The 57671-nt window shown below is 60.7% G+C and carries 51 protein-coding genes (1 of these 51 running past the window's edge); 38 read left to right on the top strand and 13 right to left on the bottom strand.

Features of this window, described 5'->3' with window-relative positions:
• The 19 genes from VFO29_09310 to VFO29_09220 form a co-directional block, all read left to right on the top strand.
• Nucleotides 1–1097 carry the 3' portion of a flagellar M-ring protein FliF C-terminal domain-containing protein gene (locus VFO29_09310; GenBank protein ID HET9393698.1) on the top strand. The gene continues 367 nt to the left of window position 1, outside the view, so only the last 1097 of its 1464 coding nucleotides appear in the window; the start codon falls outside the window, past its left edge; its stop codon occupies nt 1095–1097.
• A 13-nt stretch (nt 1098–1110) separates the two neighbouring features.
• Nucleotides 1111–1551, top strand: a complete 441-nt coding sequence (locus VFO29_09305) for a FliH/SctL family protein (protein HET9393697.1) — start codon at nt 1111–1113, stop codon at nt 1549–1551.
• Nucleotides 1548–2804: a hypothetical protein gene (locus tag VFO29_09300; protein HET9393696.1), complete on the top strand. Its 1257-nt coding sequence runs from the start codon at nt 1548–1550 to the stop codon at nt 2802–2804. Before VFO29_09305 ends, VFO29_09300 begins: the two co-directional genes overlap by 4 nt.
• The gene (locus VFO29_09295) at nt 2783–3289 is read left to right on the top strand and encodes a lytic transglycosylase domain-containing protein (GenBank protein ID HET9393695.1); all 507 of its coding nucleotides are present in this window, start codon (nt 2783–2785) and stop codon (nt 3287–3289) included. Before VFO29_09300 ends, VFO29_09295 begins: the two co-directional genes overlap by 22 nt.
• 10 nt (nt 3290–3299) lie before the next feature.
• The gene (locus tag VFO29_09290) at nt 3300–4835 is read left to right on the top strand and encodes an aspartyl protease family protein (GenBank protein ID HET9393694.1); all 1536 of its coding nucleotides are present in this window, start codon (nt 3300–3302) and stop codon (nt 4833–4835) included.
• A 59-nt stretch (nt 4836–4894) separates the two neighbouring features.
• Complete coding sequence (locus VFO29_09285) at nt 4895–5437, top strand: hypothetical protein (protein HET9393693.1); 543 nt, start codon at nt 4895–4897, stop codon at nt 5435–5437.
• A complete protein-coding gene (locus tag VFO29_09280) occupies nt 5428–6084 on the top strand; it encodes a hypothetical protein (GenBank protein HET9393692.1) in 657 nt (218 codons plus the stop codon). The genes VFO29_09285 and VFO29_09280 overlap by 10 nt, the downstream gene beginning before the upstream one ends.
• Nucleotides 6081–6851: a FliM/FliN family flagellar motor C-terminal domain-containing protein gene (locus tag VFO29_09275; protein HET9393691.1), complete on the top strand. Its 771-nt coding sequence runs from the start codon at nt 6081–6083 to the stop codon at nt 6849–6851. The genes VFO29_09280 and VFO29_09275 overlap by 4 nt, the downstream gene beginning before the upstream one ends.
• Nucleotides 6848–7105, top strand: a complete 258-nt coding sequence (gene fliN, locus VFO29_09270) for a flagellar motor switch protein FliN (GenBank protein HET9393690.1) — start codon at nt 6848–6850, stop codon at nt 7103–7105. The genes VFO29_09275 and fliN overlap by 4 nt, the downstream gene beginning before the upstream one ends.
• Nucleotides 7105–7761: a flagellar type III secretion system pore protein FliP gene (fliP, locus tag VFO29_09265; protein HET9393689.1), complete on the top strand. Its 657-nt coding sequence runs from the start codon at nt 7105–7107 to the stop codon at nt 7759–7761. Before fliN ends, fliP begins: the two co-directional genes overlap by 1 nt.
• Before the next feature lie 9 nt (nt 7762–7770).
• A complete protein-coding gene (gene metF, locus VFO29_09260) occupies nt 7771–8670 on the top strand; it encodes a methylenetetrahydrofolate reductase [NAD(P)H] (GenBank protein HET9393688.1) in 900 nt (299 codons plus the stop codon).
• Between the two features lie 37 nt (nt 8671–8707).
• Nucleotides 8708–8974: a flagellar biosynthetic protein FliQ gene (locus tag VFO29_09255; protein HET9393687.1), complete on the top strand. Its 267-nt coding sequence runs from the start codon at nt 8708–8710 to the stop codon at nt 8972–8974.
• The gene (locus VFO29_09250) at nt 8971–9684 is read left to right on the top strand and encodes a flagellar biosynthetic protein FliR (GenBank protein HET9393686.1); all 714 of its coding nucleotides are present in this window, start codon (nt 8971–8973) and stop codon (nt 9682–9684) included. Before VFO29_09255 ends, VFO29_09250 begins: the two co-directional genes overlap by 4 nt.
• Complete coding sequence (locus VFO29_09245) at nt 9677–10678, top strand: EscU/YscU/HrcU family type III secretion system export apparatus switch protein (protein HET9393685.1); 1002 nt, start codon at nt 9677–9679, stop codon at nt 10676–10678. Before VFO29_09250 ends, VFO29_09245 begins: the two co-directional genes overlap by 8 nt.
• Nucleotides 10675–12690: a flagellar biosynthesis protein FlhA gene (locus VFO29_09240; GenBank protein ID HET9393684.1), complete on the top strand. Its 2016-nt coding sequence runs from the start codon at nt 10675–10677 to the stop codon at nt 12688–12690. Before VFO29_09245 ends, VFO29_09240 begins: the two co-directional genes overlap by 4 nt.
• A 47-nt stretch (nt 12691–12737) precedes the next feature.
• The gene (gene secD, locus VFO29_09235) at nt 12738–14114 is read left to right on the top strand and encodes a protein translocase subunit SecD (protein ID HET9393683.1); all 1377 of its coding nucleotides are present in this window, start codon (nt 12738–12740) and stop codon (nt 14112–14114) included.
• Nucleotides 14114–15448, top strand: a complete 1335-nt coding sequence (secF, locus tag VFO29_09230) for a protein translocase subunit SecF (GenBank protein ID HET9393682.1) — start codon at nt 14114–14116, stop codon at nt 15446–15448. The genes secD and secF overlap by 1 nt, the downstream gene beginning before the upstream one ends.
• Before the next feature lie 118 nt (nt 15449–15566).
• Nucleotides 15567–17468: a helicase-related protein gene (locus tag VFO29_09225; GenBank protein ID HET9393681.1), complete on the top strand. Its 1902-nt coding sequence runs from the start codon at nt 15567–15569 to the stop codon at nt 17466–17468.
• Nucleotides 17469–17525: 57 nt separating this feature from the next.
• Nucleotides 17526–20090, top strand: coding sequence for a zinc-dependent metalloprotease (locus tag VFO29_09220; GenBank protein ID HET9393680.1), 2565 nt, complete (start codon nt 17526–17528; stop codon nt 20088–20090).
• A 50-nt stretch (nt 20091–20140) separates the two neighbouring features.
• Here the strand turns inward: VFO29_09220 and VFO29_09215 are convergent, their stop codons facing one another.
• The 3 genes from VFO29_09215 to VFO29_09205 all read right to left on the bottom strand — a co-directional run bounded on the left by VFO29_09215 (nt 20141) and on the right by VFO29_09205 (nt 22999).
• Entirely contained in the window at nt 20141–21319 is a 1179-nt protein-coding gene (locus VFO29_09215; protein HET9393679.1) for a hypothetical protein, read from the bottom strand.
• Between the two features lie 74 nt (nt 21320–21393).
• Entirely contained in the window at nt 21394–22083 is a 690-nt protein-coding gene (locus VFO29_09210; protein HET9393678.1) for a DUF4097 family beta strand repeat-containing protein, read from the bottom strand.
• A gap of 82 nt (nt 22084–22165) precedes the next feature.
• Complete coding sequence (locus VFO29_09205) at nt 22166–22999, bottom strand: hypothetical protein (protein ID HET9393677.1); 834 nt, start codon at nt 22997–22999, stop codon at nt 22166–22168.
• Nucleotides 23000–23073: 74 nt separating this feature from the next.
• Here VFO29_09205 and VFO29_09200 point away from each other — a divergent pair, with 74 nt between their 5' ends.
• Genes VFO29_09200 through VFO29_09185 form a run of 4 tightly spaced genes read left to right on the top strand, consistent with a single transcriptional unit; the run spans nt 23074 to nt 27033 of the window.
• A complete protein-coding gene (locus VFO29_09200) occupies nt 23074–23586 on the top strand; it encodes an adenine phosphoribosyltransferase (GenBank protein ID HET9393676.1) in 513 nt (170 codons plus the stop codon).
• Entirely contained in the window at nt 23586–24029 is a 444-nt protein-coding gene (locus tag VFO29_09195) for a hypothetical protein (protein HET9393675.1), read from the top strand. The genes VFO29_09200 and VFO29_09195 overlap by 1 nt, the downstream gene beginning before the upstream one ends.
• Nucleotides 24030–24083: 54 nt before the next feature.
• Entirely contained in the window at nt 24084–26252 is a 2169-nt protein-coding gene (locus VFO29_09190) for a bifunctional (p)ppGpp synthetase/guanosine-3',5'-bis(diphosphate) 3'-pyrophosphohydrolase (protein ID HET9393674.1), read from the top strand.
• 46 nt (nt 26253–26298) lie between these two features.
• Nucleotides 26299–27033, top strand: coding sequence for a sulfite exporter TauE/SafE family protein (locus VFO29_09185; GenBank protein HET9393673.1), 735 nt, complete (start codon nt 26299–26301; stop codon nt 27031–27033).
• On the opposite strand, the gene VFO29_09180 is transcribed toward VFO29_09185, so the two are convergent.
• Nucleotides 27030–30416 carry an efflux RND transporter permease subunit gene (locus VFO29_09180; protein HET9393672.1) on the bottom strand — a complete coding sequence of 1129 codons (3387 nt, stop codon included), beginning with the start codon at nt 30414–30416 and terminating at the stop codon, nt 27030–27032. The genes VFO29_09185 and VFO29_09180 overlap by 4 nt on opposite strands.
• 102 nt (nt 30417–30518) lie before the next feature.
• Here VFO29_09180 and rpsF point away from each other — a divergent pair, with 102 nt between their 5' ends.
• The 6 genes from rpsF to VFO29_09150 all read left to right on the top strand — a co-directional run bounded on the left by rpsF (nt 30519) and on the right by VFO29_09150 (nt 34741).
• Nucleotides 30519–30884, top strand: coding sequence for a 30S ribosomal protein S6 (gene rpsF / locus VFO29_09175; protein ID HET9393671.1), 366 nt, complete (start codon nt 30519–30521; stop codon nt 30882–30884).
• A 74-nt stretch (nt 30885–30958) separates the two neighbouring features.
• Nucleotides 30959–31393, top strand: a complete 435-nt coding sequence (gene ssb / locus VFO29_09170; protein HET9393670.1) for a single-stranded DNA-binding protein — start codon at nt 30959–30961, stop codon at nt 31391–31393.
• Nucleotides 31394–31588: 195 nt separating this feature from the next.
• A complete protein-coding gene (locus VFO29_09165; GenBank protein HET9393669.1) occupies nt 31589–31915 on the top strand; it encodes a VOC family protein in 327 nt (108 codons plus the stop codon).
• Between the two features lie 243 nt (nt 31916–32158).
• Nucleotides 32159–33451 (top strand): alpha/beta hydrolase, encoded by a 1293-nt coding sequence (locus VFO29_09160; protein HET9393668.1) that lies wholly within the window; start codon nt 32159–32161, stop codon nt 33449–33451.
• The gene (locus VFO29_09155) at nt 33448–34269 is read left to right on the top strand and encodes an AraC family transcriptional regulator (protein HET9393667.1); all 822 of its coding nucleotides are present in this window, start codon (nt 33448–33450) and stop codon (nt 34267–34269) included. The genes VFO29_09160 and VFO29_09155 overlap by 4 nt, the downstream gene beginning before the upstream one ends.
• Nucleotides 34229–34741: a hypothetical protein gene (locus tag VFO29_09150; GenBank protein ID HET9393666.1), complete on the top strand. Its 513-nt coding sequence runs from the start codon at nt 34229–34231 to the stop codon at nt 34739–34741. Before VFO29_09155 ends, VFO29_09150 begins: the two co-directional genes overlap by 41 nt.
• A gap of 3 nt (nt 34742–34744) precedes the next feature.
• Here VFO29_09150 and VFO29_09145 read toward each other — a convergent pair whose 3' ends face one another.
• The 3 genes from VFO29_09145 to VFO29_09135 all read right to left on the bottom strand — a co-directional run bounded on the left by VFO29_09145 (nt 34745) and on the right by VFO29_09135 (nt 38971).
• Complete coding sequence (locus VFO29_09145; GenBank protein HET9393665.1) at nt 34745–36286, bottom strand: alpha/beta hydrolase; 1542 nt, start codon at nt 36284–36286, stop codon at nt 34745–34747.
• A gap of 2 nt (nt 36287–36288) precedes the next feature.
• Entirely contained in the window at nt 36289–37674 is a 1386-nt protein-coding gene (locus VFO29_09140; GenBank protein HET9393664.1) for an alpha/beta hydrolase, read from the bottom strand.
• A 184-nt stretch (nt 37675–37858) separates the two neighbouring features.
• The gene (locus tag VFO29_09135) at nt 37859–38971 is read right to left on the bottom strand and encodes a hypothetical protein (protein ID HET9393663.1); all 1113 of its coding nucleotides are present in this window, start codon (nt 38969–38971) and stop codon (nt 37859–37861) included.
• A gap of 167 nt (nt 38972–39138) precedes the next feature.
• Between VFO29_09135 and VFO29_09130 the strand changes: the two genes are divergently transcribed.
• Nucleotides 39139–39735, top strand: a complete 597-nt coding sequence (locus tag VFO29_09130) for an ABATE domain-containing protein (GenBank protein ID HET9393662.1) — start codon at nt 39139–39141, stop codon at nt 39733–39735.
• 28 nt (nt 39736–39763) lie between these two features.
• Entirely contained in the window at nt 39764–41824 is a 2061-nt protein-coding gene (locus VFO29_09125; protein HET9393661.1) for a hypothetical protein, read from the top strand.
• Nucleotides 41825–41856: 32 nt separating this feature from the next.
• On the opposite strand, the gene VFO29_09120 is transcribed toward VFO29_09125, so the two are convergent.
• The 3 genes from VFO29_09120 to VFO29_09110 are packed head-to-tail and all read right to left on the bottom strand — an operon-like array spanning nt 41857 to nt 44818.
• Nucleotides 41857–43374, bottom strand: a complete 1518-nt coding sequence (locus VFO29_09120) for a serine hydrolase (GenBank protein ID HET9393660.1) — start codon at nt 43372–43374, stop codon at nt 41857–41859.
• The gene (locus VFO29_09115; GenBank protein ID HET9393659.1) at nt 43362–44072 is read right to left on the bottom strand and encodes a DJ-1/PfpI family protein; all 711 of its coding nucleotides are present in this window, start codon (nt 44070–44072) and stop codon (nt 43362–43364) included. The genes VFO29_09120 and VFO29_09115 overlap by 13 nt, the downstream gene beginning before the upstream one ends.
• 17 nt (nt 44073–44089) lie before the next feature.
• Nucleotides 44090–44818 (bottom strand): DJ-1/PfpI family protein, encoded by a 729-nt coding sequence (locus VFO29_09110; GenBank protein ID HET9393658.1) that lies wholly within the window; start codon nt 44816–44818, stop codon nt 44090–44092.
• Here VFO29_09110 and VFO29_09105 point away from each other — a divergent pair.
• Nucleotides 44804–45496 carry a cupin domain-containing protein gene (locus VFO29_09105; protein HET9393657.1) on the top strand — a complete coding sequence of 231 codons (693 nt, stop codon included), beginning with the start codon at nt 44804–44806 and terminating at the stop codon, nt 45494–45496. The genes VFO29_09110 and VFO29_09105 overlap by 15 nt on opposite strands.
• Nucleotides 45496–46215, top strand: a complete 720-nt coding sequence (locus VFO29_09100; protein HET9393656.1) for a hypothetical protein — start codon at nt 45496–45498, stop codon at nt 46213–46215. The genes VFO29_09105 and VFO29_09100 overlap by 1 nt, the downstream gene beginning before the upstream one ends.
• Nucleotides 46216–46266: 51 nt before the next feature.
• Here VFO29_09100 and VFO29_09095 read toward each other — a convergent pair whose 3' ends face one another.
• The 3 genes from VFO29_09095 to VFO29_09085 all read right to left on the bottom strand — a co-directional run bounded on the left by VFO29_09095 (nt 46267) and on the right by VFO29_09085 (nt 49528).
• A complete protein-coding gene (locus VFO29_09095; protein HET9393655.1) occupies nt 46267–47172 on the bottom strand; it encodes a hypothetical protein in 906 nt (301 codons plus the stop codon).
• A gap of 752 nt (nt 47173–47924) precedes the next feature.
• A complete protein-coding gene (locus VFO29_09090) occupies nt 47925–48503 on the bottom strand; it encodes a hypothetical protein (protein ID HET9393654.1) in 579 nt (192 codons plus the stop codon).
• 41 nt (nt 48504–48544) lie between these two features.
• Nucleotides 48545–49528: a hypothetical protein gene (locus VFO29_09085; protein HET9393653.1), complete on the bottom strand. Its 984-nt coding sequence runs from the start codon at nt 49526–49528 to the stop codon at nt 48545–48547.
• 96 nt (nt 49529–49624) lie between these two features.
• Between VFO29_09085 and VFO29_09080 the strand changes: the two genes are divergently transcribed.
• From VFO29_09080 to VFO29_09060, 5 genes are all read left to right on the top strand, one after another.
• Complete coding sequence (locus VFO29_09080; GenBank protein HET9393652.1) at nt 49625–50518, top strand: DJ-1/PfpI family protein; 894 nt, start codon at nt 49625–49627, stop codon at nt 50516–50518.
• Nucleotides 50508–50990 carry a hypothetical protein gene (locus VFO29_09075; protein ID HET9393651.1) on the top strand — a complete coding sequence of 161 codons (483 nt, stop codon included), beginning with the start codon at nt 50508–50510 and terminating at the stop codon, nt 50988–50990. The genes VFO29_09080 and VFO29_09075 overlap by 11 nt, the downstream gene beginning before the upstream one ends.
• A gap of 373 nt (nt 50991–51363) precedes the next feature.
• Nucleotides 51364–52641 (top strand): winged helix-turn-helix domain-containing protein, encoded by a 1278-nt coding sequence (locus VFO29_09070; protein HET9393650.1) that lies wholly within the window; start codon nt 51364–51366, stop codon nt 52639–52641.
• Between the two features lie 120 nt (nt 52642–52761).
• On the top strand, nt 52762–54462 hold the full coding sequence (locus tag VFO29_09065; GenBank protein ID HET9393649.1) for a hypothetical protein: 1701 nt from the start codon (nt 52762–52764) through the stop codon (nt 54460–54462).
• 209 nt (nt 54463–54671) lie between these two features.
• Nucleotides 54672–57671: carboxypeptidase-like regulatory domain-containing protein (locus VFO29_09060; protein HET9393648.1), on the top strand; the 3000-nt coding region annotated here is incomplete at its 3' end.

Here is a 57671-nt window from a genome sequence, read left to right as displayed (position 1 = left end):
AGACACGCGACGGCTTGGCGGGCGACATCGAACTGGGATTGCGCGGCATCGACGGCGTGCAAGACGCGAAGGTCATCGTCGCGCCGGCGAAGCCCGCGTACTTCGCGGATGAGAGCGCCCGCGACGCGAGCGCGAGCGTGCGCCTGCGCTTACTGCCGGGCGCGCACCTTGCCGCCGACGCGGTTGACGGCATCAGGGCGTTCGTCGCGGCGAGCGTCCCCGATCTGGATGCGCGGCACGTCACGATCGTGGACGACCGCGGGGTGGCGCTCGGAGGCGGAGATCAGAACGGCGGCGGCGCCGAATTGCAAGCCTCGCTGCAGTCTGCCCTCGATTCGGCGATCGGCGCGGGCGCCGCGATCGTGCGCGTCCACGTCGATTACGAGCGGCGATCGCTGCAGAGCAGCGTGACGCGGCGCGTTCCCGCGAGTTCCGCAGCGATTGCCGGAACGGTACAGCGCGAACACTACGACGGCGGCGGCAAACGGTACGATCGCACCGATCAGCAGCTCGATCGCGGAAGCGAGACCCGCGAACTCACGGCTTCATCGCCGGCCGGAGGGATCGCGCGAATCACGGCGGCGGTTTTCGTCGATGCGGCGCGGGGCGCAGATCTCTATCAAGTCCGGTCGCTCGCCGCCGCCGCACTCGGCATCGATAAACGCCGCGGCGACTCGCTTGAAGTTGGAACGATCGCATTCACGCACGCGGCCTCTCCGCGCAAGGATGCGTGGTGGCTGGCGTATGGCGCGATCGTTCCACTTTTGCCGACGCTGGTCGTTGCGCTCGCCGCGCTCGTTGCACTCCGGTGGAGCACGCCCGCCATCGGCACGCTGCTGCATGCATTTTTGGAGCGCTCGCGCATCGCGCGCGGAGCGGCGGCGGTTTCGGGAATTCCGCCCGGACGAGTCCGCGGCGCGCTGGCGAACGAGCCGCCGCACGCCGCTGCGGCGATCATCAGCGCGCTGCCGGCATCGACGGCGGCCGCCGTACTCGACATGTATCCGCCCGAAGAACGCGCGGCCATCGTGCGGCGCATGCAGCGGCCGGCATCTCCGCTATTTTCGGATCCGGAGAGTTTGATTGCAAAAGCCTGAAGGGTTTCGCAGTTTGGCCGACCGCTTGCGCGAGCCGCGCGATGAGCAGCTTGCCGCGCAAGCCGAACCGCCCGAAGACGATGGCGTGCATGACGGCGATCGGATCGCCGCGGCGCGCGAGGTCCGGCTCTTCATGGCGCGCGTCGCCGAAGCGGTCGAATCCGCAACGGAGATGCTGCGTGCGGACATCGCGGCCGAAATCGTCGGACGCGAATTGCAGCTGGCGCCGGCCGACCTTCGCTCGATTGTCGAACGCACCGTACGCCGTTACGTGTTGGAGACGCCGGTTCGCGTGCGCGTGCATCCCGACGATCTCGGCGCGTTTGACGGAACGGTACCTGCCGTCGCGGATGCGCAGCTGCGCCGCGGCGACGCCGTGCTCGAATTACGAACCGGAACGATCGATGCATCGCTCGGCGCCCGCCTCGACGCAGTGCTGAGAGCGTGCCCGTGATCGCTCGCGGGACCGTGACGTCGGCGCGGCCGGCTCTGATTGAAGCGCGCATTCCCGGAGTGTCGATCGGCGACGGCGTTCGGATGACGTGTTCGCGCGGTGCGATTTATGGAGTCGTGTCTGCGCTTTGCGACGGCGCTGTACTGGTGACGCCGTGCGGTCGAATCGACGGCCTCGGCCCGGGCGATGCGATCTGCAGCGACGCCGCGACGCTGGAAGCGCCGCTCGGTTTGTGCGCCTTGGGCCGCGCTTTTGACGGCGGGTGCAAACCGATCGACGGAAAACCGCCGCTGCGCGCCGCGTTGCGGAGGATCGACACGCGTGCTCCGGCGCCCGGAAGCCGCCGCGCGATCCGGCAGCCGTTCTGGACCGGAGTGAATGCGATCGACGCATTGCTGACCGTCGGGACGGGCGCGCGCGTCGGAATCTTTGGGCCGCCGGGTGCGGGCAAGTCGATGCTGCTGCACGCGTTGATGCGCGGCGCGCAAGCCGACGCAGTAGTGGTCGGACTCGTCGGCGAGCGCGGACGTGAAGCGGAAGAATGGCTTCGCGCAGCCCCCGCACGCGCGACAGTCTTTTGTGCGACCGGCGATCGCGCCGCCGCGGAACGCGTCAATGCAGCTCGACTTGCGATGGCGCAGGCGAACCGGTTGCGATCGCACGGGCTGGACGTTCTGTTCATTCTCGACAGCTTCGCGCGCCTCGCCGCGTCGCACCGCGACATCGCCGTGGCGTGCGGTGAAAGCGTTGGGCGCGGCGGGTACCCCGCGCGAGTCTTTGCCGAGCTGGCCGCTTTCGCGGAGATCGCCGGCAAGTTCGAGACCGGTTCGATCACGCTCTTTGCAACGATCCTCAGCGACGGTGACGAGCGCGATCCGGTCAGCGATGCGGCACGCGCCCTGCTTGACGGTCACATCCAACTGTCGGCGGAACTCGCACATGCCGGGAAGTTTCCGGCGATCGACGTCTTGAGCAGCATGAGCCGGACGATGGACGCCGTCGCGACCTCCGAACATCGAAGCGACGCAGCGGCGGTGCGCGCGGCGATCGGCGAACTCGAGCGAACGAAAGAAGCGCGCGCTATTGGGATCGTGCCGATCGGAGAAGAGTTTGCTCGCGCGCTGGCGGCCGAAGGATCGATCGAATCGTTCCTGCGCGAAACAAACGTGCGGCGCCCTGCGGCTACACTCGAACGGTTGCGCGAACTCGCCCGCAGTTTAAAGGAAGAAGCGTGGAGTTCCCAGCCGGCTTAAGCGCGATTTTGCAGCGCATCGCGCAGATCGAAGGCGCGCCGCCGCTTGCCGCGGATCCGCCGGCGTTTGAACCGGCATTGCCGCGGACCGGTTCAAACGACAGGTTCCAACGTCTCATCGACGCGAGCGCCGCGAAATACGGCGTGGACAGCGCGCTCGTGAAGGCGATCGTTGCCAATGAATCCGGCTTCGATCCGGGCGCGACGTCACCGTCGGGCGCTCAAGGCCTGATGCAGCTCGAACCGGCGACGGCGGCGGGGCTGGGCGTCAGCGATCCGTACGATCCCGTGCAGAACATCAACGGCGGGACGCGCTATCTGCGCGGTCTCTTGGATCGCTTTCACGGCAACATGCCCCTGGCGTTGGCGGGATACAATGCAGGACCGTACGCGGTCGAGAAGTATGGCGGTGTTCCGCCTTATGCCGAAACCCAAGCGTACGTCGAGGCCGTCCTGCGAAGTTACCGTCGCTATAAGCAACGTTAGCAAGCTGCTCTTGGCTGCGTTGGCGCTGACGTTCGCTGTGCCGCGAGCCGCGAGCGCACAATCGCCGCCGGCGCTTGAAAACATTCTGTCCTCCAGGCGCGCGGCCACCGCCGCCATGCGCGTTCGCGAACCGCGCTCGAGCGAAGTTCGCGGAATCGTGAGCGGTGCGGCCTTGCGCGGCACGTTTACGAGCTGGCACGACGGCGCGAACCAGCGTTACGATGAAAACACGGGTGTGCGGCTGCAGGCGACGTACCGTCTGGGCGATCGCGAATATATCGTGAACGAAAACGGGGCGGTCCGCGAGCTTCACGGTCTGCTGCGTGCGCGTCAGGTCACGCAAGACTTCATCGAAAGCGACACATTCGTAGACCAGCCCCAGTACGATCAACTCTTGGGGCTGCAGCAGCTTCCGGATGGACGCGAAGTCTACGCCATTGCGGTTTCGCCGCCGCAGGGGCAACCCGAAACGCTCTACCTCGACCGCAAGACCTGGATGCTCGACCGCGTCGCGTTCGACGACGCGGACGGAACCTCAACGGAAGACTACTACGACTACCGCGTTTTCGCGGGTTTACTGCTCGCTCAGCGTTCGGTCGAATCAAACGGCGATCACGCTTTCGATCTCACGCGCCTGACGACCAAGGTCTTCGTCGATCGCCCGATCTCGCCGGACGTCTTCACGCTGCCGGAGTCGGCTGTAGTGCAGGTGAGTGCGCCCGTTACGGTTCCGCTCTCGTTCCGCGATACGCACGTCTATGTCCGCGTTCGCATTCACGATCGCGGCTACACGTTTTTGCTCGACAGCGGCGCGCAGGCGATCGTGCTCGACGGGCACGTTGCGCAAGAACTCGGACTAAAACCGGAGGGGCAGCTCGAAGTGGCGGGCGCCCAGCGAACGGGCGGATTGGGCGTGGCCGCATTGGATTCGATCGAAATCGGAACGGCATCGCTGCCGGTGAAGATGGTCACCGTGTTGGATCTGCGCGGCCTGACGGGCGCTCCGCCGATCGACGGCATTCTCGGGTATCCGTTCTTCGCGGCTGCCGAAGCGCGCATCGATCCGGATTCGAGCACGATGACGTTCGGCAAGCCGGGTATGCTCAAGCCGGACGGCACGAGTTTTGACGTCGACTCGGACCGCGAACTGATCGAGCTGCCGGCAACGGTGAACGGAGCCGCGGGCCGGTTTGTCCTCGACACCGGCAATGGGAACGAGTTGCTCGTCTATAGTCCGTTCCTGCACACTCATCAGGGTCTGATCGCCTATGCCGGCGGGCGTTTCGCCAACAACATGGGAGTAGGCGGATCAGCAAACGCCGTCGGTGTCACCGTCGACGAGCTCGACCTGGGGCCGTTCCGGTTCTTTAACTGCTACGCCAACGTTATGCTCGGCACGCAGGGCGCCTTTGCGGACCGGTTCGCCGCCGGCAACATCGGGTTGGGCATTCTCAAGAACTTCATTTTGACGATCGATCTCGCCAACGCAAAACTCTACGCGCATCCCTCCGCGCATTTCGACGACGGCCGCCGCCGCGGCAGATAACAGTCATTCCGTAACCCTCTTGCCACACGCCGTTCACAAGCGGCGCGTAGCTTCGCGGCATGTCCATTACGCAAGAATTGCAGTTCAGCGTGTTGAGCGCACCGCTGGCCGCCGCGGACCGGCGCGTACTTTCGCAGGCTTGGTACTCCGCGCTGTACCGGCCGGAAGCACCTGCGGCAAGACAGCCGCTTGCGCGCGCGCAGGGAGCGGAAGAGCGCAGTGCGTCCCATCCCGTCGCGAAGGAAGAGCGCGCGCGTGAGTCAATCCGAAACGCGCCGGGGCGTGCGGTGCACGTGCAGCGAGCCGTTGGAGCCGGCATCGCGGACCGGCGCGCGCCGCGTTTGCCGCTGGCGCGGAAGATCGCACTGTTTGTGGCGCGGCCACGCCGTAAAAAATCCGGCGCGACGTTCACGATCGATGGCGCTCGTGGTCGCGTGCGCGTTTTGGTTCGCGCCGACGGGAACCGCGTCCGCCTGATCGCGCTTTGCGCCGAACCGATGAAAGCAACCGTTTCAGCGGCGCTCGCGCAAGCCCGCTATACGCTCGCCGCGCGCGGCGCGAGCGTTAGCGCAAGAGTTTGGGAGAGGGAATCATGCTCATAGCCGATGCCACCGCGCGTGCGCTCGAAAATGTGGCGGCACGCGAGCGCGATCTCACCGGAGTCTTTCCGCAGATGCAATCGCTGCCGCCGGCCGGCGAATACTTCATAACGCGTGACGAAACGGGACGTCTGCTCTTCACGCGCAGCGACGCTTTGTTCTTGCGCGACGGGACGATGACGGATGCGAACGGTCGCGAGATCCTCGGATACCGTACGCCCGGATCGGCGCTTTCGCCGCTGCGCGCCGATGCCGTGGATCTGGCCCTCGGCGTCACCGCGGATGCACGGATTGGCGCCGATGGTACGGTGAGCTACGCGCGGCAAACGATCGATCCGCGCACGGGAGAGCGGCTGCTGCAGTACACGTCGCTGGGGCGGCTCGCCGTAGCGCGCTTCCCGGCGGGTACGCGTTTGACTGCCGGCGACGGATCGTACTCGGCCGCACCGGCGGGCGTGACGCCGCACATCGGCGTTCCCGGTGATGGAAACTTTGCGCCGTTGGGAGAGGAGCCGTTGGGAGCGCGTAACGGCGATTTGGATTTGGGGCTGCAGCGGCTGCAGGAAGCCTATCTGGCGCTCGATGCGCTGCGCGCGGCGAGCACTGCGCAAGGCAGCGTTCAAAAAACAGCGTTGGACCTGCTGAAGTGAACGTGCTTGGTTTCGAACGCAGTGCGCGCGTCGCCGGCGGACGCTGCGTGCGCGATGCGATTTTTGTGCGGCGCTCGCTGCTGCCCGTGGCCGCGGCTTGCCTGGTTGCCAACGCCGCGCGCGAGACGCTGTCCGAACTCCTCGGAACGGTGACGCTTCGGCTGTTTGAGCCGCTCATTCCGAACGACGCCGCTTGGCGTTGCATCGCGAGCGGTGCGGAGATCTTCGCCGTGCGCGGAAGCGTGGCCGATGCGGCGTTTGTTTTGCGTTCCGACGACGCGCTGTCGCTCGCCGGCGCGGCCTTCGGCGAACGCATGGTTACGACGCGCGCAATGTCGCCGCTCGAAGCGGAATTGCTGGCGCGCATCGTCGGTGCATTGTGCGGTACGCTGACTCCTGTCTGCGGTGCGCGCGCAGACGCACGCATCGAGCGTTTGACTCATCTGACCGGCTTTGTTACGTACTTCGAACTCCTTTTGGAGGAGCCGGTCGAAGCGCGTATCGGCGTCGCGCTGTCGCGCGAACCCGTGCCGCAGGCCGTTCCTTCGCTCGGCATCGCGCATCTGGAGGATATCGAACTCGACCTGGCCGTTGAAATTGCGCACGGTTTCCTACCGGCGCCGGCCTTGTTGAGTTTACGTCGCGGCGACGTTGTAAAACTCGATTCACGGCTGGCAGATCGCGCGATCGTGCGCGCGGGGGAAAACGTCATTGCGCGCGGCGAGTGCGGCGACCTGAACGGCCGCAGCGTTGTGATTCTACAATGACCGCCGATCGCAAGCTGGATATGCTGAACGACGTGCGCGTACGTATTGCGGTTGAGGTCGGCGCGTGCGCGATGCCCATCTCGCAGATTTTGGCGCTGGGCACCGGCTCGCTCGTCCAACTCGATCGCGCCGCCGGCGCTGCGGTGGATATGCTGGTGAATGGGAAGCTGATCGGCCGCGGCGAGATCGTTGCCATAGATGACAACTACGGACTGCGAATCACGGAGCTCGTTGCCGGATCGGAACCTTCATAATGGATGGCCTGATGACGCTCGCCGGCCGCGCGCACGCCTCGCTTCCTTTGGATGTACTCGCTGCGCTTACTGCTCTGTCGGTTGCGCCGTTCGTGCTCGTCATGTCCACCTCGTTCGTTCGCATCGTCGTCGTCCTCTCGCTGGTGCGCTCCGCCATTGGCGCGGCTGCGCTACCGCCCAACGCCGTTCTCACCGGGTTAGCGCTCGTGCTCAGCGCCGCGATCATGTCGCCGACGCTGTCGCGAATCTCGCACGATGCAATCGATCCATACGCGAAGGGGCGCATTTCACAATCCCAATTTCTGGATCGCGCGGCAGCTCCGCTGCGCGACTTCATGCTGCACCAAACGCATTCCGCCGACATCGAGCTCTTCCGCCGCGTCGCGCACCGTCCGCTCGAGGACCCCGCGCGCGCGCCGCTCGTCGTGCTGATTCCGGCTTTCGTTGTCGGCGAGCTGCGTGACGCGTTTGCAATCGGCTTTGCGCTGTATTTGCCGTTCGTGGCGATCGATCTGGCGATCGCGTCGATCCTGATGGGCTTGGGAATGTTCATGCTCAGCCCGTCCGTCATCTCGCTACCCGTGAAATTGCTGTTGTTCGTCATGGTGGACGGCTGGGGGCTGGTCTGCGGAGGCGTCGCGTCGAGCTTTCGTTAAGAAAGCGTCATGCGAATCAGCGACGCGCTGGCGGCGCAGCGGCCGTTCTTTTCGTTCGAATTCTTTCCGCCCAAGAACGACGAGGCTCGTGCTCAGCTGCTCGAAACCGCGCAGACCTTGCGCGACCTGCGGCCAGCTTTCGTCTCAGTGACGTACGGCGCGGGCGGTTCGACACGCGCGCGAACGGTGGAAGTCTCCAAGCAGATCAGCCGCGAGATCGGGCTCAACGTGATGGCGCACGTTACGTGCGTCGGCAGTACACGTTCGGAGTTGCGTTCGCTGCTGAACGACTTGGAGTCGGCCGGCATCGAGAACGTCCTGGCGCTGCGCGGCGATCCTCCGCGCGACGCGGCCGGGTTCGTGCAGCCCGAAGGCGGATTCGCGCACGCGAGCGAGCTGATTGCGATGATCAAGCGCAACTACCGCTTTTGCGTCGGCGGCGCGTGCCACCCCGAGAAACATATCGAAGCGCCCGACTTCGCAACCGACTTGCGCTATCTACGCGAGAAAGTTGACGCCGGCGCGGAGTTCTTGATTACACAACTCTTTTTCGACAACGACAAGTATTTTTCGTTCGTCGAACTCGCCCGGGCGCAAGGCATTACCGTTCCCATCCTTCCGGGAATCATGCCGATCACGAACTTCGAACAGATTCAACGCTTTACGGCGCTGTGCGGCGCGACCATTCCGCCGAAGCTGCTGGTCGAACTCGAGGAGCGGCGCGAAGAACCCAAGGCGGTCGAGGATCTTGGCGTCGCCTTTGCCACGCTGCAGTGCGCGGATCTGTTGCGGCGCGGTGCGCCCGGCATTCATTTCTATACGCTCAACAAATCGCCGGCCAGCCGCGCAATCGTCAGCTCGCTGATCGCGGCCACGGCGTGGCGCCCGTCTTTTGCCGTAGCTCCGTAGCCACAATCCGGTAACAGGCTCGCGTTACCGTCGCCGTATGGCGGCGTTTGACGGGCTCTTGCATCACGCGCTCGTGCTGACGGCGCTCCTGTGCTTGCCGGTTTTGGGCGTCGCGACGCTGATCGGCACCATCGTCGCGGTTGCGCAGGCCGCGACGCAGGTGCAGGAGCAGACGCTATCGCTTTTTCCAAAACTCGTGGCCGTCGGCGTCTGCATCGCGTTGTTCGGTGCTTTCGCCATGCACTCGTGTGCCGATCTTTTCAACGAAGCGATCGCGCAGATTCGCAACTTGACGGCCGGATGAGCGGCGCAGGGCTGCTGGTTTTCGCGCGGTGCGCGGGCTTCGTCTTCCGGGCGCCGGGTCTGTCGCACCCGGCGGTGCCGGCGCCCATCCGCGCCGGGTTAGCTTTGGTTCTTGCGATCGCGCTGTTCCCTTCGGTCCGCGCGCCGGCGCCCGGCAGTATCGCGCTGGTGGCGGCCGTTGCACTCGAACTCGCGATCGGCGCAGCGATCGGCGTCGCGGCATCGATCTTATACGACGGCGCCTATGCGGGAGGGCGTGCGCTCGACGATTATATCGGCATTCGCGGCAGCGTTCCCAACGCACAAGTCTATGCCGCCAGCGGCTTCGGCCGCATATGGTCGCTAATTTTTACGGCGGGTTTTTTCTTGCTGGGCGGCTACCGCATCGCGATCCTTGCATTCGCGCATACGTTTGACGTAATGCCCGCCGGGCGCGTGCCGGACGAGCGCGAACTTTATTTGTACGCGGTCATGTTGCCGGCCGGCATCGTCGAAGCTGCGCTGTTTGTCGCCGGACCCGCGATCGCGCTCGTCTTTGTGGCGCAATGCGCGCTCGGTTCGCTGGCGCGGGTGACGCCGCGTTTTGCCGGCTTCACGCTCACGTTTCCGGTGATGTTCGGCGCGGCACTGCTGGCGACGATCGCCACGATTCCGGTGCTGTTCGCGCGGAGCGGCGTGCCGTGGCTGCGGCTGCCGTTCATGCATGGCTGACAAACAGTTCGAAGCGACACAGTCGCGGCTTGAAAAGGCGCGGCGTGAGGGCGACGCTGCGCGGTCGCAAGACTTGAGTTCGCTGTGCGCTTTCGCTGCCGGAGCGGCAGCGGTTGCCGCAATCGCTTTCCCTCTGGGCGCTACGTTGCATGCGTTACTGGCCGCAGCATTGCGGCGGGCCGACTGGTTTCCGCTCGCCGTTCGAGCCGGCGCGCTGGTTCTCGTCCCGGTTTGCGCGAGCGCTGCGGCGGCGATCGCGTGCGCGGTACTGCAAGCCGGAGGCATGCGTTTTGCGCCGCCGGCCCCGAAACTCGAGCGTCTCTCGCCGGCTGAAAATTTGAAGCGAATTCTGTCGCGCGAAACGGCGATCGGCTTGCTGCGGGGTTTGCTGGCATTTGTCTGCGCGGCTGCGGCAGCGCTGGCCGCGGCACGCGGCGTCGCCGGCGCATCGCTGCACGGCGCGAGCGTCGATGGTCTGGCGGACGCGGCTTGGCATGGGTCACTGCGCGCGGCCGCAGCCGCATGCGCTGCCGGCGGAATCTTCGCGGTGGCGGATTTCGCGACGCAGCTGCGCCGCTGGCGCCGGCGCCTACGCATGTCGCACGAAGAGCTGCAGCGCGATCGCAAAGAGCACGACGGCGATCCGCTGGCGCGCAGCCGCCGGCGCTCGCTGTACCGGCAATTTGCGCGCGGCTCGTTGCGGCGCGTCAGAGATGCAGCATTCGTGGTATGCAACCCCGAGCATATTGCGGTTGCGCTCGAGTACCGGCCGCCCGCGGTGCCGGTGCCGCGCGTGCTCGTGCGCGCGGCGGATGCAGCCGCGCAGCGCGTTCGCGAGATCGCGGCCGACTGCGGCGTTCCGCTCGTGCGCAATGTCGAAGTAGCGCGCCTACTGTACGCGAGCGCGCACGTTGACGACTACATTCCGGTGGAATCGTATGTGGCCGTGGCCGAGATCGTAGCGGATCTGCACAAGACCGGCGGCTTGCGATGAGCCGTGTGCCGACGTACGGGTTTGCCGCACTCGTCCTGTGCATCGTTGCGATCCTCATCGTCCCGCTGCCGCCGCTGCTCTTGGATCTGCTGCTGGGCATCAACGTCTTTGCCTCAGCGCTCGTGCTTTTGCTCAGCGTGACGATCGAAGAGCCGCTCCAGTTTTCAGCGTTCGCTCCGGCTCTGCTGATCGCGACGCTCTTTCGTCTGTCTCTGGACGTCTCGGCGACGCGGCTGATTCTGACGCAAGGGCACGAAGCCGGCGGCGTGGGCGCGATTATTCCGGCGTTCGGCGAGTTCGTCGTGCGCGGCAACCTCGTCGTCGGGCTCATCGTCTTTGCGATTCTGATCACGATTCAGTTCGTCGTTATCGCCAGCGGATCGCAGCGCGTGGCGGAAGTGGCCGCGCGCTTCACGCTCGATGCGATGCCCGGCAAGCAAATGGCGATCGACGCCGACGTGCATGCGGGCGCGCTCGACGCCGAAGGAGCCCGCACCAAGCGCGAGCTGGTTCAACGCGAAGCCGATTTCTACGGCGCGATGGACGGCGCGGGAAAGTTTGTGAAGGGCGACGCAATTGCGGCGCTCGTGATCGTGGCGCTGAACTTGGCCGGCGGTGTAGTAGTCGGCGTGGCGTATCGCGGCCTCTCTCCAGGTGACGCGCTGCAGACGTTCGCGCTGCTTTCGATCGGCAACGCGCTCGTAACGACGCTCCCGGCGTTTTTGATCTCCACGGCGATGGGCATGATGGTGACGCGCGTGGCTTCCGACGGATCGCTCGGATCGGATCTCGCTTCACAACTCTTTGCGCGTCCGGATATGATGCGCGCGGCCGGTGCGCTTCTGTTGGGCTTGGCGCTCGTCCCCGGTCTGCCGCGGCCGATCTTCGTCATACTCGGTTTGTGCGCGTTCGGCGGAGCGCAGCTGGCGCGGCGGCGCCAGAGGTCGCGCGACGATTGGTTCGCGCAGCAGAAGGACGCTGCCAAGCGGCAGGCCATCCGGCGTCCCGAGATGGCGTTGAACTTAGTGGGCGTCGACGCGGTCGCCATCGAGATTGGTTCTGGTTTGGGCAATCTGCTGACGCCGCCGCTGTGCGAGGCGCTGCTGGATCGCATCGGCGAAGTGCGGCGGGCTCTGGCCGCGGAGATTGGAATTGTCCTGCCGGGCGTGCGTCTGCGCGACGATCTGACTCGCGACCCCGATACGTACGCCATTCGCGTGAGGGACGAACTTGCCGCAGAGGGCAGACTCGATCTCGCGCGCATGCTGGCCGTCGGCGATGACGCGGTGCTGGGTCGCATCGAGGGCGAGGCAACGCGCGAGCCGGTGTACGGTTTTCCCGCAAAATGGATCGATTCGCCGGCGCGCGATCGCGCGTTGCAGTCCGGCGCGCTGGTCTTCGATCCGATCTCGGTTGTCGGATCGCACCTTGCCGAAGTGGCTCGCATGCGCGCCGAAGCGCTCTTCGGCCGCCAAGAACTGCAGACACTGCTGGAACATCTGCGCGCTACCGTTCCCACCGTCGTTAAAGAAGTAGGAACCGAGCTGCTCCCGCTGGCTTCCGTCCATCGCGCGTTTGCATTGCTGCTTCGCGAACGCGCGTGGCCCCGCGATCCGGTCGCGATCTTGGAAAGCATGATCGAATGCGCGGCCACCGCACGCGATCCCCGCGACCTCGCCGAAGCCGCGCGCCGCTGCACCGTTCCGGCGCTTTTGCGGCGCAAGGATATCCCCCAACTGGAACCATTGCTGCTCGATCCGCAGCTCGAGCGCGAACTGGCCGCTGCGACCGGAGCCGCGGACCCGCGCGTGGCGATGCGGATCCATGAAGAGGCGGAGACGTACGTACAGTCCGTCGCGCCGCAAAAGGCTGCGATCGTCTGCACGAGCGCCGTTCGGCCGCTGGTGGCCGACTTTTTGGCGCGTTCGGGGCTGCGGATCAACGTCTTTAGCTATGCCGAGATTCCGCCCGAAATCCGCCTCGTGCCCGCAGGGGTCGTGAAGGCCGCCTGAGGCGCTGAAGGCCCAATTTGGGCCCGGCAGAACATTCCGCGGTTGGCATGACCTGGAATAGATGGAAGAACCCGGTAAAGGCGCTGCTCGTCCTGGCGATCGTAGCGCTCTGTTTGTACAGCGCAACGCCGGTGCAAAGGAAGATTTCGTTGGGTTTGGACCTGCAAGGCGGGGCCCGCCTCTTGCTGCAGCTCTACCCGACCGCCGAAGTCAAAACCATCACGCCGGACGTCCAAAATGAAACGATCGACGTCATCGACCACCGCATCAACACACTGGGCGTCACCGAGCCGCAGATTAGCAAATCCGGCGGCGATCGCATTTTGATCGAGCTGCCGCAGGTTAAGAATCCCGAGCAAGCAGAGGCGCTCATAAAAACGGTAGCGACGCTAGAGTACAAGATCGTACCGGTGCCCGTCGTGCAGCGAGCCGAAGCTGCACTGGCGTTGGTCGGCCCTTCTCCGAGCCCGGCCAAATGCAAAGCGAACCGCGCTGCCTGCGACTTCCTCAATAAGGGTGCTTACGCCGCCAGCGGCCCGACCGTCTATTCGGGCAAGGATCTCAAAGCTGCTCAGCCCGCTTACAGTCAGGCAAACCAGCCCATCATCACGTTCCAAACGAAGAATCCGAAAAAGTTCTACACGCTAACGAACTCCAATCTCGGGAAGCCGCTGGGCATGTTCTTGGATAAGCGGTACATTTCGGCGCCGACGATCAACGGCGCGATCTCCGACAGCGGCGAGATTGAGGGTCAGTTCACCGAAGACCAGACGATCACGCTGGCCAACGAGTTAAATGCGGGCGCCCTGCCGGTGGACATCAAGATTGTCGAAAACGAGTCGATTGGGCCGACGCTCGGCAAGATCGATCTCACGAAGTCGCTTTACGCCTCGATGCTCGGTTTGGGACTCGTCTTGCTCTTTATGATCGTCGTGTACCGTTTGCCGGGTCTGCTGGCGGATATTGCGTTGGTCATTTACGTCATCATGATGCTGGGATTGCTCGCGGCTGCGCACGCGACGCTGACGCTCCCGGGTATCGCCGGTTTCGTGCTTTCGATCGGCATGGCAGTTGACGCGAACGTGTTGATCTTCGAACGCATGAAAGAAGAGCTTTGGGCAGGCAAGACAATGCGCGCCGCCGTGCGGACGGGCTTCGCGCGCGCGTTTACGGCGGTCTTCGACAGCCACTTTACGACCATCGTCGGCGCGGGCGTGCTGTTCATGCTCGGCACCGGCACGGTCAAAGGTTTTGCATACACGCTCTTCTGGGGAACCGTGCTCTCGCTGGTGACCGCCGTCTTCATAACGCGCTTCTTTGTCGATCTGCTCGTTGACAACGACGTGGCGACTAACCCGCAGCTCTGGGGAGTACGCGAGGAAGACGTCGGCGTCTTTGCGCGCTCCGCGGCGGCAGGTTCGTAATGTTTTTCCGCCGCCTAAACTGGAACATCGTCGGCTGGTTTCGCATCGTCTCGGCGATCTCGTATGCGATCATCCTCGCCGGCTTGGGTTCGATGCTCTATCATTCGTTCACCGCACCGGGGGGCGGCTTCCAACCTTCGCACGCGCTAAGGCTGGGACTCTCGTTCACCGGCGGCACCGCAGTGAACGTCGTTTTTACGCAGCCCGTGACCCAGGATCAACTGAAGGCCGCAATCGCGCCGTTGGGCATCACCGACGAACGCATAACCACCGTCGGTAAGCCTTCCGCGCCGAACGCCTGGTCGAGGTATTCGATCGAAACGCAAACTGCTTTCGGAAACAATACGAAGGCTGTTTGGGGCGCGCTGAATAAGGCGGCGCCGGTCGACCGTTCGCAGTCGGCCATCACATCCGTCGGTCCGACGCTGGGCCAAGAGTATCTAACGAAGGCGATCGAGGCGCTGATCATCGCGCTGTTGATCCAATTCTTGTACATCGCGTTTCGATTCGGGTGGAACTACATCTTCGGCTTGGTTACCGTCATCGCGCTGGTGCGCGACGCTGCGATGATGATCGGCATCTACGCGCTGGCGGACAGGCGCGCGGACGATGCGTTTCTGGCGGCCGTGCTGACAGTCATCGGCTATTCCGTCATGGACACGATCGTCATTCTCGATCGAATACGTGAGAACACCCGCGTGATGGCGGGCGAAGCCTACGATAAAATCGTCAATACCTCAATTCTGCAGACGATGACGCGGTCGTTCAACACGTTGGCGACGGTCGTGATCACGTTGGTCGCGCTGCTCGCGCTCGGCGGAGATTCGCTCAAGAACTTTGCGTTCGCGCTGCTCGTCGGCATCTGCTCGGGCGGATATCACTCAATCTTTTACTCGGCGCCGCTCGTGCTCTTTTTCCGCAAACGGCAGCTCGATGCGGCAGCGCGCAAACGCGCGGCCGGATTGGCGGCGCAAGGCTCGCGTTCCGCGCGAAGTGTTGCGGAGAGCCGCGCACTGGGCTCGCACTCGGGCATGGCGCGCGAAGACATCGTCGCGGCGCGCAAAGCGCGGCGCGAAAAAGCAAAGTCGGGACGGGGTCCGGCTCCGGTCCCCGCGCGGTATAAACGCAAGCGCGACGAGAGCGCTGCCGGCGCGGTAAGCACGGAAACTGGGACGGAAGCGGGCGCCGAGATGGATCCGCTGGACGCGCAGAGCGCCGGCTTGCATGATGCCGCGTACGACGCCGGTCACGAAGAGATCAAACTCAACCTCGAAGGGTTCGAACCGGAGCAGCCTCTGCCACCGGATGACGCGCAGCAAGACAAACAAGAGTAGCGCCCTCCCGCCACCGACCGCATCCGAGGCCGCGTTCGAACGCGTCCTTGAGTCATTTGGCGCAGCGCCGGCGCTCCTCGAAGCTGAACCCTTCGCATCCGCTCAGGGCCGCTCGGCAATGCCTCGCGGTCGTTCGATACCTCACGATGACAAAGCCGATGACCATGAAAGTATCGACGAGTTTGTCGAGCGTATGTTCGCGCAGCAAAAGAAGTTCTTGGAGCGCGATGCGTTCGCGGGAATCGGCGAGCGCGATACCTTTCCGACGAAGATCGTCGGCGTGTCGTTCGAAGGCCGCCAGGACGTCGCAGCCGGTCTGGTGCCTGGTTTGGAGCTGCACCTGGAGCGCCAGCCGCAGAATCCGGTCGACTCAAATGCGATTGCGGTTAAGTACGGCGCGCTTCAGATAGGCTTTCTTCGTAAGCAGATCGCCAAACATCTCGCTCCGCTCATGGATGCCGGCATGGCGTACGGCGTCCGCGTCGAGCACGTCACCGGCGGCCGGGATGGTAAGAACTACGGCGTCAACATCCGCGTTTCGCGCGAAGTACGAAGCGCAGTTGACGCGTTTGCGGTTCAAGCGCGCGCGCAAGCCGACCACGCGGCAATACGCCGCGCGCTGATCGGCGACGCCGAGCTGCACAAGGCGCAGCGCGACGTGCTCGCGCGTCTAGACGCGGGCAAGAATACGCTGGCAGTGATGGGCACGGGCCGTGGAAAGTCGTTTTGTTTTCAATATCCGGCCGCATATCGCGCGCTCGAGTCGGGCCAGAAGACGTTGGTGCTCTATCCGCTCCGCGCGCTGGCCAACGATCAATTCGAAGCGCTCAAACGCCGGCTGGACGATTTTGGGCTGCGGATATTACGCGCGAACGGCGCTATCGGCGTTGAAGAACGCGCAACGCTCATGGCGGCGTTAGAGCACGGGGAGTGGGACGTGATTCTGGCGACGCCCGAGTTCTTGCAGTTCCATCGTGAAGCGTTTGCGGGAAAGAGCGCGCCGTCGCTGCTGGTCGTGGACGAAGCGCACCATGCTTATGAATCGAACCATCGCGCCGCGTACGGGAAACTTTCGCAGACGATAGCGGCGCTGGGCGGACCGCAGATTTTGGGGCTGACGGCGACGGCGCGCGACGAAGCCTTCGCCCACGTAGTCAAGGAGCTGAAGATCGATGCGTGGGTGATCGATCCGTCGGTGCGCGAGAACCTTCGCGTGATCGACGCGCGCGGAACGAGGGATAAACTGGCTTATCTCCGCCGGACGTTCGCAGAAGACGGCAAGGCGATCGTGTACTGTAACTCGCGCAACGAGGTCTCGAAGGTGGCTGACGGCCTCCGTAAAGAGTACGGCAACGAGGTTATGTTCTATCATGCCGGCATGCCGTCGGCGGAACGTGCCGAGGTCGAAAACTACTTCCGGTCCGGGCAGCTGCGCATCGTCGTGGCGACGTCGGCTTTCGGCGAAGGCATCGACCTGCCCGACGTGCGCCACGTCGTGCTCTATCATTTGAACTTTTCATTTACCGAATTCAATCAGCAAGCCGGACGCGCGGGACGCGACGGCGCGGCCGCGCAGATTCACTTGCTGTTTGGCGAGAGCGACCGCCGCATCAACGAGTACATCATCGATCAAGAGGCGCCGACGCTCGGCGTGCTGCGCGAGCTCTACCGCGGCATCCGGACGCTGGCCTTCGGGGGCGTGGTCCGGCTTTCACAGAGTGATATTGCGAGCACGCTGGAGTTCGACAAGGTCAACGAACGCACGGTGGGCGTGGCTTTGCGCATCTTCGAAGATGAGGGGTTGATCGAGGCCGGGATCGACGACGGCGGTCGTTACGTCCGCTTTCTGCCGGCCGCCGGAAAGATCGACCTGACCCGCAACGAGCGGTTCGCCGAAGGCGAGGCCGAGCGGGACAACTTCGCCCGCTTTTGCGGCTTCGTGCTGAGTTCAAAGGCGGAGACGCTCGAGCGGATTATTAATCGTCCGATCTACCCGCAGGGCCAGCCGCTACTTCGCTGAAACAATTAGGTCTGGACGCGCGTACGGCGTTCGATCGCATCTCTTTCCGGAGGCTTCATGACCAGTCTTTTTCGCATTATACTCGGCGGTTTTTTTGTGTTGGCCCTGGCCGCTCCGGCCTCGGCGCAGAACAATCCGCCGCCCAGCGCGGCGAACCAGGCCGCCGCTATGCAAGCAGCCGCGGCAGCCGCTGCGCAGGCGGGCCAGCCCGCCCCTTACGACGTCTTCGTGCGCGGCGCAACGGTCCAGGACGGACTCATCCCAATCATTCACAAGGCCGGGCGCGTCTATCTGGCCATCAAACGCTCACAGCTGGGCGCCGATTTCATCCAAACGGCCGTCCCGTCGAGCGGGCTCGGCGGATTAGGCCCGGCGCAGGGTGAGCCCTATGTGGCGCCGGCGCGTTTACTCCGTTTTGAAAAAGTCGAAGACACCGTTGTCGTGCGCTGGCCGAATACGTATACGATTACGCGGCCGAACACTCCGGAAGCGACCGGCGTGCAGCAGTCTCTGCCGAGCTCGGTCATTGCGGTGGTGCCAATCGCAGCCGCCGACGACACGACGGTGGTCATTCCGGCGTCGTTCCTATTGGGCGACGTGGCGGATTTCGACTCCAGTCTCAATTTCGGACCGCCTAGTCCGGGCGCGTACCGGCTCGATGCCTCGCGCTCGTTCTTTTCGGTAACCAAGGCTTTCCCGGAAAACGACGTGCTGCGCGTCGACCAGACGTGGACGTCGGCCGCTCCGAACTTTTCGCGGATCGACAACGCGCCTGATGCGCGCAGCATCGAAGTGCTGATGACCTACAACTTCATTCAGGCTCCGAGCGACGGCTACGTGCCGCGCATTGCGGATCCGCGCATTGGCTACTTCACGCAGCCGCTGGTCAACTTCTCGACCGACCAGGTGACCACAGGGCGCACCGTGCATTACATTATGCGCTGGAACTTCGGTAAGCGCACGTCATCGGCTCCGATGCACGCGACCAATCCGCTGGTGATGTGGCTCAGCAACGACATCCCGTATCAGTATCGCACGACGGTGAGAAATGCGCTGCTGACGTGGAACAACGCTTTCAAGAAGATCGGTATCCTGGACGCGGTTCAGGTGCGTCAGCAGCCCAACGATCCGTCGTGGGATCCGGAAGACATCCGGCACAATATGCTTCGTTGGCTGAATACCACGTCGCCGGCGTTCGGCGCCGAGGCGCTGCTCGTTACCGATCCGCGCACGGGTGAAGAACTGAACATCGGTGTGAACTTCGATGCGGTCGAAGGTCTGGCCGGCCGCACGTATCGCTATATCGTCGCGCCTGCGCGCGGCATTCCCGATTCGGCAGCCGCCGAGAACCAATTCGTGCAAGACTTGATCGGTTCGGTCATCCTGCATGAATCCGGACACAACTTCGGCTTACAGCATAACTTCATCGGAACGATGGCCTACACGCCCAAGCAGATGCAGAGCAAGGCCTTTACATCGCGCTACGGCGTTTCCAACTCGGTCATGGAGTACAGCCCGGTCAATTTGTGGCCCAAAGGCACGCCGCAAGGTGATTACTTCCAAACAGCTCTCGGGCCGTACGATTACTACGCGATCCGTTACGGTTACGGATACATTCCGGGCGCAACGACGCCGAACGCCGAGCTCCCGACGCTGCGGCGTTGGGCATCGCTCTGGTCTAACCCGTGGTACCGCTTCGCCAGCGACGAGGATAACTCGCACCAAGGCGGCCACGCGATCGATCCGCGCGTCGTGACCTACGACCTGACAAACCACCCGCTGGAATGGTGTGACGTGCAGATGAAGACAATGCACAACGTCATGAACGCGGTCAGCCAGCGCTTTCCGGCGCCGGGACATTCGTTCGACGAGGCGCGTCAGGCGTTCACCGCACCGCTGACGACCTATCTGCGCTGCGCTTCGATGCCGGCGAACTGGATCGGCGGCGAGTATCTCTCGCGCGCGGCTAAGGGCGATCCGGGCGCGAACGCTCCGCTTACCCCGGTTTCACTCGCGGACGAGCACGCGGCTTGGACCAGACTTGCCGACGGCCTCTTCTCCGAAGCGGCGTGGCACTTCAATCCGAGCGTGCTCAATAAGCTCACGTACTCCGAGTATGGAGACTTTGTGGGCGCATCGTGGGCGTACAATCCGTCGCCGCGCCACGACGTCGCCGTGACGGCGATCATTAATGCCCAGCAGAACCAGGTACTGTCCGAGCTGTTTGCTCCGCTGACACTTCAGCGGATCGACGATCTGCAGACCAAGTACAGTCCTGGTGCGACGATGTCTCTCACGAATCTGTTCGATTGGTCGCGCCAAGGCATCTTCGGCGATTTAACCGGCGGCATTAACAGCGCCGGTCCGATTCGCCGCAATTTGCAGATAGCGTTTGCCAAACGTCTGGCGGATATGTGGGTCAATCCGGCCCCCGGAACGCCGGCTGACGCTCAAGCGCTGGCTCGCATGCAACTGCAGCAACTGCGGCAGTTGGTGGCGGCGGGATTGCAAAGAGGCGGACTGAGCGAACTGACGCGCGCGCATCTCGAAGCGCTCGGCGTCGTGGCTCAGCAGGCTTTGAATGCCCAGGCCATTATCGTCCCATCCGGCCTAATCCGCTAAACGAGCTCTGTCCAAAAGCCAGGGCCGGTCGGTAACGACCGGCCCTTTTCTTATGCCAGCGCGCGTGCTGCCGATGCGGCGCCGGTTTCTTGATAGAACCGGTTGTGCGTCTCGGTAACCCGCGGCGCCCACGGATCGATCTGCCGTTCGTTCACGGGGAAGTGCACGGTGGGGCCGGCGGCGTCCCGGTAATCCGCGCCGTCGAACGGTGCGAACGCCGAGCTCTCGCTATGCGCGACGACGAGCGCCCGAACTGCTCGCTGCGCGTTCCGGGCCACGCCGCGCAGCTGCGGATCCAGTCGCGCGTCGTTTGCGATCGCACCGTAAAGCGCAATGGCCGGGCGGTCCGCATGCCACGGCATGTCGGACGTCGCTTCATGGAAGCGCACCATGCCTTGCACCGAAGACGCATCCTCGCGCAGCGCCCGCATCGCGGCTGAGTCGCTCGCCCGCGCGCCGATTGCGTCGTTAAACGCTCTTACCGTTGTTTCAACGGCTTTGCGCTTGCGTGGATCCAGATCGAGCACGTCGAAAGCCGCGGCCGGTTTCCATTCGAACGCGCCCGTGCCGTAGGTTTGTCCCATCACCTCGCCGGCGATCGCCTTTCCCATGTTCTGCGGGTCGTCGAGATTTTTCTGGATGGCGTTGGCGACGCTGCTCGGCACGCCGGGCGACACCATCGTCTCCGGACTTGCGGCCAGCCACTTCACGCCCGCATGTGAAAGCGCGTCCGCGAATCCGAGTGACGCCATCAGACATTGGTTTGCAACGACGCCGTCGACGCCGCGCTGAGCGTCCTCAGGATGCGCTTGCGCGTGCATCTTGACGCCCGTTGCGATTGCGGCGGCGATCTGCGGCATCGGCATCAATTGTTTGAATGAGTCCGCTTCCAGGCCGCCGCCGTCGCCGGCACCGTGATCGACGAGCTCGATCCACGTCTGACCGGCGCCGGATTTCTGCGCGTTGTCGAGCGTACGCGCGACAAACCGCGCGAGATTCTCCGGAGAGGCCATATCGTCCGCGGCATCAACGCTGCCGCTGACGATCTCGCGGCCGTCCTGGATCGTCGAACGAACGGTTGTGGCGCTGCCGAATTGCTCCCGGGTGTCCTCTACCGTGAATTGGATTGCGGAATTTGCCGCACTCACGTTGCGAGCCTGACGGATCGCTGCTTCCTGCGACACGTCCAGATTATTGTCCCCGTCGCGATAAATGCCGAACTCGAGCATAAAACCTCCCACAGATCTGTGAGAGGCTATCCCGACGAGGGCGCTATTTAGAAAGGGCTACCGATCCGGAACGGTTACTTCGGAAGCACGTCGATCGCGCCGCTGATGGTTTTTAGAGTCATGGAGGCAGCGCCCTTACCGAGCTGGCCGGTGGCGGCATTGCCCACCGATCCTTGGTGCGTGTCGGATGGGAAGAAGAGGTTTACGTCGCCGCTGATCGTGCTGGCGTCCACTCGCGCGTCGCTGTTGCGCGCGATCCGAACGGTCATGTGTCCGCTGATCGCGCTCATATGAATGTTGCGCGTCCCCGCCACACGCCCGAGCGACGCGTCGAGCGCGCCGCTGATTTCCGAAACGTCCAAGTTTCCGTCCAATCCCTTCAATGTTGTGGGACCGCTAACGTTCGAAACCGAGATTGATGCGGTTGCCGGAACGTGGATCGTGTAATCAACTTGCGCGCCGTTGTGTCCGAAGAAAAAGCCGCCTCCGCTGTCGTAGGTTGTCTTGACGAAAACCGTCGAACCGTTCTGCCCGATGCTGACATGCGTGCGATCGAGCGCACCTTGATCCGAACCATACTCGAGCGCGCTGACGTCGACGCCGGAGTGGTTCCAGCCGTCAATCACGATCGAGCCGGAAACGTTTTCCACGTTGACGTACCTCACGCCGGCGGCGGGAAGCGCGTGGTGAATCCGCGCCTCGACGTTGTGTCCGCCAAAGCTCGATACGCCGACGCAGCCCGCAAGCGAAATTACCGCAAGCAAAAGAAAAGATTTCGCTGTCATAAACCCCCCGTACGCCATAGCTAATTTAACCGCCTAGGCCCCGGCTTGTTTCACCGTCCTGCTAGCCGGAGGGGCAATCCTTGAGCACGGTGGTGCCATCGGGCCTCGTGTGGGCGATGACGTATTGCACTACTGGTGACGAGACGCTCTGGCCGGCCGGCGGAAATTGGAAGGTAGCCGGAATGTTCTTGTTTGCCGGCACGAACGGATCGACCAGCGACGACGCATAGTAAAACGGATAATCGAGGTCCGTGCTCTGGCTCGAACCGTCGGGGAAATGCACGACCAGGGAGATGTGCTCCCACCTGCGGCCGGAGCTATCTATCGTGGGCGTATCGTAAGGAATGAAATCCACATAGCCGCACGGCTCATGCGCGGCGGGCGCGCCGCCGGTTCCGGTGCCGATGCCGCTCTGGCCGGTCCCCGTGCCGCCGGTCCCGATGCCGCCGATGCTGGCTTTGGCGGTCTTGCTCGACCCTGCCCCGTGGCCGCCGGTCGGCACGTGTATGCGGGCTGGTGCGCTATGGTAGTGAGTCTTCACGAGCGGGCGGGCCGAAGCCACGCGCCGGATGTGCTGGTTCTCCGACGGCTTGCCCGGATTAACGATGGTGGGCTGGACGTTAGTCGGCGCGATCACGTGGACGTGGACGATCGGCCTGGGCGTCGGCTTGTGCTGAATGATCGTGAGCTTCGCAATGGTGAGGGTCTCGGGCTGCTCGGGCGGGATCGTGGTGGTGCGCCAGGGCACCAGCCCGGCCAGAATCTCGTGGATAGCCAGGGCCGCCGCCACGGCGATGACCATCCGCCGGCGGAACCCGATCTCCAAAATTGAGGAGAGCCAGCTGCTCTGCCCGGACGAGTCCCGCGCATGCTTGCCCTCGGTTGCGAGATTCATGAATATTCCGTCTTAGATCATCCCCACGAACAACGGAAAGGCCGCATGGCCTGGTTCGCGGAAAGCGGTGCGCCGTGGACGTTCAAACCTACATACGCGCCATTCCCGATTTCCCGCTGCCGGGTATCCTGTTCCGTGACATTACCCCACTCCTGAAGGACAAGCAAGCCTTTAAGGCAGCGATCGATCTCTTCGTGGATAAGTACAAGCAGGCGAAAATCGATCATGTCGTGGGAATCGAGGCGCGCGGCTATATGCTGGGAGCACCGCTGGCCTACGCCATCGGCGCCGGATTCGTACCGGTGCGCAAGCCCGGAAAACTGCCGTTCAGCAAGCTCAGCGAGTCGTACGCGCTGGAGTACGGCACGAACTCGCTCGAAATCCACGCCGACGCGCTCGGCGACGGCGACCGCGTCTTGGTGGTCGACGATCTGCTGGCCACGGGCGGAACCGCCGCGGCAACGCGTCGCCTGCTCGAACGTCTCGGCGCCAAGATCGCCGGGTTTGCGTTCCTGATCGAACTCGAAGCGCTCAAAGGGCGAGACGCTTTGCCGGGCGCCGACGTTACAACATTCATCAAGTACTGATGAGACGAACCCTATTGTTTCTCGCGTTGGCCGCCGGCGTGGCACTGTTCCCCGCGTCGCTGACGCACGCCCAAGAAGCCACCGGTTCGCCGCCGCCGGCAGTTGAAAACTCCCCGCCGCCGATCCCGCCTCCCAAGCCGGCGCCCGACGATCCGAAGATGCACAAACTCGCGGTCCGTCAATTCTTGGCGTTCCAAGGCGGAGTCGTCGATCGCAAACAGTATTCCGACGACGTCAACGCGCAGCTGAACGACGAACTGCTCGACGGTTCGGAAAAGGCGCTCGCCGCGCTCGGCGCGCTGCAAACCGTGAATTTCCGGGGCATCAGCCGCACGCGAAACGTCAACGTGTACGTCTACCGGATGACCTGCGAGCACGGCAGCATCGACATGGAGTTCGCTCTCCAGCCCGACGGGAAAATCGCCGTACTCCTCTTCGTCTAGGCGGGCCCTTTTTGCAAGCGGGCGGGGGCCTGTGGCATTATAGACGTTAACCCCATGACGTTCGCCGAGCTTGTCTGCCGAGTCAAGTCGTACGACGCCTCCCTGGACGAGGCGTGGCTGCAGCGCGTCTACGACACGGCCGTAAAGGCCCATGAGGGCCAGCGGCGAGCTTCGGGCGAGTCCTACGTCGAGCACCCCCTGGCCGTGGCCGGAATCCTGGCCGAACTCGAAATGGACCGGCAGACGATCGCGGCCGCTTTGCTGCACGACGTCGTCGAAGACACCAGCCTCACGACCGAGCAGGTCGCCGCGGATTTCGGCAAAGAGATCGCGAGCCTGGTAGACGGCGTCACCAAACTGACGCGCATTCCGTATCAATCGAAGGAAGAAGCGCAAGTCGAAAACCTGCGCAAGATGTTCATGGCGATGGCTAAGGACATTCGCGTGATCATCATCAAACTTGCCGACCGTCTGCACAACATGCGAACGCTCGGGAGTCTGCCGCCGCCGAAGCAACTGGCGATTGCGCGCGAGACGCTCGACATCTACACCCCGATCGCGCACCGTTTGGGCATTTGGAAGATCAAGTGGGACATGGAGGACTTGTGTCTCCGCTACATCGATCCCGAACGGTATCGCGAAATCGTGGAACGCGTCGCCAAGACGCGAAACGAGCGCGAGGGCGTCGTGACGTCTGTCATAGAGCGCTTGGGTGAAGAGTTCAAACTGCTCGGTGTGAACGCCAAGATCGAAGGCCGCCCCAAACACTTTTATTCGATCTACACCAAAATGAAGAAGGGGCGCGACTTTTCGACGATCTACGATTTGACGGCGATTCGCATCATCGTGGATTCGGTGAAGGATTGCTATGCGGCGCTGGGCGCGGTGCACGCGCTCTGGACTCCGCTGCCCGGCCGGTTCAAAGACTACATCGCGATGCCCAAGCCGAACATGTATCAGTCGCTGCACACGACGGTGGTCGGCCCCGAAGGCGAAGCGCTCGAGATTCAAATCCGCACTTTGGAGATGCACCGCACCAGCGAATACGGCATCGCGGCGCACTGGCGTTACAAAGAGGGCGGCAAAGCCGATCAGTTCGAGAACAAACTCTCCTGGCTGCGCGCGCTGCTCGAGTGGCAGAAAGACATGCGCGACTCGCGCGTCTTCATGGAAAACCTGAAGCTCGATCTGTTCGACTCACAGGTCTTCGTGTTCTCACCGCGCGGCGACGTCTTCAGTATGCCGGCGGGCGGCACGCCGCTCGACTTTGCGTACGTCGTTCACACCGACGTCGGAAACCACTGCGTCGGCGCGCGCGTCAACGGCCGGATCGTTCCACTGGACTCCTCGCTACAGAACGGCGACATCTGCGAGATTCTCGTCAACAAGTCGAGCGGCCGTCCGTCACTCGACTGGCTCTCGGTCGTCAAGATGAGCAGCGCCAAGCACAAGATCAAACAGTGGTTCCGCAAGGAGCGCCGCGAGGAGAACGTGCTTGCCGGGCAAGAGGCGATCGAGAAAGAGCTGGCGCGCCGGCATATGGGTTTCGAAGTGCTGCGCGGCGACTTGATCGAACGCATCGCGCGCCGGATGAACTACACCGCACCGAGCGATCTCTTCGCCGCGATCGGATTCGGCGACGCCTCCGCGGTCTCGGTGATCAATCGCATCAAGGAAGAACTCAAGTCCTCGAACGTCGTCAAATTCGACACCATCGCGCGACCGGAGTCGGTTTCGCGGCGCACTGCGCGCACGAGCAGCGGCATTCGCATTGCCGGAGTCGACGACGTGCTGGTCCGTCTGTCGAAATGCTGCAGCCCCGTGCCCGGCGATCCAATCGTCGGATACGTGACGATCGGCAAGGGCGTCTCCGTGCACCGTGCGGACTGCCCGAATGTCGCGTACATGACCGCGACGCCGGAACGGATGCTCGAAGCGAGTTGGGCGGCTAAGACCGAGATCGCGCACGCAGTGGATATTGAAGTTGAAGCGCTCGACCGTCCGGCGCTCCTGCAAGATATCATGGCTGTTTTCGCCGGGCTGAAGACCGTGGTGAGTTCCGTCACGGCGCGTGTCAAACGCGATCGCCATGCAGTCGTCAGCCTTACCGTGCAGATCCACGATCTCGACCATCTGCACAAAATCTTGCGCAAACTCGAGACGCTCAAAGACATCCGCCGCGTCTATCGCGTCACCAAACGCGAAGCGAAAGCATCATCGTAGTTTCTTGTCATCCTGAGGTATCGAAGGACCCCGAGGTAACGAGGGGTTGACTCCCTGGTTACTAGTCGCCATTGCCGCGCTGCTTGGCGGTGCGATCAATAGCGTTGCGGGCGGCGGCAGTTTCCTTACGTTTCCCGCGCTGATTCTGGCCGGCGTCCCGGCGATTCCGGCGAACGCAACCAACAATACGGCGATGTGGCTCGGCGTCGTCGCCTCCGCTCGCGGCTATCGCGAAGAGGTTCGCGAGCACCGCCATCTACTGGTCGCCGCGTGCATCGTGAGTTTGGTCGGCGCCGTCATCGGCGCAGTGCTATTGCTGCACACTCCGCCGAAGGTCTTCGTCCGGATGATTCCCTGGCTGCTGCTTTTTGCAACGGCGGTCTTCGCGATTAGCCCATTTGTAACGAAGGAGCGCAAAACGGCGCAACCGCACACGCCGCTCCAACTCGTCGTGCAGTTTTTCATTGCAATTTATGGAGGCTACTTCGGAGCCGGCATGGGCATTTTGATGCTCGCCGTGCTCTCGTTTTCCGGCCTGCCGAATATGAATGCCGCCAATGGCCTGAAGAACGTTCTTTCAATCGTCATTAACGGAACGGCGGTTATACCGTTCGTGATTGCCGGCATCATCGTGTGGAAGATCGCGCTGCTCATGGCGGTCTTCACGATGATCGGCGGTTACGCCGGCTCGCGCTTCTTTCGCCGCGTGCCCTCGGCAATTACGCGCGTCGTCGTGCTCTGCATCGGCGTCGCGATGAGCGCTTACTTTTTCGTGCGCTAGCTCGCAGGGACGCCGGACGGCGCCGGAGTCTCGCCCACGTGCGCGCGCCCGTCGCCTTCGACGCGGCGCTGCTTGAAGCGCGGCTCGACTTTGGTGACCACCCACAAGTAGAGCGTCGGGATCACAATGAGCGACAGTATGGTCGAGCAGAGCAATCCGCCGATGACGACTGTGCCAAGCGGCGCTTGCGTCTGACTGCCGGCTTCGATGCCGGACGCGATCGGCAGCATGCCGCCGATGGTTGCCAGCGTCGTCATGAGAATCGGCCGCAGCCGCATCGGCGCGGCTTGCAGCACGGCGGTTCGCGGAGCAAGTCCGCGGCGGCGCAGTTGATTGGTAAACTCCACGACCAAGATCGCGTTTTTCACAACGATGCCCACGAGCATGAGCACTCCGATGAACGCGGTCAGTCCGAAGGCGCGCTGCGTAATAACCAGCGCGAGCACGACGCCGAAGATCGAAAGCGGGACCGCCGTCATGATGACGAGCGGGTGCAGCAGCGATTCGAACTGCGAAGCGAGCAGCATATATATAAGAAGAATTGCCAGCAGCACGATGAGCCCCAGGCTGCTGAACGTCTGGCTCTGTTGCTGTTGCGACTGTCCGAACTGCCAATAGTACCCGGCCGGCAGCGCGATGGAGTTCATGATGTCTTGCGCCTGTTGAACAACCGAGCCGAGCGGAGCGCCGGAGACCGACGCCGTCACGTCGATCTCGCGTTGCTTGTTCTGCCGCGTGATCTGCGAGGGTCCGGTGCCGACGGCAATGGTGGCAACGTCGCCCAGCGGAACCGTCGGCAGCGCGTATTGCTGGCTGAAGTTTGTCGTGGAATTGGAAAGCAGACTGCCCGCGCCGCCGATGGTGCCGCCCGCTATTTGCGCGCCGCCCGCGCCCGGCGCGGGCACTTGGAGGCTGGTGATCGATTGAAGGCTGCGCCGCTGGTCGGGCCGCAGCTGCACGACGATCGGATACTGCGTGCCGTTCGTCTGCAAGTACGACGCGATGCTGCCGCTCGTGCCCGTGTCGATCGTCTGCGTGATCGTCTGCGTCGAAAGACCGAGCGCTGCGGCTCGGATGCGGTCAACGTTGATGTTCAGCAGCGGTTGCGACGGCGTGATTCCCGTATCGGGGCGTGTAACGCCCGGCACTTGCGCGAGTTGCGGAATTACCTTGGTCTGCGCGATGTTGTAGAGCTGCGTGACGTCCGGACCATAGATCTGGATGTCCAGACTGTCTTGTCCGCGCGCGATGATGTTTTGCACGATGTCTTGCGTGCGCCCAAAAGCTTGCAGTCCCGGAATCGGCCTGCCGAACATCGCGCGGTACTTCGCGAACTGCGGATTGTTCGGACGCGCGGAGCCACCGCCGCCCGCGCCACCACCGCCCGCACCGCCGCCGCGGCCTCCGCGCCCGCCGAACGTTCCGTTCAAAGCGCCTTGCCATTGCTGCACGAATTGGCCGGCAACGGCGCTGCTCGTTCCGGGCTGAAGCGCGATCGAAATGTTGGCGGAATTGCTGTTGCTGCCGCCGCCTCCGAAACCGCCTCCGCCGCCGCCGACTTGGACCGCGAGCGCTTGGATGCGCGGGTCTTTTTGCATCCGAGTCTCGACCTCTTTGGCGACGGCGTTGGTGACGTTGAGCGCGGTGCCGTTGGGCATGCGCAAGCTGAAGCGTACGAAGGGCGAGTTTGACGCCGGGAAGAGTTCTGTCGCAACTGCACCCAGACGTAGCGCGATCAGCGTGACGAGCAAGATCGCGCCGGCCGCACCCATTACGAGGCCGGGGTGATCCACCGACCAGGAAAGCCTGGCGCGGTACCACTCGGCGAAACGCTCGTAGCCGGCGTCAAATTTTTGCGTGAAACGCGCATACCACCCTTGGCGGTGCCCGTTCGTATGCGGTTTTTCGTCGTGCAGCAGAAGCGTCGAAAGCATCGGGACCGTCGTCAGCGCAACCAGCAGCGAGATCGCAACCGCGGTCATTACCATCAGCGCGAACGGCATGAAGAGCAGTCCCTGCAATCCCGGAATGAGCAGCAGCGGGACAAACACCGTAATGACCGTCACCGATGATGCTAAAACCGCGGAGAAGATTTCGGTAACCGCGCTCTCAGCGGCTTCCTTTACATGTTGTCCGCGCGCCATGTGCCGGTAGATGTTTTCGATGACGACGATCGCGTCGTCCACAATGAGCCCGACGGCCAGTGCCAAACCTCCCAGCGTCATCGTGTTGAGCGTGAACCCGAACATGTAGGCGGCGAACAGCGTGCCCATCACGGAGATCGGCAGCGAAATCGCCACGATCACGGTCGAGCGCCACGAGTGTAAGAAGAGCAGAATAATCAAGACCGCGAGGATCGCGCCATAGAGGGCGGTGTGCTCGAGCGCCGTGACGGCCTGCGTGATGAAGCCCTTTTGGTCAAAAACGACGGCGAACTGCATGCCGGGGTAGCGCGCCTTGATCTGATCGATCTTGGCATAGATGCCTTGCGCGGCTTGCACGACGTTGGCATTTGGCTGCGCCGTCACCGATACGCCGAGCGCCTCCGCGCCGTTGACGCGTTGGAAGAGCCGCTGTTCCTCGATTGAGTCGCTGACGGTGGCGACGTCGCGCAAAAATATCGGAGCGCCATTTTTGGTCGCGACGACGATGTTCGCAATCTGCGAAGCGTTGGTGAAGAGCGCGTTCGTCTGAACCTGGTACTCGTTCTTGGCGATCTGCACCAGACCGGCTGGAAGGTTTACGTTTTCCTGGTTGATGCGATTGACGATCGTGCTCATCGTCAGATTGTAGCCGGCTAATTTGTTGAGATCGGGCTGCACCATGATGGCGCGCGTCTGATCGTTGCTGATGCCGACTGATGCTACTCCGGATACTGCGGAGAATTCATCCGAGAGCGTGTTGACCCACAGGTCCCCCAGGTCGCGCATCGACATGTTCGGGTCGGTCACGAACATACGCACGACCGGCAGCGAATTCGGATTAAACTTGGTGATCGTCGGCTGGGAAAGATTGGGATCGTTCGGCAGCTGGCTGAACGCGCGCGAGACTTGCTGCTGGACGTCGACCGCGGCGGTGTCGATGTTGACGCCGTAATAAAACTGCGCGGTAATGTTGCTGCTGCCTTCGGACGAAGTCGAATTGATCTGCTGGATGCCCGCAACGCGGCTGACGGCGTTTTCGAGCGGCCGCGTGATCAGCGTTTCCATCTGCTGCGGCGCGACGTTGGTGTAGCTGACGCTTACATTGATGACCGGGGGCGAGAAGCTGGGCAGCAGATCGATGGGCAGGCGCGGGAAGGCGAATATTCCCAGCACCACGATCGCGCAGGCGATCATGGCCACCGTTACGCGGCGATTTACGGCGAAATGGGCGATCGGCATCGGCTAGGGCGGTGTTCCCATCCTACCTGTGAATTTGCCAGATGGCGGTGAGAAGCCGCTGAGAGGCCCTCCGGCCCCCCTCGGGGAACACCGCGACCCGCCATGGCAAACGAATACGAAGTAACCTATCTATTGCGCCCCAGCCTCGAGGAGGCCGAAGCCGACCAGCGCGCTGAGGCAATCGCCAAGTCGCTCAAGTCTAATGGCGGCGAAGTCGTCAACGTCGAGAAGCTCGGGAAAAAGCGCCTCGCCTATGAGATGAACGATGTCCGCGAAGGCATCTACGTGGTCATGCGCTTCCGTAGCGAGGCCGAGGCCGCCAAGGAACTTGAGCGCCAACTCGGGTTGAACGAGGACGTCCTGCGGGCACTGCTGATCCGGCTCGACAAACAAGCGCTCGAGGCGGAGAAAGTGGCTGCGATGGCACCCCCCGTCCCGCCACCGGCAACGGTCCCGCCTTCGGAATAGAGTGCCAGACTGGTGGCAGTCTCCGGCACTATGCTGGCGGCAGCAACTGCATCTAAAGGAACAGGTAAGGCATCATGGCGGCAAGTTATAACAGAGTGATTTTGGTCGGGACGCTCGTGCGCGACCCGGAGATCCGGTACATCGGCTCCGGCGCCGGCGTCGTGAAGTTTCGCATCGCGGTCAATCCCAATAAGCGCGACCCCAAACCCGAAGACACGCTCTTCGTGGACATCGTCGCTTGGGAGAAACTGGCTGAGACCTGCAACACCTATTTAAAGAAGGGCATGTCGTGCCTGGTCGAGGGCCGGCTTTCGATTCGGCAATACGAAGATAAAGAAGGCAACAAACGCCAGGCCACCGAGGTCGTCATCAACGCGATGCAGATGCTCGGCTCGCCACGCGATCGTCAGCAGCAGCAAGAATCGAGCGAAGGCTTTGGCAACGGCACACCGGTTGCGGCCGGCGCAGCTCCGCTAGGCGACGCGCTCGACGAAGAGATTCCGTTCTAGCCGTTCTAGCGTTCTAATGATGGCTCCCAGTATCTGGCCGAAAACAGGTAGATATTAGGAAACTGCCTCGTTATTGTGAAATGCGGCGCCCGTACTCGTAGCACGGCCTAAAAACCTCGCGGTAATCGCGTTCTTTGCGCTGGGAAAGCCCGCCTTGAAAACCGTTGGTTCCGATGACCAAAAAGAGGTCAAACAATGAAATCGACAAGTGACGTCATGCTTCGTGCCAAAGATCTCCAAGAAGCGAAGAACTACTACAACGGCGTCCTCGGCTTTCCGATCACATCGGAATCGGAACGGGTGATCGGCTTCGATACCGGCAGCTTCATCTTGTACTTCGAGCCGGGGGAAGAGAATGGATCGGTTTTCGAGTTTGAGGTCGACGATCTGGAAGAGGCAAAGAGGAACCTGATCGAACAGGGATGTGCGCTTGTCGAGGAAGATCCTGACCTACCGCGTTGCTATCTGCGCGATCCATTCGGCCTCATTTTCAACCTCACGAAGAGCTATGGCGGCCGGTAAACCGCATCTTACAAAGCGAAAAAATGAGATACTGTGAAATGCAGGCAAAAACGGCGAGATATTGTGAAATTCGGCCAAATCGTGAGACAACGCCGTTCTAGCGTTCTAGCGTTCTAGCGTTCTGACGTTTTAGCCGTTTTAGCTCCTTGAGCATCGCCGCGCCGTGACAGTGACCACGTTTCACCGCGCTCGGATGCAATCTCCATACAAGCCTAATGGCCGTTTATGTGAGAAACTGCGAAGATGTTTAAGGTACTTACTCTTTACTTCGTCCTTGGCGCGGCCAACGTTCTCCAAGGATTGTCACCTCTCGCCGGCCACTGGGAAGGGACGATGCTGCGCGGCTCGTCGCAGCTCAACGTAAGCATAGACCTCGACGCAAAGCTCAACCGCGGGACGTTCTCGGCTACAGACCTAGGCGCGCTCGATATACCGCTCTCAAACTTGCAACTAGGCCCTGCATTGCATTGGGAACTTGTCGGCGACACTACGACAACACTCTTTGATGCATCGGCGAGCGGAAACGTGATCCGTGGCACGTTTCATGAAAATAGCAGTTACGGAACATTCAAACTGCACCGCGTTTCGCAGTCAGTTGCCAAACCTTATGCGGTCGAGCAAACCTCGTTCGAAAGCGGCGGAGTGCGTCTGGCTGGTAGCATTTACGTGCCTCAGTCGGCAGGCAAGCATCCGGCAATCGTTTTCGTGCACGGCTCCGGCGCCGAAGGCCGGTGGGCTACGGCGTATTTAGCCGACTACGTAGCGCGCCACGGCATCATTGCATTGAGTTACGATAAGCGTGGCGTCGGAACATCAACCGGTGACTGGCGCCGAGCATCGCTGCAAGACTTGGCTGGCGACGCGCGTGCGGCCGTCCACACGCTCTGGCTGCGCTCCGACGTGGACCGGACGCGCGTCGGGCTTTACGGACACAGTCAAGGTGCCGAGATCGCACCGGCCATCGCTTTCCGCAATCCCGAAGTTACATGGCTGGCGGCTGCGGATGGGCCGGTTGGTCCGCAGTATAACCAAGATCTCTTCCGGGTCGACACCTATTTGCGCCAGCACTACTCAGGGCAGGAGCTCATCTCGGCGGAAAGGGTCTATGCTGAATTCGTCGATACAGCGCGCAACGGCACCTCGCACGACCAGTTGCGCATGGACATCAAAGAGTACGCAGGCTCACTATGGTTGAGCGACCTTGCGATTCCGGACGATAACAATTGGATTTGGGACTGGTACCGCAAGGTTGGAAACTACGACAACTCACAAGCGTGGGAAGCGGTCCGCGTCCCGGTGCTGATACTGTTTGGAGCCGACGATGCACTCGTTCCGGTGCAGCAAAGCATCGCCAAGACGCTTCGGCTGTTGAAACGCGGCGGGAATCAAAGAGTCTGGGTACGGACGTTTCCTGGAGCGGATCATACCTTGCGCATTCCGCCCGCAACCGCCGACGGATGGCCGCACAACGCGCCCGGCTTCCTGGATATGCTAATAACGTTCGCTGCGAACCGGAACTTGAACCCGCGGACATGACGATCGCACTAAAAGCCGGCGCATTTTTTGGGCAGACTGTGAGCGCGCGAATTGCTGATGCCGTGCTGTCTGAAGTCCGCCACGACTTGGGCAAGACGGTTCCGGCTCATACGCACGAATACGCCTATTTTAGCCTGCTTATTGAAGGATCGTACCGCGAAACTTCCGGCGGCGATACGATCGCGTACGATCCTTTCACCGTGGTTTTTCATGCGCCGCTGATGGAACATACCGATACAATCGGCCCGGCCGGCGGGCGGTTTTTTATGGTCGAATTGTTGCCCCGATGGACCGAGATGATTGCGGCCGCCGGCGGTTTACCAGAACATTTTGTGGAGCTAGCCGGCGGTGATCCGGCCTGGCTGATGTCCCGGCTCTACCAAGAATTCCTGACGCGTGATGCGACCACCGAGTTGTCAATTGAATCGCTACTCTATGAACTCTGTGCTTTCGCGGGACACATGCCGGCAACGCCTGCTCATGAGCCGCCTTGGATGGCGGATGTGGACCGGAATCTGCAGCGAAATTTTACGGACGCTATTTCAGTGCGCGCTCTCGCCGAAGCAGCCCGCGTGCACCCGTCGCACCTCTGCCGCGCGTTTCACCGCTTTCGCGGACGTTCGATTGGAGACTACGTCGTAGGGCTCCGTATGCAGCTGGCATGCAGGCGGGTCGTCGAGACGGAGTGGCCTCTTGCGGACGTCGCCGCTGAAGCCGGATTCACCGACCAAAGCCACATGTCGAGGATCTTCAAACGGCTAGTTGGGCAAGCTCCGGGTGAATATCGCCGTCGGATCCGAAAAAAGTTCGAAGATTGACGATCGGCCTTTTCTTGTTTTGAGATACTGTGAAATGCAGGCGAAAACGGGAGATATTGTGATATTCGGCCAAATCGTGAGACTGCGCCGTTCTAGCACCCAACGCTTGGAGGAACACATGAAACATCAAATATTTGCTCTATTTGCCATCGTTGCTCTCGGTGTATCTCTCGTCGCCAAGCCACTCAGCGCCCGCGGTGACGTTATTGACTTCCTAGCCATTGAAAACGAGAGCAAGACCGACGTCAGCTACAGCATCATCAAGAAACCCGGCGTTTTTAATACCGGCGGATGCCTATCTCCGGGAGCCCGCACGCGTGATTTTCATATTGTCGGAATTCAGGAAGTAAAGATCACGCTCAAAAGCAACGTTAAGCGTTGCACCGGCACCGATTGGCAGAATCACACGATCAAGTATAAAGCACCCGACATGACGATCAGGATTGACGAAAACAGCAAGATCCACACCTAACGGTTAGCGGCGCGGGTTGATCACGAAGTTCGTCGCAGGGACTTTTTTGACGCAGCTCGTGTCTGCCCGGTTCGGCTGGTCGAAGAAGGACCTGACGATTTTATACGCGCAGGCGTTTGCAGTCGCCGACGGGCTGCCGAAGGCAACGTGTGCAACGTTCGGAATGGTCACCACCGTAGCATTCGTGAGCGTTCGCGCCACATAGGGACCGAACGACGGCGCCGTTTGAGCGTCGTATTGGGCGGAGATGACGAGCGTCGGTATGCTGCTTCGCGTTACTGCTCGCACTAACGGAGAGACTGCCGGCACTTTCCATTCCAGGCAGTTTTCGCGCAGAAACGGCAAGTTGGGCGCGTTCTTTAAAATTGAAACCGGAAACGTCGGGAACGCGCGCCGTCCCGCATCGATAACATTCTTTTCAGTTTCATACGGCACCCACTCACCGCAGGCGACGCTATCATTTAAACCGTTACTTATCACGCCAATGCCGGCAGGGTCCAGCTTCGGCGCGGCCCACGTTGAAGCGATCGGCCCAGGATCGCCGTGCGCAAGCGCGTCGAACGATGACGGAAGTTTTGAGGCGATGTGCGTACCGGGCGACACGGCCCATTGCACGAGCATGCCGCCGCTGATCATTACGTTCACGGTCCCGGAATGGCCGGGCACCTTCACCTTGACCGTCTTAGGCGACTTCTCGTACTGGAGCACGAGGCGTCGAAACGTCGCGCCTATATCTCCATAACGCTGACGGCACCGAAGTTGCTGCCGGCACGCTTCGAAAACCGCGTTGATTCCCTCGCCTGCGGTTTTCCAGGTGGCGGCGCCGCCTGCGAGCGAAGGCGGAAAAACGCCGTCAATGCCAACGGATCGAATGCCCTTCGGATATTGGCGCATGTACGTCAGCGCGAAGTAGGTTCCGTACGAGATGCCGTAGAGATTCCATTTCGGGATACGCAACGCAAGGCGCAAGGCTTCGAGATCGTCAACGCTTTCGAGCGTGTTGTATGCGCTGAGATCCGCAGTCCTGGTCAACACGTCGCCGCGGCATGTACGCGTCGCAATCGAAGACGCGCGACCGGTGGCCGGTGAATCGTACGGCATGTTCAGTGTTTCCGCAGCCCAACGATCGACTGCGTCGCACGTCAGTTTTGGCTTCGCGGTATAGGTGCCGCGCTGCGACATGAAAATCACATCACGATTAGCGTTCAGTTTTCCGGCTAACGCCATCGGAATTTCGGTGATCGCATCGTCGCCCGGGCCGCCCGCGAGCCAGACGATCGGATCGTTCTTTTTCTTAGGTGAGCTTGACGAAATGATCGCAACCGAAAGGCTGATCATTTTTCTATCGGGATGCCGCCGGTTTTCGGGGACGATGAGTTGTCCGCAGCGTGCGGTTTTTAATGCTGCTATGGGCTGAGGTGGAACCGGACACGGGCCCGGAACGAAGGACGAAGCCGCTGCGGTACGAGCCGCAGCAAAAAATGCACCTATGCTTAACGCTATAACGGCGCAAGCGAACACGACAACCCATGCTACGAATTTCATCTTCAAATCCTAAACTTCACTCCGGGTGTGGTAGGAGCGCACGACGTTTTTGGTGAGCGCGGACTAGAAAGAAACGATTGGAAGATTTGCTGCGCGCATGGCGACTGCGCGATCGCCCAATGCCCGATACCGTTTATGCGCACATAGGTTGAGTTCGGGAGGAGGCTTGCAACGTAGCGTCCATACTGGGCACCCGTCTTCCCGTCGATCGTACCCGATACAACCAGCGTCGGGATAGTGCTGCGCACTTGAACGCGCTGCGAGGCCGGTCCGACTGGAACGTTCCACGCCTTGCAGAGCTCGTGTTCGAACGGCATCTGCACTGCATTGATGAGGACCGAATCCGGGAAGGCGGGGAACTCACGTTTTCCGGCGCGCAAAATATCCGCCGGCGATCCGTAGGGCGCCCATTCCCGGCAAATGATACTTTGGGTCATGCCTTGCGCTTGGTCCGGAACGGCGGCTACGTGCGCCGACGCGGCGCGCGCTTGCAAGAAGGTGCGCGCATCGCCGTGCGCTAGCGCAGTAAGTGCGGCCGGCATATCACCGGGCTTCGGCTGGTTGGCAACGATCATGTTCACGAGCGTTCCGCCGTCCAACACAACTTTCAGGGCGGGGCCGCCGTGTGCCGGGACAACGCTGCGGATCACCGGATGCGCCTCGAGTTGCACGACGAGCCGCGTGAACGTTTGCAAGAGATTCGGGTATTTGCGGGCGCATTTGGGCTGTGCCTGACAGTCGCCAAAGATCGTCGTTATGCCCTCCCGCATGCTGCTCCACGTCCAGGGAAGGTCGACGATGTCGGGCGGAACTACTGAGTCGATGATCGCGGTGCGAATGCCTTCGGGGTGATCGCGCATCAACGATAGTGCAAGATCGGTCCCGTATGAATATCCGTACACATTCCATTGACGAATGCCGAGCGCACGTCGAAGGTCAACAAAGTCTTGTTCGTTTTCCGTGGTGTTGTAGGCGCTGAGGTCGATGCCTTTACTCACAAGCCGGCGGCGGCATGCGGCGGCCGCGCCAGCCTGCGCGCGCCCGGTGGATGGCGCATCGTACGATAGACTGACTTGGCGTCCATAGTAGCGGTCGAGTTCCGGGCAATTGAGGTCGGGATCGTCGTACAATGTGCCGCGCTGCTCCAAGATAATGACGTCGCGATTGCGATTGATGCCGGCGCTCCCCAAAAGCGGCGTGGTCCCAATCGCGGCCTCGCCTGGGCCGCCGGTCATAAATACGATTGGGTCCGGGAGCGCTGGCTGTAAACGCGAGCGCAGTATCGCGACTTGCAGACGTATGGTCCGGCTGTTGCTGATCGAACGGTTTTCCGGTACCAGCAAGAAACCGCACCTGGCACGCTTTAGCGCCTCAATCGGCTCCTGCATTTTCGGGCATGGTGCTGTTGCGAACCGCGGCATGGACGGCGCATGATGACCTGCGCCGAGAAGCGGCGCCAGCATCAGAACGAATAGGTAAATAGAACGGTTTCCAAACATTGCACATGCTGCTCCGTCCAGCGAGCTGCGGATTCCTGGTGGTTACCGAGTCTCCCTGGTTTGGCGTTACGGTCTAAAGCGACCGTGCATCCAGGAGACTGATCGAGTCCGAACCGTAGTTGCTCACAAAAATCGTCGAGCCGTCCGGCGAGATCGCGAATTGGCGCGGAAACTCACCGGAGCGCAGGTGCATCGCGACTTGGCCGGTTTTGGCATCGATCACGTCGATCGGAGTTTGGCTGCTCGGCGCGGCGTTGAAACGGTTACTGTTACCGACCAGCACATGCTTCCCGCTCGCGGTGACGATGATCGGGACGGGAGCCGGTCCAACTAAAACCTGCACACTCTGAGGATTGGCGGCATTTCCCCGGAGGTCGTCTGTGCTGAACGAGAACACTTTATTCGATGCGCGCGCGCTTACCCACAGCCTTGAATCGTCGGGTGAGAGTGCGGCGCGAACGGGGTGGCAGCCCGCCGGAACGTAAGAAACGATCGCCCCGTCCTTATCCGTAACCAGCCGGGATGCATCGAGTGTCACCACCGCACCCGGTCGCTCTTTGGGATCCGTGGCACTCCCGCTCTGCGGATTGCAAGTGGCCTCCCAGTTCTTGCCCGGCAACGCTCTTTGCACGGTTGCAAACACGTATTTTCCGTCTTTCGCGTAAGCCAGAGTAACGGGCGCGCTGCCGACCAGGATATCAGCGCCGATCACTGCGCGGTCGAACTTGCCGGCGCGCACGCGCTGCAGGTCGATGACGGTTATCGTTCCAGCTCCCTCTTCAGCCACGAGCGCCTGCCGGTCATCGGGCGAAACCGTTGCATAGACCGCGCCGCCGTCGTCGCCGGGAATATCTTCAATGAATCCGAGAAGCGGCTGACCGGTCCCGGAACGCAGCTTTCGCGTGTCGATAAATGCGATAAAGTTGTCGTCGGGGACGACGAGCATCTTTCCGTCGTGCGTCAGCGCCAACACGTTTGGCTGATGCTCCAACTGAAAAACCCGCTTGAGCTCATAGTGACGCGCGTGGCAGGCCAGGACTGCGATTCCATTTTCTTCGCTGGGTTTGGTCGCGTTGAGCGCGACAAACAACGTCCCATCCGCAGTTACGGAGATACCTTGAGGATGACCGGGGAGCGCAATATCGTACGACCGATCGATTCGGCAGGCCGGTTGCGCGCCGCTCACCTTCGCTGTCGATAGAACAAGCGGCAACGCTAGTATTAGTCCTAAGAGCAATTGCTTGAGCACGATTTCCTCCTCATTTTCAAGGGGCCGTGAGCCGGTGCGCCCAAGCGCGTTGGAATGATTGACAGGTTTGGTATAACCGTCTATTCTTCGTTTATAGGTTATACATGAGGTCCCCTAAAGACCTCCCGCTGTTCGGGGGCGTGCTCTGTCTGGATTTTGTGAACTCACTCGATTGGCGCGGCAGAGCCGAGCCCGAGGAGTACTTGCACACGTACGCCGACCTGCTGGAGTGGGCAGTCGGCGCCGGCGCGCTTACGCAGGCGCAGGCGCGGCCGCTACACGACGCGTTCACGAAACGGGAGGCCGCGGCGGCGCTGCAGCGCGCGATCGAGTTTCGTGAAGCCGCGTATAGAGTGCTGCGCGCCGCGCTTGCGCGCAAATCGGCACCTGATGCCGATCTTCGCCGGATCAATTCGGTTACCGCGCAGGCGCGCGGCGGTTCGCAAATACGGCAAACCCGTCAGGGATTCTCATGGAACCTTCCCGAGGGAAAGAATCCCGACATCCCGTTGTCGGCGGTTGCACTTTCGCTTTCCGACCTTCTAACGGGCGATGATCTACAGCACGTTCGACTTTGCGGCGGACCGGAATGCGGCTGGTTGTTCTTGGATACGAGCAAGAACCAAAAGCGACGCTGGTGTTCGATGCAAGGCTGCGGCAACCGCGCCAAAGCGCGTCGTCACTACTCAAAGACGCGTTAGCGTTACGTGCGCCGCTCTGGCGGCGCTGATGTCTATGGCGGCGGCTCCGGCATTGGCGCTGCCCCGAATCACTGTTCCGTCCACTACTGCTCATCCGCCATTGGATCCAAATGCCGACTCCTCCGCATGGTCGAGCGCTGCAACGGTTACACTGCCGTGGGATTTGCAGTCGGCGCGACCGATGAGCGAGCCGACGATCGTGCGCGTCTCAGGCGACGGCAGTTTTCTCTACGTTCGTTTCGAGGCGACTCAACGCGAACCGATCATCAGCGCGCAGCGCACCAACGACATCGGCCAAGGGACGGACGACAACGTTTGGATCGACGTGTGGCCGGATGGCCCCACAGGCTTTCAATATCAATTCGTCGCGACGCCCAACGGCACACATTATCAATCGTCAACCGAAAACTCCAATTTTGCGCCGCGCTGGGAGTCCTACGGCGCGTTGCGCGCCGGCGGGTATACGGTCACGATGAAGATTCCGCTCCAAGTGATGCGCGGCGCGGAGTCCAGCGCAGCCTGGCGAGTGCAATTCGCACGTTATGTACGTGCCACTGGGCAGCAGGCGGTTTGGTCGTATGACGCTACGCAAACCAGCGCCGACGATCCGGCGAGAGCGGGGACGCTAAGCATCACATCCCCACGAGCGTCGCAGCGTCCTCATCCGCGGCTCGGGACGTACGTGCTCACTCGGATCGGTTCGGAAGCTGCCGGCGGAAACGCGTTGCGATCGGGATTGGATTTCTCTATTCCGATCAGCCAGAAGACGTCGGTTTACGCGACGTTCTATCCCGATGATTCGAACGTCGAGCTCGATCAGCAGACGATATCGCCGACGGTTTTTCCGCGCGCATTCGCAGAGGTGCGTCCGTTCTTCACGCAAGGTTCGGGCAACTTTAATAACTACGGCTGCAATTTTTGTAACGGGTTGACCCCGCTTTATACGCCGGCGATACCAACGCCACGCAGTGGTTATGCAATTGAGGGAAAAGCCGGCGATCTCAGTTTTACCGGCTTTGACGCGGTCGGTGTGTCACGCCAAGACATCGCCGCGGGCTTGACGTACACCAGCCAGGATACGCGCTGGACCGCTTCGCTAGACCACGTGCGAGTGAACATCCCGGGCTTCAACGATATAGAAACGGTGGCGGGAGTGTTCTATAACGATCTCAAGCACGTCAACCTCTATGCCAACTACGGAACGGACTCGGGGACCGACGTCTTGCGCGGCAATCGCGCGCAGTACTACGACACCGGTTTCTTGTGGGGCAGTCAAAACTTTAGCGTTTGGGGCGGCGTGCACCGGATCGGACAGTATTTCAATCCGGCCGATGCGTTTATCCTCAGATCAGGCGTCAACGGCTGGGGCCTGTTCACGAACAAAATTTGGACGTTTGCTCCGAGGTCGCCGCTGGCGGCGGTTGCCTTGGGCGCAACGATGACGCGCAACCATTCTGACGATGGGCCCTTCAACCAAACCAGTAATAAGATCGATTTCGATATTCTGACAAGGAACGCCATCGATGTGAACGTTACTGTCGGGTCTTCGTATTTGCTCATCAGAAACGTGATGACGCCGATCTCGCAAAACGGCGTCAGCCTGACCTATCACAGCGGCTCACAGATCAACAACCCGGTCGGGTTTGACGCGCACGGCCCGTCGGCGACGCCGACGCGCGTTTCGTTCAATTCCGGGAGATTTGGGGCGGGGAGGCTCGATACGTGGATTCGCTCGTCGACGGTAAGAGTCGGAAAGCGCGGAACCCTCACCGTGCAGGCCGACGACACGGCGCAGTGGTTTGATTCGGCCCCGTCGCGCATCCAGTGGTTCGACAGCTTGGCGTATACGTATCAGATGGACCGCGATTCGTCGATCGGGATCGGCCTGCGCCGGATTGTCGGAGTCCCGCCGCTCCCCAACGGAGGCGGCAGCTGCAGTGGCGCATGTTCGAACGTCACGTTCGCCTATCACGCGCGATTTCAGCGCGGCGAGATTTTCTTGGCATATGGCGATCCCAATGCGCTGACGACCGTGCCGCAGGCCCTCTTTAAGTATATTTTCTACGCCGGCAGCGATAAGGGAACATAATTCGGGGGTTGCGTCACAAAGTTCTGGCCGGTTCAGCGTGCAGGAGTCTGCTTTTTCGCTTCGATCGATCCGTTACGTTGTTGAATAGTTAACGATGTAACATTGCCGCTGGCATCTTTGTTGAATATGAATGCGGATGTACTCGTCTGGATGAAGAAGCGGGTCGCCGACTCCGGAAACATCTCCTCTGACTCAATCCTCATGCCGGGAGCATCCAGAAAAAGGCGGTTGCTAGTATCCGATACGACGATTCTGCCGACGTCCGGCGCGTCATAGGCTCCGGCGCAAGATGCTAGGTCCTCGCCGCTGACGTTACTCGCGAGCACGTGCTCCTGCGGGTCAAACCCGGGCCAATGATATTCCCGAGCCACGGCGCGAATGAACTCAGTCTTTAGGTTGATATTGTTGCCGTTGGTCATCACGACAACGCCCTGCGAACCGGCGCCGGAAAATGCGAACATTTCCGAAAAGAAACCGAAATTCGAGCCGTCGTGATCGAAATAGTCCCTGCCGTCGTCCGAACCGACTTTGAAGCCCAACGCATAGCCCGCCATCTGCTGCTTAAGCATCGTTTGAGCAGTTGACTGGAGCAGGATTGTATTCGGCCTACCTGCCAGCGCATTTTGAACGGCAATCGCAAACTTCGCTAGATCGGACGGCGTGCTCCAAAGTCCATCGGGTCCGAGCTCCGGATACGTATTAAAGCGGCCGTCAAAGGGTTGCCCGTCTGATTGATAGGCTGTTGCCGCGGAGCTCTGCAGCGCCTGGGGCAACGGCTGTTCGAACGTACTGTGCGACATCCCCAGCGGCTCCAGAACGAGCTGTTGCATCAACGCCGGAAACGGCAAGCCGGTTACATCGCTGAGCAACGTCCGAATGACGACATATCCTCCACCTGAATAACTGTACGCAGTACCCGGCGTAGCGTCCACGCGGATCGGATCTGAATTTGCCGGGGGCCGGCCGTCGAGTATTTCAGCTAGCGTCGGTAGTGGTTGTCCGGGCGTATAGCCCGAAAAACCATGGACCGTCATTCCAGCCGTATGGCTGAGCAATTCCCGAAGCGTTACCTTTTGTGTGCGCGTGAATTCATTTTGCGGAATCTTCCAAGTTCGCAACGCTGAGTTGACGTCATTGTCGAGCTGCAGTTGTCCGCGCTGCACCAAACGCATCGCTGCCATCGCCGTCAACGGCTTGCTGATCGAAGCCGCCTGAAAGATGGTGTTCGTCGTAACGAGCCGTCCAGACGCAATGTCGGCATAGCCATAAGCGCGGGCCCACACCACCCTTCCGTGATCGATAAAGGCCGCACTCAGGCCCGGTACACGAAAATGGCGCATCCTGTCGGCAATGCTAAATGCCGGAACCGGCTGGCCTTTTATGACGGAAGCGGGAATCAGGCCATTTTCAATTCGGCTTGTCCGCTCTGCCAGGCTTTGAGCATCTGCCTGTTGCGCCACAACTGGTCCAGGACTGACGAGCGTACTGCCGACGATCGCAAAGAAGGCGATCCAAAGCCAAGCGAGGCTTCGCCCCGCTATTTTGTCCATGGGAGAGCGCGTTTGGCGCTAACGAACTCCAAAGTCGAGATAGCGGACCGCGCGGCACTCTTTCCGTAGTAGCGTTCGACGACGCGCAATGCCAGGTCGATTCCGGACGTCTCGCCGCCCGAGCTCGAAACGTTCGCCTCTTCAACGAAACGCGGCCCGCGCACGAGCTTCACTTTGGGAAACTGCGCAAGAGCATCATAGGCGTTATGATGCGTGGTCGCATGGAGACCATCGAACAGGCCCGCCTTTGCCACAAGGAGCGCTCCCGTGCAGATCGACATGGTGACATCGGCGTCCTTGGCGGCGTCTTTTATGTACGCAATGGTTTCGGGAAGCTCTTTCGATTGCGGAACGACGACGACGTTTGGTTTTGGAGCGTTCTCAAAGGTATAGTCCGGCAGCACTTTGAGACCACCCATTGTCACCATATCCATACTTGGCGCGACGGTGTACAGATGAAAGCCCGACATTGAGTCGTAGAACGCTTCCCATGGGCCGGCCAGATCGATCAGCACCGTGTGCGGTGCAATCACAAAGGCAACTTGTACCGGCCCATTCGCCGGTGGTTTAAGCGGTTTCCCCATGAGCGGATAATCCGGGGCGGCGTCTTGCGCCAGGGCCGGAATGGGGCTGAGCGCCGGAATGATGGATCCGGCAATACCAATGCCGGCGGCTGAGAGAAGGTCACGTCGTTTCATTGGAATCTCCTCAACGGTTAGACGTCGTTAATATTTTGCGGCCTGGCGGTGCGGCGATACTCCATATTGTACGCTGCGTTTCTTGAAGCTTGCGAGCCGTAGTAACGCTCGATGACGCGCAGCGCGAGATCGATGCCCGAAGATTCGCCTCCCGATGCTGAAACGTTGGCGTTTTCGACGAATTTCGCGCCGCGAATCAACGTGACTCTTGGAAACGCCTTTTCGAATTCATCGTAAGCAGTGTGGTGCGTCGTCGCGTTGAGGCCATCGAACAATCCCGCTCGCGCGACCAGAAACGCGCCCGTGCAAACGGACATTGTCACGTCCGCACGCGGGCCAACCTCCTTGATATAGGCGACCGTCTCGGCCGAACCTCGCTGCCCCGGCACGACTAAGACGTGCGGTAGTGGAGCATTTGCAAATGAGTATTGCGGCCCGATGCTCACACCGTCCATGGTAGTCGGCTCTCCGGTCGGAGTCATCGCATAATAGTTGAAGAGCGGCGGCCCGGACATATCCATCACTGTTCCTAAATATGCATCGCCGAAGGTCTGCCACGGACCGATCCAATCGATTGCAACAAGACCGGGACCGATCACGAACCCCACCCTTATCTGGCCTTGAGCGGGAGGCGTCAGCGGTTTGCCGAGATTCGGAACCGAGGCAGCCACCGCCGGCATGGCCGACGAAGCGGCGAGACCGCCTGCGAGTCCTGCGATCGTGACGAGGGCATGTTTACGCTGCATCTGTTGCGCGAACCGTTCTTTCTGCGGTGCCGGAAATGCCGCTGGGATAAGCCCAGCCGAAGTCGAATAGGGCCGGGAGTGTCTGTTCGCGATAGTGGACGAGCGTCCTCTGGTAGAATTCCGGGCGCTGCCGCGGCGGTTGGCTCCCGAATTGCCCAGCTGCGCGCGAAACGCCGCATTAGTATGCGGGCTCTAGCCGAAAAGAGCGGAGTCTCTTCTTCGATGATTTGCGACATCGAAAACGGCACGAAATCCCCAACTATTGCTGTACTTTCTGCGATCGCGGGGTCGCTGGCAGTGCGCTTATCGGAGTTGGTCGCTGATGCGGATGCGGCGAGCCACGTCGCGATCCGGCGGAAGGCGAGTTCACAACGGCTCGTCGATGCTCAGGGTATTGAACGTAGGCAACTGGCGCCGGAAATCTCGGGCGGGGATTGCGAGATCATCCAGCTCGCTATTCCATCTAAGAAGGGCACCGGCACTTTGGCGCCCCACGCTGGTGAGTCGACCGAGTACGTCCACGTGGTGCAGGGTTCGCTAAAGGTGCGAGTCGGCAATGGCGATTACGAGCTCGAGGCCGGAGACTGCATCGGCTTCCACGCGGACGTGCGACACGCATACACCAATACAGGCTCCTCCCGCGCCCTACTCTACGTGGTGATCGAGCATAAGACGTGATGTTAAGCCGCATTTTTCATTTTCTATTGATCGTTGGCCTCGCGACGGGTCCGCTGCGGGCGCAAACCGATCCCTTCGTTGGCCAATGGAAGCTCATAAGGCAAACCGATCAGTTTAAGGTCACGAAGGTCGGCGCAAACACATTCGCGTTTGACTTTGGCGGTGGTGTCGAGACCATCGTGCTCGATGGAAACCAACAGCCCGCTAGTGCAGGCACCACGCTATCCGTTGTCGCCGACGGCCCAACCTGGAAGGTCGTGCGCGAGAAGAGTGGTCGCAAGCTCCTCGCGGCGACGTGGACGCTTTCCAAAAACGGAAATGTGCTCAAGGACGACTTCACTGCTTTCAGTCAAGACGGATCTGCGTCCAACGCCAAATATCTCTACAAGCGAAAAGCAGCCGGACAAGGTTTTGCGGGCAGGTGGGCCGGCGTGATCGCGCCGCTCGGTTCCGACTTTGTGCTTCAGGTCCATCCCTACGGGAGCAACGGCCTTTCTTTTACCATCCCCTCTTTAACCAATTGGATCGTCAACGCGAACTTCGACGGCAAGAATGCGCGGCGGCTAAACGCACGCGCTGTGGAAATAACGCGCAACTCAAAGGGCAAGATCACGCAGACTCGGCGCTTCGAACTTTCTTCCGATCTCAAGACTTTGACAATGACCGTGGATACGGCGGGGACAGCCGACCCGTCCATCTACATCTTCGTACGCCGGTAGGCGCGGGATTGGCGGCTCGGGTTCGCTAGAGTAGCGCCATGGTCAAACGTTCTACGGACCTCGCCTGACAAATCCCGGCGGGATCGCGAAAAGTCCAGCGTCGGCATCCGTAAGTAACATGATATGGCCGCGCATCATAACATCCGCTATTGTCTTAGCGGGAAAAGGCATGAGATCGGTGCCTGGTCCGCCGACTTGTAACATCATCGCGCGATAAAGCAAAAAGCCCGGATATCCGCCCAAATGATCGACAAGCGAGGCGGCTCGCAAAGAACAGTGTGTCAACGCGGCCAGATGAGCCCATATGAGCGGCGCTCCGCCGAGGTAGAATTCCTCTTGATAGCGTTGTTCGGGTACGGCCGGCGCTGAAAAGATTGTCGTTTCGACGACACCGGTTGCCGGGCGGCACGGTGGGGCAGCGTTCGTTTGGATAATTGTTCGAGTCGTCGTTCCATCGAAGGTCATGCCGGACACCGTAATGTTCGGCCAGCTGTCCGAAACCGGATGCACGGTTGCGTCCAGCACAGGAGTCCCGGGAGTGGTCAAGACGCCTATATCAGCCGCAGTAAATGGCGGCAGGTAACTTGACGCTTTGCCCGCCCAATACGTATGGGTTGCGAGATTCAGAAACATGCCATTGGCTTGGCCGAGCGTGTCAATCTCTACGAGGTCAGGCTGAAAGACATTTTCAATCCGAATCTTATTTCCGAGTATGGCAACATGCTCGAGCAGACCGGCTCTCGGCGAGACGACCTTAGGATCGTACGGTTTAAGTGTACGCCCAAGGGCGAGTGCGTCGGTCCACACTCGCTCGAAGTCGGACGGAAGCGGAAGGGGTCTAGTAACGTTCGGTTTTTCAAATTCATCGAACGCTATGCCGGATTGAGCAGCTCCAGGCGAACTCTGCGCTAAGAGAAGTCCGATGAGGAAATACGCGCAGACTCCGGGCAGCTGCATCAGAAGCGCCATTCAACTGCCGCCGGCGCACGCCTCTCGCGCTCGCTAGAGCGAGGCGAGATACCAAGGGCCGTCTCGGGGTATCTGGCAGAAAAATCGCGAAGGAACCCGTCACTTAGCATGTTCCTATCTTGAGGTGCATATGAAGCGTATCGGATTCGGAATACTAGCGCTGCTGCTTGCCGTGCCCGCGATACCAGCTGCCGCAAACGTGCCGCACGGCTCGTATCAATCATCGTGCAGAAACACTTGGGTGAACTCTCGAACTAACGAACTGACGGCACGATGCAAGTACCAGACTCGAGGCAGAAATATGGGGCAGACAGTGACGAAGGAAAGGATCACGAGGCTCAAACTTCCGTGCCGTGGCCGCGACATTGCCAATCGCGACGGAAATCTTGTCTGCGAGCGCTAATCGCATCTAATACACGATAAAGCTGTCGCCCTTCACACGGGCACTGCAGTGCCCTCGTGTACCGCGTAGATGCCACGAGCCGCCTTTACGATCGAAATCGATGTAGCACGGGGCAGCTCCTGGGATCGTCCAGCCAATGGTGTTTCCCCTTGGACCCGCGTCCCAGCACTCGGCTTTCTTCTCGTTTAGTTCCTTACAATATTCGTGCGGCCACCAACTGAGAAACATATCGTGCATATTTGTCCGCACGTAGACCGGTTTCGCAATCGCCGGCGCAACCGAGGCAAGCATTAAACAGAGCGCCAGGCAAACGCGTTTGTACATCTTGTTGCCCTCCTTAAGCTGTGAGCACGAGCGTCAAAACATAGGGCGCTGAGGGAGACCCGAAAACGGACGTAGCCGATCCATCCCAAACCTCAATGGCGAAGTGCACCTCTCCCGGGCCGTCGCGTAATTCGCTTTTTGGTATGGTGAATGTTTGTAAGGAAACACCATCGGCGGCAGCGACCAACCCAAACGTCGCCCGTGATTTGCGCGCTCCGCACACGGAAGAGTCGTAGACCATGTCCGGATTGTCAGGATATGCTGCGTAGATGTATTGCGTGCACAATTTTCCTCGGGCCGTGGCGTAGGCGAAATCCGCTTGCGAGTGGGATAACTTCCTGCTGCCAAGCGGACCGTCACCCCAAGCGCCATTTTCGTCGCCATCCACAAGAATTGAATAGCTCCAAGCCGACGGCAACAGAGCCGAAAAAATCGCTGATTGTGCGTCAGTATGCACGTATACTTGCACTCCGTCCGTTAACACAAGAACGTGCCCAAGCTCAGAGTTCGGCGGAACAATGAGCGCCGCTGATGCAGGCGCGGCGAGACTAAGAAGCAGGCAGAAAAGCGTAAGCCCGACAATTTGTTTCACGCTTGCCGCATTCAGGCGTCTTGAGCTGCGGCCCTGCGCGTTCAGGGCGTCGCGCTTGGAAGCGCCATGAATTCAGGTTGAGGAATTGAAACTTGCGTGGGAGCCTGCAAGCCCGTCTTGTTCCCGCGCAACGTTGCAATCGGCTTGCTCGGTCCCTTCGCCGTCGAGGCGAATTCGTACACCGTATTATGGAGGGCGTCGGCTACGAAAATGTTGTCCGAGAAATCCGGAAACAGTCCGGTCGGCGAAAACGGTTTGCCGCCGGAGAGGGACAGCGCATTCATCGGCGCGATATTTCCAGTGCCGTTATACGCAAACTGAAGCACGTTACCGCCGGCAGTGTTTGCGACCCACATATTGCCTTTGAGGTCCAAATGCAGCTCCGCCGGGTCGCGCAGCCCGGTTTTCGATCCGGCGATATGCTGCCGTGGCGCCGCATCACCGTGCGTGCCCGCCGAAAAAACCTCGAGCGAACTGTCGCGCGCATTGCTTACATAAATGTCACCCGTGCGAAAAGCTACATGTAAGCCGGCCGGGCCGTTTATACCGGTGTGAGGTCCGGCTAGCCGCAGCATCGGCGCGATGTTGCCGTTCGCGCCCGCCCGGAACTCGAAGATGCTGTTCGCTGCGCTGTCAGCTACCCAAATGTTGAGCTTGGCGTCAACCTCTACGCAACATGGCATCCGTAGCCCGGTCTTGTTTCCTCGGATTGTCGCAACTGGCGCGGTATTACCGCCTTGCGCGTAGCGATAAACACTAATGGAAGCGCCGGCGCGGTTGGCAACATAGAGCTGCGACCCGGTTACGGGCCAGACGCTATTAGGGTGTTGCAGCCGTGTGCGCGGGCCTTGCAATACATGCACCGGCGATACGTTTCCATGCGCGCCCAGCGGATAGAATGCTACGGCATTTGACGCTGCGTTCGCAACGACCAATGTTACCTGGTCCGAAGTGGGTGCTTTCGCGATGGCCGCACCCGCGCAAATGGCTACAAATACAAGCAGAAGCCAGTTCTTTAACGGCATGGCGTAGACTTAGTAGCCCGTTGTAAGGTTCCTCGGTCACGGCCGAAGCTAACGGCGTTCAAGACGCTGCGCGACGGCAGATGCAATACTGAGGTCATGAATCGTGCCGAACTATTGCAGTCTGGTGCTGCATTTGCCGCGCTCTCGAGCGGCCTTTCCGCGAGAAACTCCGGGTCCGCTCGCCGTACTCCGCTCTCGCCACTGACCGCTCCGGCAACGGGCGTGCCGGTGGCGTTTTTGCTGTCCGACGGGGCGGTGTTGATCGATTTTGCCGGACCGTGGGAAGTTTTTCAGGATGCGAACGTTCCGGGCCGTACGCAGCCGGCATTCGTTCCGTACACCGTAGCGGAAAGCACGCGGCCAATCAGCACAAGCGACGGAATGCAGATCGTGCCGCGGTATGATTTCACGAATGCGCCGCCGCCCAAACTCGTCGTTATACCGGCGCAATCCGCACCATCGGGCGCGACACTGCAATGGCTCAAGCGCGTGGCGCGCAGCGCCGACACCGTCATGTCCGTCTGCACGGGCGCATTCGTGCTCGCCAAGACCGGACTTCTGGACGGACACCACGCAACAACGCATCACGCTTCACTGACGCGCCTTGCGATGCAGTATCCGGCTATCATGGTGCGTCGCGGCGCGCGTTTTGTGGATGAAGGTCGCATTGCGACAGCGGCCGGTTTGTCTTCCGGCATCGATCTTGCGCTGCACATGGTGGCGCGCTATTTCGGTGAAGACGCCGCCCATCAAACGGCGTACTACATGGAGTATCAAAGCGAGTCGTGGAGGGATGGAAACTCCAACGCTGCCTACAGTAAGCCGCCTGCTCCGCGCGCCGGCTTCGCACTCTGCCCGATCTGCTGGATGGAGGTCGATCCGAAGACCGGGCTATCTTCGCAGTATCGAGGCAAGCGGTATTACTTCTGCCTGCCCGAGCACAAGCAAATGTTTGATTCAGAGCCGCAGCGGTTCCTGAATGTATCGTAAAGCGATCCTACTCATCATTGCGCTCGCGCTAACGCTTGCGCCGGCGATTGTAGCGCGCGCGCAACCGGCGCCGGATGCGTTCATGATGCGCCCGGTGCAGCGCTGGATCGACGCGTACAACAGCGGCACTGCCTTGCCGGAAGATATATTTACCGGCGACGTCGTGATCACCGATGAGTTCCCGCCCTACGTGTGGACCGGAGAGGCGGGCGAACGCGCGTGGGCGAGCGCGATCGACGCGTTCATTAAACCGGGCAACCAGCACGTTTCCGTGGGTGCGGCTCAGTCCTTTCAATCGTCGTTGCGTGGCACGCGCGTCATGTTCGTGTTACCCGCAACCTTAACGTTCACGTCGTCGCGAACGGGAGCGCGAGTAACTCAGCAGGCGCTATGGCTGTTCGTGCTCGCGAAGGACGGAGATGAGTGGAAAATCGCCGCCGACACCTGGACGACGAAAACGCCGGCCTCCTGAAGCCGGCGCTTTCGCTTTTAGCGGCGCAATTGACTCTAGAAAGAGCTTCCTACGCCGCCCAAAGCATATCATTCGTAGCGCCGGATGTCTTGAACCGGTTCTGAAAAGTTTCTGAACTCGCGCAGGCGCTCACGCGTTTTGATTGTGCTTTGATATTCTTTTGATTAGTTTCCGGCCGCACCAAAGGACGGCGAAAATATGAATACATTCTGAAGAATTTCACGTTGTGCCGCGTTACTGCCAGCCGTCCTCGTTTTTGAAGCCGAACAGATTTTAACGGAGTATTAGAACCATGATGACCGAGGAGTTTCTCGCGTTTGGGCCGTTCCGTTTAGATCTTCGGCGAAGGTTGCTATTTCGTACTGACGGCGAAATGGTGCCTATTCATCCCAAGGTCATGGACGTGCTCATATACTTTGTCCAGCGGCCTCGCGAGGTCGTTACGGCGGATCAGTTGATTGAAGCAGTATGGGGAGACGAATCGGTCTCCTCCAACAATATCGTGCAGCACGTCTCGCTCGTCCGCCGCACGCTAGGGGACACAAGGAAACCGTTCGTGTACATCGCGACCGTGCCGGGGAAAGGCTACCGCTTCGTGGCTGAGGAGCCCCGGTTTATTCGCAATGTGGAGGCCATAGTCGCTCCTTCGCAGATAGAGCAAGCGAATCTCGCAGCCGAACAGTTCCATCACAATGGCCGGTACTTCTTGGGGATCCGGACCGAGGCTGCGCTATTTTCGGCGATCGAGCTCTTTATGCGGGCCATTCATCTGAATCCGCAAGATGCGCGCTCGTACGCCGGAATTGCCCAGGCTCATATGATTCTGGCCGTGTACCTCTATTCGGAGCCGGAGACGAGCTTCGACACCGCGGAGAAGTATGCGAGGCAGGCTCTTGCGATCGACAGCTCTAACGCCGAAGCCTACTCCGCGTTAGGTGCGGCTGCGTTCTTTCGATGGAAAGACTTCGCGCGCGCGCATCGTTATTTGGACAAAGCGGGCGAGCTTGATCCGGGGATGGCTCAGATCGCAACCGTGCGGACGCAGGTTCTTGCAGCCGAACAGCGCTTCGACGCAGCCTTGTCCGTAGCGTTGGAAGGATCGAAAGCAAATCCGGATTTGACATTGCTGCGGTCGCTCGTGGGCTTTGTGCATTTTGCGCGCCGCGACTATGCGGCTGCTGCCCTCTCGCTGTCGCCGCTGCTTGCCATCGACCCCGTCCTGACGCATCCAAGGTTTTACCTGGGATTGACGTACTTGTTTAGTGGCGAGATAGCCAAAGCGCGCGCCGAGCTGGAGCACGTCTGTGCTCAGAACTTTCAACCGTTGCAAGCGATGCAAACGAACCTACGGCAGCAGGCAATGGCGGCATTATGTTTTCTCGAGGCTCGTTTCGGAGCGAAGAGTCGAGCGCACGATCACCTCTCGGCGCTGCGCGCCATGCAACGCACACGACATGTTTCGCCCTACGCGCTGGCAGTATGCCTCTGCGGCCTGGGACGTTACGAGGAGATGTTTGCGCGTCTCAAGCACGCTATGGCCATCGGCGATCCCTGGGCGGCCTTCATTAATATATCGCCGTATTTTGACGGGCAGCGGTCCGAACGCGAGTTTCTCAAGCTCGCCGGCTCAGAAGCCGCCTCGGCAGCTTAAACTAATTTGCTAGTTGACAGCTGGCCAAGGCGGTCATATACTTACTAAAAATTAGTGTTACTCGTGCGCGTGTGAGCTTCGTCGTTCGTTCATGCACTAATTGGTAGGTATAGCAGTCTAATGCCCGCGCGCGCTGCCGCACCGTCCGGGACGGTCGGCGCCAACTCCACCTTCGCGCAGGACCCGAAAAAAGAGGTCGGGAGGCTGCTGCGAGCCCTTAAGCGTCCGCATCTGCTCGCTCGCAATCCGATCGGACAGATGCTTTTCGAAGCATCTTCGGCGCCGACGGCTTACGACGCCGTCATCGCTCTTATCGGCGAAACGTTCGACGCTCGTACCGTTCGTGGGCAGCGGCTTCTGGAACTGTTGAGGCTGACGGACATCGAAGGCGATCTCCCCATGGTGTCGGTCGCGCGTCAGATGGGTCTCTCACCGCGTCAGTATTTTCGCTATCGGGGCGAGGCGGTAGACGCGCTTGCGGAGCGTTTGGAATCGATTTTCGCGCGCCGGTCTTCGACCACGCAAGCCGCGCAAAAGCTCACCACGCTGCTGGCTGACGTCGATCCCGCGGCCGCCATGACCGTCCTCGGACCTTCGCCCGATTCCAACTTGCAGCGGCTAACCGCTGCGCTGGCCGCGGGCGAACGCGTGGACCCCCAGGACCTTGCACAGTGGGATCCCGTGCAGCAGGCTATCGGGATGATCCGGATCAGCGTGGACAGATTCGCCCGCGGCGACAGGCAAGAAGCCCAGACGATCCTCGAGCGCCTTCGTTATACGCCTGCGCTCGCCGAATCACAGCAGGCAGCATTCGAATTTCTTTGCGCGACGTACGTTCGAGCGGTGCTCTACGACAGCACCGACGCAGCCGCGCAAATTGCCGAACGAGCGTGCGCTGCGGCAGAAAGCGAAGAGCAGAAGACGCGTGCGATGCTGACGCAGCTGGAGACCGCCGTGCGCAAAGGCCAGAACAAAATCGCCGAATCATTCCTGCGTCTCCTCGAACCGATCATTGTCTCGAGCGGGGGTCTTCGCGAACTGAGCCATTTTGCGAGCGTGAGCGCCGGCGTTGCGTTTCTGAATTGCGATTGGGCCGCTGCAGCGGCAACTTTGCGTCCGGCCGCGCTCGCACTGCAGCACCGGATGACCGATTATTTCAGGTTGCTGACGATGGCAAATCGCATCGAGCTCGCGGGAGGCGTCGAGTTAGATTTGCCGGGCCCCGCGGACGGATGGCAGAGCGACGACAGCTTCGCAAGATTGTTTTATGGTTTCACGCAGCATCGATTGAGCAGCGCTGTGGACTCGAAGATGCTCGCGGACGATCTGGATCGAGCCCAAGCAATGGGCGCCGGGATCCTGGTAGGCTACGGGCTTGCGACCCAAGGCCTGCTGGGCGGGGAAGATGCCAAGGCCTGTTTGATCCGTGCATGGGTCAGCCTGGCGGCTATAGGCGATGCTTTTGTAGCTCATGACGCGTTTGTCTTGCGAGAAAACAACCGCTACAGCTGTGAAGATTTGATCGTAGACGAAGTCTTTCTTGAAGAATTCCGGCGCGTGATGCTTTTGCGCCATCCCAATCATGCGCTGATTGAAGGGCGAGACGCCAAGGCCACAAGCTGGTGGAGAGGCGCGATTGCGCTTGCTCTGGATTCTACGCCTAGCCCGCGACAGAAGTGTGCCGGCGACGAATCCACGGATCGTTCGGAATCACTTGCATCGGACAGTGCGCGGTGGCTTTCCGTCCTGTTGCCCTTCGAAAGACGCGGTGCTTTTGGCGCGACTCTTCGGGATCTGATCACGCTGGGCGAGTTAACCTAGCGTTCGATAACGCCGCTCGAATCGGCGTTTTTAATAACTTATTAATAACAATTCACTTTAATGAATTTTGCTTTAATGCTTTGACTTTACATTGTACTGCGCTTAACATTAACTCACCATTAGAAGCGGCGCGCGTTTAGCACTCCAGTTTGAAAGGGAAGCTAATGAGCTCTTTTCATAGCAGGCAGAGTGCTCGGACGATTTTACGTTTGTTCGTAGCACTTTTTATCTCAGGCTTTTTGCTCGTGCAGTCATGTACGCCGGCATTTGCGGGAACGACGGGGATCCTAGCCGGAACCGTCACGGATTCCGCAACATCGGCACCACTGGCGAACGTGCAAGTCACGGCTTCCGCGCCTACGGGGCGCGCAACCGCGACAACCAATAGCCACGGGTTCTTTTCGATGGCGGGTTTGTCACCCGACACCTATGCGGTTTCGTTCACCATCACTGGGTACGAGCCGGTTTCTATTCCGGGTCAAAACGTTTTCGCCGATTTGACGACCACCGTCAGTACGACGCTGGTCAAGTCACTGAAGACGATCGTTCACGTGACCTCGCGAAGCGTGGGTGGTGCGTTTCAACCGAATCAAACGGTGAACACGTACAACGTCACCCAGCACCAAGTTCAAACGATTCTTGGTTCTGCCCTCAACCTGAATGAGTCGACGCTGATTACGTCGCTCCCGGGCGGGTCTTTCGACAGCAGCGGCTATCCGGTTATCCGGGGCGGCCGTGAGAACGAAGAGAACTTTGAATTCGAAGGCATTCCGTTTACGGATGCGTTCACCAACCAGTTTACGAACTCGCTGAGTACCCCGGGTCTCGGACTGCAAAGCGCCCAGCTGACGCCGGGCCTTGGCAACGCGTCCCAGGACAACTACGGCACCGGTACCTTCAATCTGATTGCCAAACGCGGAGCGTATCCGGGCTTTGCCACGGGTCAGTTCGCAATCGGCTCGCCGGCATTCCGGCACCAGGCCAACGCCGAGTGGGGATTTGCATCGCCGAACGGCCGCATCTCCGCCTACATGGCGCTCTCGGACAACAATCAAGCCAGCGCGTTCAATACGCTCTCGGCAAACTGCTTGAACATCGGCACCTGTTTCTCGCGGCTCTATCAAACCAAGCGCGAGTTCTTGGGCAACTTGGTCTACAAGTTCGGCCACAACAACAACCAGGCGCTGCAGTTCTTCACAGACATTGGCCAGTCGAACTTCTTCACGGGGTACGGCGGCTTTAACAACTTCCAGAACCTCTGCTTCGCAACGTGCGATCCGTTCACGCTGCAGCAGATGGCCGCGTTTAGTGGATTCGCCACCAACCCGCTGAACGGAACCACATGCCCGACGCCGCTCAACTGCGCGGGCTACACGGCTCCTCCCTTGGGAAGTCCGCCGAGTGCCGCCGCGCTGCAGGCGTACGGGCGCATCCAACTGATTCAGAGCGTCCTGCAGAACTATCCCGGACAGAGTTTTGCCAACCAGACGTTAGGATCGGTTAACCAGCGGCCGCAGAACAACTATCAACCCAACGCCGCTTTCAAACTCGGCTACATCTGGAACATCAACAGCTCCAGCGTACTGGAAGCGATGGCATATCATCTCGATGCGGTGACAACGTTCGACTTAGCGCTGCCGGGCGGCTACGCTTCGTTCAACGTCGACCGCAACCAGCTGCAAGGCGGCAGAACGAGCGGCTATAAGCTCGACTTCACCAAACAGCTGAGCGACAAGAACCTGCTCAAGGTCGGCGGAGAGTACAAATACCTTATTCCGGTCTTTGATGCTCCGGCCAACGACTTCGGATTCGAAAATCTGATGTTTGAGCACGGCGAACAGTTCGACTTCTTTACTCCTGCTGCGTGTGCGGCAGTCGGCGTTGCCGGCTGCGGTTACATCTACAACAACGGAGTTTCGAATGTCAGCTCGCCGCAGACGGTTCCCAATGCGTACGAGAACACGTCAGTGGAGCGTCACGATTGGGCCGGCTACATCGACGACACGTGGTCGCCGAACGACAAACTGAAGATCGAAGGCGGTCTGCGTCTCGACGGAGCCAGCTTCGGTTATCCGAAGGCTCAAATCGATCCGTACACCTGTACGTCGGTCTTTCTGCCGACCTACTCGACGACGTCGGGCGGCGTGCTCTTAACGACACCGAGCACGAATCCCAACGCGCAAACCAGCTACATAAACCCGGTCACGGGAGCCTCTTCGGTGACGCCTCTGGGCACGTGCCCGGTCGCAACGTTCCCGCAATTGACGAATCAGTCGCGGCGTCCGATCATTCCGGAGCCGATTCTCTCGGCAACGTATCGCCTCGGTGCAAATGACTCGGTCCGCGCGTCGTACGGACGTTCGGTGAACTTCCCGACACTTGGTCTGGTCGATTTCTCGGCCAACATCGACTACTTCGGTGGTCCGAACCGGCAGTTCTTCGCAATACCGGGTTACACGGGCGACTGCGGACCCGTGAGCGATCAAGTCTGCGCGAACTACGCAGAGCAACTCTATTGGGACAACGCCCGGGAATTCGCCGGCGGCGTGCCGCTGATGCCCGTGCGTCCCACGGTCTTCACCAACATCGACTTCTCGTGGGAACACCAGTTCACACGCGGATGGATGAACGGGATCTCATTCAAACTGACGCCCTGGTATCGTAAGGCGTTTGACGAGACTGCTCTCGTAGCCACGCCGAAGTTCGTTGGCGGCGTGCCCTTGCTGAATCCGATCACCGGAGCGCAGATCTTCAATCCGTCGACGGCTAACAACCTCGGCAAGAACCAGGCCGACGGCGTTGAGGTACAGTTCACCAAGGAGCAGACCTACGGGCTTTCGGGCCAGGTCAGCTTCACGTATCAGAACGAGCTCTCGAGCGTCATCCCGGGATCGAGCAGCGAAGACTTCTTCCCGTCGATTCCGGCGCAGTCGGTGCTGCTCGGCAACGTCTACCGCGTTGGCTTCCTTTCGCCGTTCGTGGCTTCGTTCGACCTGTCGTACGAAACGCACAACGGCTGGCGGATCTCGCCGCAAACGCAGTGGAATGTCGGGTACCCGATTGGACCCGGTTTCATTACGTCGGCGTTCATCAACGGCCAACCGTTTAACATTCCGTTCACGAATGCGTGCCCGGCATGCTCGACGACCGGCACGGGCCAGTACGTCGATCCCATGAACCCGGGCTCGTTCTTCAAACCGAATGTGGCG

Source organism: Candidatus Rubrimentiphilum sp., assembly GCA_035710515.1.
Taxonomy (GTDB): domain Bacteria; phylum Vulcanimicrobiota; class Vulcanimicrobiia; order Vulcanimicrobiales; family Vulcanimicrobiaceae; genus Rubrimentiphilum.
This window is presented reverse-complemented; position numbering and strand designations above follow the sequence as displayed.

Bases quoted from the DNA above. Each gene is read 5' to 3' on its own strand.
- VFO29_09065 (HET9393649.1), top strand. From the start codon at position 52,762: ATGCCCGCGCGCGCTGCCGCACCGTCCGGGACGGTCGGCGCCAACTCC.
- VFO29_09075 (HET9393651.1), top strand. From the start codon at position 50,508: ATGTATCGTAAAGCGATCCTACTCATCATTGCGCTCGCGCTAACGCTT.
- VFO29_09160 (HET9393668.1), top strand. From the start codon at position 32,159: ATGTTTAAGGTACTTACTCTTTACTTCGTCCTTGGCGCGGCCAACGTT.
- VFO29_09120 (HET9393660.1), bottom strand. From the start codon at position 43,374: ATGGACAAAATAGCGGGGCGAAGCCTCGCTTGGCTTTGGATCGCCTTC.
- VFO29_09100 (HET9393656.1), top strand. From the start codon at position 45,496: ATGTTAAGCCGCATTTTTCATTTTCTATTGATCGTTGGCCTCGCGACG.
- rpsF (HET9393671.1), top strand. From the start codon at position 30,519: ATGGCAAACGAATACGAAGTAACCTATCTATTGCGCCCCAGCCTCGAG.
- VFO29_09255 (HET9393687.1), top strand. From the start codon at position 8,708: ATGGCGGCGTTTGACGGGCTCTTGCATCACGCGCTCGTGCTGACGGCG.
- VFO29_09140 (HET9393664.1), bottom strand. From the start codon at position 37,674: ATGCAGGAGCCGATTGAGGCGCTAAAGCGTGCCAGGTGCGGTTTCTTG.
- VFO29_09165 (HET9393669.1), top strand. From the start codon at position 31,589: ATGAAATCGACAAGTGACGTCATGCTTCGTGCCAAAGATCTCCAAGAA.
- VFO29_09285 (HET9393693.1), top strand. From the start codon at position 4,895: ATGTCCATTACGCAAGAATTGCAGTTCAGCGTGTTGAGCGCACCGCTG.
- VFO29_09225 (HET9393681.1), top strand. From the start codon at position 15,567: ATGCCTCGCGGTCGTTCGATACCTCACGATGACAAAGCCGATGACCAT.
- VFO29_09080 (HET9393652.1), top strand. From the start codon at position 49,625: ATGAATCGTGCCGAACTATTGCAGTCTGGTGCTGCATTTGCCGCGCTC.
- VFO29_09190 (HET9393674.1), top strand. From the start codon at position 24,084: ATGACGTTCGCCGAGCTTGTCTGCCGAGTCAAGTCGTACGACGCCTCC.
- fliN (HET9393690.1), top strand. From the start codon at position 6,848: ATGACCGCCGATCGCAAGCTGGATATGCTGAACGACGTGCGCGTACGT.
- VFO29_09145 (HET9393665.1), bottom strand. From the start codon at position 36,286: ATGAAATTCGTAGCATGGGTTGTCGTGTTCGCTTGCGCCGTTATAGCG.
- VFO29_09105 (HET9393657.1), top strand. From the start codon at position 44,804: ATGTTTACGCTGCATCTGTTGCGCGAACCGTTCTTTCTGCGGTGCCGG.
- ssb (HET9393670.1), top strand. From the start codon at position 30,959: ATGGCGGCAAGTTATAACAGAGTGATTTTGGTCGGGACGCTCGTGCGC.
- fliP (HET9393689.1), top strand. From the start codon at position 7,105: ATGGATGGCCTGATGACGCTCGCCGGCCGCGCGCACGCCTCGCTTCCT.
- VFO29_09095 (HET9393655.1), bottom strand. From the start codon at position 47,172: ATGCAGCTGCCCGGAGTCTGCGCGTATTTCCTCATCGGACTTCTCTTA.
- VFO29_09115 (HET9393659.1), bottom strand. From the start codon at position 44,072: ATGAAACGACGTGACCTTCTCTCAGCCGCCGGCATTGGTATTGCCGGA.
- VFO29_09155 (HET9393667.1), top strand. From the start codon at position 33,448: ATGACGATCGCACTAAAAGCCGGCGCATTTTTTGGGCAGACTGTGAGC.
- VFO29_09110 (HET9393658.1), bottom strand. From the start codon at position 44,818: ATGCAGCGTAAACATGCCCTCGTCACGATCGCAGGACTCGCAGGCGGT.
- VFO29_09220 (HET9393680.1), top strand. From the start codon at position 17,526: ATGACCAGTCTTTTTCGCATTATACTCGGCGGTTTTTTTGTGTTGGCC.
- VFO29_09215 (HET9393679.1), bottom strand. From the start codon at position 21,319: ATGCTCGAGTTCGGCATTTATCGCGACGGGGACAATAATCTGGACGTG.
- VFO29_09195 (HET9393675.1), top strand. From the start codon at position 23,586: ATGAGACGAACCCTATTGTTTCTCGCGTTGGCCGCCGGCGTGGCACTG.
- secD (HET9393683.1), top strand. From the start codon at position 12,738: ATGACCTGGAATAGATGGAAGAACCCGGTAAAGGCGCTGCTCGTCCTG.
- VFO29_09280 (HET9393692.1), top strand. From the start codon at position 5,428: ATGCTCATAGCCGATGCCACCGCGCGTGCGCTCGAAAATGTGGCGGCA.
- VFO29_09070 (HET9393650.1), top strand. From the start codon at position 51,364: ATGGTGCCTATTCATCCCAAGGTCATGGACGTGCTCATATACTTTGTC.
- VFO29_09250 (HET9393686.1), top strand. From the start codon at position 8,971: ATGAGCGGCGCAGGGCTGCTGGTTTTCGCGCGGTGCGCGGGCTTCGTC.
- VFO29_09085 (HET9393653.1), bottom strand. From the start codon at position 49,528: ATGCCGTTAAAGAACTGGCTTCTGCTTGTATTTGTAGCCATTTGCGCG.
- VFO29_09205 (HET9393677.1), bottom strand. From the start codon at position 22,999: ATGAATCTCGCAACCGAGGGCAAGCATGCGCGGGACTCGTCCGGGCAG.
- secF (HET9393682.1), top strand. From the start codon at position 14,114: ATGTTTTTCCGCCGCCTAAACTGGAACATCGTCGGCTGGTTTCGCATC.
- VFO29_09125 (HET9393661.1), top strand. From the start codon at position 39,764: ATGTCTATGGCGGCGGCTCCGGCATTGGCGCTGCCCCGAATCACTGTT.
- VFO29_09245 (HET9393685.1), top strand. From the start codon at position 9,677: ATGGCTGACAAACAGTTCGAAGCGACACAGTCGCGGCTTGAAAAGGCG.
- VFO29_09130 (HET9393662.1), top strand. From the start codon at position 39,139: ATGAGGTCCCCTAAAGACCTCCCGCTGTTCGGGGGCGTGCTCTGTCTG.
- VFO29_09180 (HET9393672.1), bottom strand. From the start codon at position 30,416: ATGCCGATCGCCCATTTCGCCGTAAATCGCCGCGTAACGGTGGCCATG.
- VFO29_09240 (HET9393684.1), top strand. From the start codon at position 10,675: ATGAGCCGTGTGCCGACGTACGGGTTTGCCGCACTCGTCCTGTGCATC.
- metF (HET9393688.1), top strand. From the start codon at position 7,771: ATGCGAATCAGCGACGCGCTGGCGGCGCAGCGGCCGTTCTTTTCGTTC.